The following is a 57,671-nucleotide window of genomic DNA, read 5'->3' on the forward strand; positions in this document are numbered from 1 at the left end:
CATTAACCACAGCAAGTTTTCTTTTATCAATGATGAAACGGATACCATAGAATGCGTACCAGTAACTACCTTCTTTCTACTCTGAAAGAGACTCCAAATGACGCAGAAGTTATCAGCCACCAGCTGATGCTACGTGCAGGTATGATCCGTAAGCTAGCTTCAGGTTTATATACTTGGCTACCTACTGGTCTACGTGTACTGCGTAAAGTCGAAAATATCGTTCGCCAAGAGATCGATAATGCAGGTGCCGTTGAAATCTTGATGCCCGTAGTTCAACCGTTTGAGCTTTGGGAAGAGACTGGCCGTTCTGAAAAGATGGGTCCTGAGCTACTTCGTTTCACAGACCGTCATTCTCGTCCATTTGTTCTTAGCCCAACAGCAGAAGAAGTGGTAACGAGCCTAGTACGTAACGAGATCAGCTCTTACAAACAGCTACCTCTAAACCTGTACCAAATCCAGACTAAATTCCGTGATGAACGCCGCCCTCGTTTTGGCGTAATGCGTGCTCGTGAATTCTCTATGATGGATGCGTACAGCTTTGATATCGATAAAGAAGGCTTAGAAAAGTCTTACCAAGCGATGCACGATGCTTACTGTAAAGCATTCGACCGCATGGGCCTTGAATACCGTCCAGTATTAGCAGACTCTGGCGCAATCGGCGGCAGCGGCTCTCAAGAGTTCCACGTTCTTGCCGAAAGCGGCGAAGACCTAATCGCATTCTCTTCTGAATCTGATTACGCAGCGAACATCGAGAAAGCAGAAGCACTAGCTCCTACTGAAGAAGTTGCAGCGCCTACTCAAGAGATGGAACTGGTTGATACGCCAAACGCAAAAACAATCGCAGAACTTGTAGAGCAACACGGTTTAGCAATCGAGAAGACAGTTAAGACTCTATTCGTTAAAGCTTCTGATGAAGTAGACGCTGATATCATCGCGCTAATCATCCGTGGCGACCACGAGCTTAACGAAGTGAAAGCAGAGAACCTTCCACAGGTTGCTTCTCCACTAGAGATGGCTTCTGAAGAAGAAATCCGTGCACTTGTTGGTGCCGGTCCTGGTTCACTTGGCCCTGTTGGTCTAGAGCTACCATTCATCGTTGACCGCTCTGTTGCTGTAATGAGTGACTTCGGCGCTGGCGCAAACGTAGACGGTAAGCACTACTTCGGCATCAACTGGGGTCGTGACGTTGAGCTTGCTCAAGTTGAAGACCTACGTAACGTTGTTGAAGGCGACCTTAGCCCATGTGGTCAAGGTACTATTCAGCTTAAGCGTGGTATCGAAGTTGGTCACATCTTCCAACTGGGTAACACTTACTCTAAAGCAATGAACTGTAACGTGCTTGGTCCTGATGGTAAGAGCGTAATCCTAGAAATGGGTTGTTACGGTATCGGTGTTTCACGTGTTGTTGCATCGGCTATCGAGCAAAACCACGATAAATTCGGTATCACTTGGCCAGACGCACTAGCGCCGTTCCAAGTTGCTATCGTACCAATGAACATGCACAAATCTGAGCGCGTTAAAGAAGCAGCTGAGAAGCTATACGCTGAATTAACAGCTATGGGTATCGAAGTACTATTCGATGACCGTAAAGAGCGTCCAGGTGTTATGTTTAAAGATATCGAGCTTGTGGGTATCCCTCACACTATCGTTATCGGCGATCGCAGCATGGACGAAGGTAACTTCGAATACAAAAACCGTCGTACTGGTGATAAAGAAGCAATCGCTATGGACACGGTTATCGAGCATCTTAAGGCTCAACTAGCTTAGTAATTAAGTAACTGAATAAGTCTGTATTGACTAAATAATTGGTTACTCGCTAGATAAACATTGAAAGGCTACCATTAGGTGGCCTTTTTTGTGCCTGTCGTTTCTCTTCCAACTCCCTTCTATTTATCACCAGAGTAAATAACGTAAGTTAATCCCCTGTTCATCTTTAAATCCGTATATTGGGTTCATCAACTCTTTAGACACGATTACATTGGAGGTATCGATGGATATCAAAAGCTTACTTAACCAAGCACTTAAGTCAGATCTCGTTAAACAAGGTACTCAGAAGCTTTCCCAAGGCTCTTCAAGTTTAAGTGGCCTAACTCAAGGCGGCAGTGGTAAGAATATCAACAAAAGCACGCTCGGAGCCTTCGGCGCAGGCGCAGTGGGCGGCGGACTCTTAGGTGCGTTAATGGGCTCTAAGAAAACCAAGAAAATGGGTAAGAAAGCCGCTGGTATTGGTGGCGCAGCGGCACTTGGCGCACTCGCTTACAAGGTCTATAACGACTATCAGTCTAAACAAGGCCAAGCACCGAATTCCGAACAAGCTCAATTTGATGAGAACGACTCAAACCATAGTGTGCTGATTCTAAGATCAATGATTGCTGCGTCCAAAGCTGACGGGCATGTTGATGAAGAAGAGATGGCTAAGATTGAACAAGCCGTCGAGAACATGGGCGCAGATTATCAGCTGACTAAATTGGTGTCTGAAGAATTGTACAAGCCACTCGATCCAAGCGAAATTGCTCAATTAGCAACGTCACCTCAACAAGCGAGTGAGATCTACTTAGCCTCTTTGATTGTAGCGGATGAGCAGAACTTTATGGAGAAGGCTTACCTCAAAGAGTTAGCAAAGCAGCTCAACTTAGCTGATGAGGTCACTTATCAGCTTGAACAGCAGATCTCTAGTTAAGCGGTAATTATCAGGCGAATCAGTAAATATCACGCTAAGTAACAAGTTAGCAAAGTGATACATTGAGCATCAACAGAATGAGATATTGAGCAAGAACAAACTAACTCGGAACTTAGTCAGATCCACTTTGTTTTTGCTTATCTCTATGTGTATATTGAGATCAGTTATCATTTGGTTAGGTATAAAAATGAAAGTATACGATTGTTGTGATTTGGTGCGTGAACTGTATTCTCAAATTGGCAGTGGCGACCAAGGCTATATCCCTAAAGCGATCACCTGCGCGGTAAAAACATTGAACGACCTTGCTGCAGATGAATCTCTTCCTAAAGAAGCAAGAGATCGTGCTGCATTTGCCGCAGCGAATCTACTGATCTCAGATTTCGAGGACTAATATGAACCTCGCTAACTTTGAAAAGATGGATCCTGTGATGTTGATGAGCATCGTCAACATGAAACTGCGTGACGATTTCGGCGGTGACTTGGATCGAGTAGTCAACTTCTATGAAATCGACAAAGCGGCATTGACCGCAAAACTTGCGTCTGCTGGTTTTGAGTTTCTTCCGGAAGCCAAACAGTTTCGGTAGTAATTAAGAACAAACTTAATTTTAAAGACCAACCTCCGTGTTGGTTTTTTTATTTTTGGTCGGGTACATAATAGGCTAAAGACGAATAAACTTATTAGAAATTATCTGGTTGCGCCTATACTTTTATATCCTAGAGTCAGCGAACGCGCCTTGAATCAAAGCGTGTTGTTGTATAGGCTACTCCAAACAGCATATAAAACTCATCACCAAATTCGATGATATCGAAGGACTAACAATGAAAAGACTCGGACTTTTAGCCGTTATCGCAGCCGTATTTACCGCAGGTTGTGCTTCAAATACTCAACAAGACAACTTCCGTGAAGCCTCTTTTGAGCTGTGTAATACTGAAGTCGATATCTACTCTGTAAGCCATGATGAAAGAGTACGTATCGTCTGCTCTGACGGCTCTAAATTTGCCTTAAACAGTGAAGATACGCTAGAAATTATGCGCGATATCAACATCGACTATTGTGATGGCGAAGGCTTAGGTAAATTCAACGAAAGCCGTCACTACTACTCTTTCAAGTGTAAGTCAGGTACCCTACTTAGCATTAAAAAGTAGAAGCGACACAAGAAAGCGATAAAGGGTTGATGTGAAAGCATTAGCCCTTTTTAGTACCTGCCTTTCTGTATTCTCAGATAACCTAACTCTCATACCTACAGATACAAAAAAGGCCCCAAAAGGGACCTTTAAATCAATTTCAAAGTAGTCGTTTGAAACTCTAGGAGAGCACGCGGAGCTTACGGATGTAAGTGAGCATGCTCGACAACGACTTTATTACTTACGAATACAAAAAAGGCTCCCAACAGGAGCCTTTCAAATCGTATTTTTCAATCAAATAGCTTTAGTTCAAGGAAAAGGCGCGGAGTTTTCAGCACCTTTCCCTAAAACAAAAAGGGACTCAATGAGCCCCTTTAAAAGTACTTTTCAAAGTAGTCGTTTGAAATTCAAGGAGAGCACGCGGAGCTTACGGATGTAAGTGAGCATGCTCCACAACGAAGTTCAAATTACTACGCAGAAAAATTATGCGTAAACAGGTAGACGCTTACAGATATTTAGTACTTTCGCTTTAGTTGCTTCGATAACAGACTCATCACCCATGTTATCTAGGATGTCACACATCCAACCTGCTAGCTCTTTCGCGTCTGCTTCTGAGAAACCGCGACGAGTGATAGAAGGAGAACCGATACGGATACCAGAAGTAACGAATGGGCTACGTGGATCGTTTGGAACTGAGTTCTTGTTAACTGTGATGTTAGCTGAACCTAGTGCTGCATCAGCCTCTTTACCTGTGATGTCTTTGTCGATTAGGTCAACTAGGAACAGGTGGTTCTCTGTAGAACCTGAAACGATGTTGTAACCGCGTGCTAGGAATTCAGCAACCATTGCTTTTGCGTTAGCAACAACGCGAGCTTGGTATTCTTTGAACTCTGGTTCTAGAGCTTCTTTGAACGCTACTGCTTTACCAGCGATAACGTGCATTAGAGGACCGCCTTGGCCGCCTGGGAATACTGCTGAGTTTAGCTTCTTGTAAAGATCTTCACCTTCGTTAGAAAGGATAAGACCACCACGAGGACCAGCAAGCGTTTTGTGCGTTGTTGTTGTAACAACGTGAGCGTGTGGAACTGGGTTCGGGTAAACGCCTGCAGCGATTAGACCCGCAACGTGAGCCATATCTACGAAGAAGTAAGCACCTACTTTGTCAGCGATTTCACGCATGCGCGCCCAATCACAAATTTGAGAGTAAGCAGAGAAACCACCGATGATCATCTTAGGTTTGTGCTCGATAGCTAGCGCTTCCATCTCTTCGTAATCGATTTGACCTGCTTCATCGATACCGTAAGGGATGATGTTGTAAAGCTTACCAGAGAAGTTTACTGGAGAACCGTGAGTTAGGTGACCACCGTGCGCTAGGCTCATACCTAGAACAGTATCGCCAGCATTCAGTAGTGCCATGTATACAGCGTTGTTTGCTTGAGAACCTGAGTGAGGTTGTACGTTCGCGTATTGAGCGCCAAACAGTTCACATGCACGTTCGATTGCTAGAGTTTCAACTTTATCTACGAACTCACAACCACCGTAGTAACGCTTACCAGGGTAGCCTTCAGCGTATTTGTTTGTAAGTTGAGAACCTTGAGCTTCCATTACACGTGGGCTTGTGTAGTTTTCTGAAGCGATAAGTTCGATGTGCTCTTCCTGACGAAGAGTTTCTTCTTGGATAGCTGCGAATAGGTCCGCATCGTAATCAGCAATGTTCATGTCACGCTTAAGCATCTGTATCTCCTGACTCAGATTGTACTGAAAGTTTCAAAAAAACCACACAACGACCGAAAGCAAACGTTTCCGTCACCGTTTTGATGTGACGCATTCTACATAATTTGATCTAGGTCATAAAGAGCTAATTGCAATTTTATCATGCAGTTTTTTCATAATCACAAATAAGATTCATCATGGTTATTGAGCTTATCCAACCAAAGATGACGCTTACTGTCAATTTTACGCTTTACACCCTGTAAAACGCAGATTACATAGGTTTACCTTAATTTTGCACCTCAAGCTACCGAAAGCTAAGGTTTTTCTCTACTATGCACGCCTTTATTGGTTAGGTAATTATAAAAACGATGGAAAAACACTCACGTAAAGAAGATTGGGTAGCCATTCTTACTGGCACGTTTTTAGTGGCGTTAGGCGTCTTCTTTTTACAGTCAGCAAATCTGCTTACCGGTGGTACTACTGGCTTGGCTCTGCTTTTGAGTCAATTCTTACCTGTAACCTTTGGTATTTTGTACTTTGTGGCCAACTGTCCATTCTATTTATTAGCTTGGAAACGATTTGGTCGTCACTTCGCAATAAGCAGTGCCATCTCTGGATTTTTAGTGTCTGTATTTGCCGACCATTTATACTTGGTGATTTCGTTAGACGTTCATAATGAAATTTACTGTGCAGTCGCTGGCGGCTTATTAATGGGCTTAGGCATGTTGATCTTGTTCCGTCATCGCTCGAGCTTGGGTGGCTTCAACGTATTGTGTCTGTTCATTCAAGATCGCTACGGTATCTCAGTAGGCAAAACCCAAATGGCCATTGATGCCTGTATTCTGTTTGCATCCTTCTTCTTTGTATCACCTTGGGTGATTGCCGTATCTGTATTAGGCACCGCAGTATTGAACATCGTATTGGCAATGAACCACAAACCAACTCGCTACTCGGTGAATTACGCGTCTTAATACCAATTCCCCTATGAATTACTAGCTGTTTTTAATAACAAAAACAGCTAGAATTTAGGTTTTATAAACCGTCGCCTTTTCTATGCAAGATTACCTCTCTAGCGCCAAAGACCAACAAGCCTCTATTTATATTGAAGGTTTGGAATTCAACCCCAACACACGAGTCTTTAGCTGCGACGAGCAGGTCATTGATTTAGAACCTCGTTCTATCGAGCTCTTAGAGTTATTTCTTACCAGCGTTGGTCAGCCGCTCTCTGCCGAGTACATTATTGAATCTATATGGCAAAGTAGCTTCATTTCCAAAAATGTTCTGACAAACCGAATCAGTACCTTACGTTCAATACTTCAAAAACATTTGCCTAATAGCGATGCGACCAAAATACTGGTGACTTACCCGCGCAAGGGCTACTTCCTTAACCCTAGCTCGGTTAGCTTTTCCACGGTTCCCCCTGAAACCGCAGCGGATGATGCCACAATAGAACCTCCAACCAGACAAAAAGGATTTGCCTCCAATCCAGTTAACCCCTGGCTTGTTGTAGTGTCTTTGGCTTTGCTGATCAGCACTGCGGTAATGGGTTATATGCTTTGGCAATCTTCGACTCGAGCCTCCGAAGTTGAACGCGACCAACGATTGATTCCTAAGGTCGAACTCCTCCTGAATCGATTGGATGCCATTGGTGATAATTCCAGAAAATACCGAAAAGTCGTAAAAGCATTATTACTTCAACAGCAGATTGAATACGCCTACACCGATCTTGCTAACCAAGATGCGCCAAGCTACTTCCTTGACCCTATTGATAGCTCTCCCTTCTTTCCGGGCGCAAAGAACATGCGTACCAGTGATTACCTGCTTAACATTCAGCTCAAAGATCAAGAAGTGGACAAACGCCTTATCGCAAAGATAAGCCTGATTTACCCAAACTCAGGGAAGCTCGCATTTGGTGGTGTTTACTCTATTGATGTCAATAATATCAGCAGCAGCCTTATGGAGATCAACCGAGAGCTAGCTAACTACTTTGCACTGCCAGCACCATTACCACCAGAATGGTCAGTCGACAATGCCGAAGTCAGCGAATTGCTAAGTGGAAAAGCCATAGCGCTGGATGGCATCAAGCTCAATACCATGACGTCGACTCTGATTGCGCGTCAACTTGCGCTATTTGAAACAGATCAGAAGAAGCTCGTCGCGTTCACTAACCTTGTTCAAACTCGTTTTAACCGACTACCAGACGAACTGAAGCTGTGGCTTGGTATCATTCATTTCAAACTAAGAGACCTGCAAACCGCAAAAGAGCTTCTGACCAATACCTCAGGCAACTCTACGATCGAAAATGCGTTGGTTTATATGATGGTTTCTCACATTGCTTATAAGCAAGACAACATGGAGAAGTTCCGCCTGAACTACATGGAGTCTCTGGTTGCGTTATTAAGAGTGGTTCCATCCGAAGATCTATTCGCTCGACTATCCAAACCTGAATCAAAATCGACCTGCCTACAACCTTGGAAGAGCTTAAAGCTAAGCGTTAAAGAGCCTCTGATCATAAAGCAGTGGGAAAACTTAATGCTTAACTACTGCACCGCAGTCGGGCAACAATTCTCAAAGGAAAACAAAAAAACCTTTCAGATAAATAACTTAAATATATATTAAGATCTTATGTGACTTCGTTTTTTGCCCTATTCACTCCTCAAACAATAGCATTCCTAAAAACATCGGGCCCACCAAGGGCTTCCAACTTTAGGAATGTTCAACATGAAAAAAACAATGACGCTGCTAGCAACCTCTCTCTTTGCTCTCTATGGTTGTGGCGGCGGAGGCGGCTCTTCTTCTGGTTCAACAGATGGTAACAAAGGTCCAAACAATCAGGTTGATTACCCTATTGAGAGCTCTGCATTTGCCCCTAAATCAGAAACAACATTAGGCTACTCATTTACCAAAGATGGTCAGACTGAAGGCGTGATGATAATGAGCTTCACACCTGTAAGCGGTGAACTCATCATTGCTGGTTTAAAAGAAGAGACAGGTAATGAAGCGGTAGTTCAAGTTATCAACGACCTAATCAATTACGGCATCACCGAATTTTATGTTTCTGAAGACATCATGACGAATGCTGAAGGTACACAAGAAGACGGCAGCATTTATTTTGCAGGCCCCGACCGTGGGTTACACGAAATCACCAACGCTTACTTCATTGGTAGCCAATACATCACAAGAATGATGTACAGCAGCCCAATGTTCCGTTTGAAAGGAACAGACGTAAAAGAGAGCAACCCGATCATTGATATCAGTGAGGAAACCGTTTCGTTACAAGTCACGTTAGATGGCGAAGCAGTCGCTAACATGCTGAATGACTTTGAAGATCACTCGTGGGTAGCAAGCCTTCCAACTGACGCCTCGTGCCGAGTCACATGGCAACAACAGATTGAAGAAACAGGTGTACGTAAGAGTTTCAAGATCTCTGATAAATTAATCGAAGCTGCGAACCTAACAGAGAAAAACACCTACAACATCAACTGTGAAGGCATGGATTCCGCAGAATTTGGCACATCATCAGAGCGCTGGTTCAACCCAAGTATCGGCTTAATTGAACATATTGAATTGATGTCTGTAGAGCAATCTACTATTGAAGAATCAGCAGCGATACTGACCTCAATTAGCTAGCCTTGACTTAGATTCACTAAACCTAAACTTGACCGCGAAACCGCAAACAATAAAAAAGGCTTTGGGGAGCACTCCAAAGCCTTTTAACAGCCGAATCCTTTAAGGGGAATAAGAATCAAGCCGATTGAAATAAAAACAAGGCTAACCTTCGATCAAGAGAATGCGAGTCTCGTAAGGTCGCAAAACTTGATGATGAGACGCCACTAAACTCTCGCTCACTTGATAATTAGACAACAAGCTCTTAGCCTTCGCCATCTCAAAACGTTCAGGTAAAACGCATTCAGCCTCTTTACCATAGTAGTTGTTAATGCACAGCAGAGTTTGTTCTTCACTCTCACGAACATACGCAAAAATGGATGGATGTTCAGGCAGTAGGTCTTGATAGCTACCATGAGTAATCACCGGCACTTCTTTACGCAATTCAATCAAACTCTTATAGAAATAGAAGACCGAGTCTTTATCTTCAAGCGCTTGCTCAGCATTGATCTCAGTGTAGTTATTCGAAACATCTAACCATGGCTGTGATAGCGAAAAGCCAGCGTAAGGCTCACTGTTCCATTGCATTGGTGTACGAGAGTTATCACGAGATTTCTGCGCTAAAATCGCCATCATATCTTCATGAGTAACACTGTCACGGTTAACCATGATGTCGTACATATTGGTACTCTCTACATCACGATACTGGCTGATCTCGGTGTAACCCGGGTTGGTCATGCCAATCTCTTCACCTTGATAGATATAAGGTGTGCCTTGCATCATGTGAACCGAGGCGGCAAGCATCTTGGCTGATTCAACGCGATATTGTTGATCGTTACCTAAGCGGCTCACCACTCGTGGTTGGTCATGGTTACACCAGAATAGTGCGCCCCACCCTTTTCCGTTTAAGCCAGTTTGCCAATGATTGAAGATCGATTTGAGCTGTAAGAAATCAAACGGCGCATTGGTCCACTTTTCACCATTAGTGTAATCAACCTTAAGGTGGTGGAAGTTAAACACCATTGATAGCTCGCTGTTATCAACGTTTGAGTATTGCTGACAATGTTCCAACGTGGTTGAAGACATCTCGCCGACGGTTACGCTACCGTATTTTTGGAATACCGCTTCGCTGATCTCTTTCAGGTATTCGTGCACTCGTGGGCCATCGGTATAGAAACGGCGACCATCACCGATATCATCATTTGGGAAATCTTGCTGCTTTGAAATCAGGTTGATTACGTCCAAGCGAAAACCATCGACGCCCTTCTCAGCCCAGAAGCTGATGACATCTTTTACTTCTTCACGTACAACCGGATTCTCCCAGTTAAGGTCGGCCTGTTCTTTCGCAAATAAATGCAGGAAGTATTGCCCAGTGGCCTTATCCATTTCCCATGCATTACCACCGAATTTAGACTGCCAGTTGGTTGGTGCTTGGCCGTTCACAGGGTCTTTCCAGATGTAGTAATCGCGGTATGGGCTGTTTTTGTCACCCAATGCAGACTGAAACCATGCATGCTCTGTTGAAGTATGGTTGACCACAATATCCATCACGATGCGAATGCCACGTTGGTGCGCTTCAGACAATAATAAGTCGAAGTCTTCCATAGTGCCGAATTGAGGGTTAATCGCGTAGTAGTCTGAGATATCGTAACCATTGTCGATCATGGGTGACGCGTAAACTGGGGTTAGCCAAATCGCATCTACACTCAAATGTTTGAGGTAATCCAGTTTCGAAATGATCCCTTTGATATCGCCAGTACCCTTACTGCTACTGTCGCAGAAGCTCTTTGGGTAGATTTGATAGATGGTCGCGGTTTTCCACCAGCTTTCATCATGTTCAGTCATCGCCATCTCTAACACTCACTTACCAGAAAATATAAAATAAAAATCACCATGCAAATCATGGTCGAATAGCCGTTATAACTGAGAGAAAAAGCTATAACTAAGAGAAAAGCGATGACTCAATTGAATCATCGCTTGTTAAATGCATTACGCGTTGGCGGTTTCTAGCTCGCCTTTCATCTGTGCTCGTTTATAGAAGAACAATGTCAGCGTTATCGGCAGTACAACCGCCACCAGCATCGCGACTAAGTAAATCGACCAATATTGAGGTTGAATCGATAAGATGCCCGGCAAGCCACCAACACCGATACCATTCGCCATCACACCTGCACTACCACAGATTGCAGCCGCTGCGGCACTGCCGATCATTGCGCTCAGCATTGGGAATTTGTATTTAAGGTTGATGCCGTACATCGCTGGTTCCGTCACACCTAAGTACGCAGAGATTGCCGCAGGTACCGAGATGTCTCGTTCGCCTTCGCGCTTACTCAAAATGATGATGCCGACAACCGCTGAAGCTTGTGCAATGTTTGATAGCGCAATCAAAGGCCAGATTGGTGTGCCACCTAAGTCTTGCATCAGTTGTAAGTCCACAGCGTTGGTTGTGTGGTGAATACCCGTAATAACCAAAGGTGCGTATAGGAAGCCAAAGACCACTGAACCAAGAACCGCGAAGTCACCTGTCATTGCCACTTTGGCAGCGAATGCCACACCATCACCCAACATACGACCGAATGGGCCAATAAAGGCGTGAGCCAGAATCACAGACAAGATGATCGAGACAAATGGCACGACAACTAGGTACAGATAAGAGGGTACAATGCGCTTAAGGTTGGTCTCAATGAAAGCCAGAGCCACGCCCGCTAACATCGCAGGGATCACCTGAGCTTGATAACCGACTTTCTCAATCACGAACAAACCAAAGTCCCACACCTCAGGTACCGATTTACCTATCATGTAAGCGTTCATCAATTGTGGGGAAACCAAGGTCACACCGAGCGTGATACCCAAAATAGGGGTTCCGCCGAGTTTCTTAACCGTTGCCCAACACACACCAACCGGTAGGAAGAAGAAGATCGCTTCGCCAATCAACCACAAGAAAGAATGAACGGTAGCCCAGAATTGGCTTATCTCAACCAAGGTTTTGCCGTCGAACATGCGAATGTCGCCAATCACATTACGGAAACCAAGAATCAAACCACCCGTAATAATGGCTGGTAGCAGTGGTACGAAAATTTCGGCTAAATGGGAGATACCACGCTCAAGGAAGTTCATGTTCTGGCGAGCCGCTAGTTTCGCCTCATCTTTTGATGATGCATCTTTACCGGTTTGCTCAATAAGAAGGGCGTACACCTCATCAACCTCGGTGCCAATAACCACTTGAAATTGACCTGCGTTAGTAAAGCAGCCTTTTACCAGCTTAAGCTTCTCCAATTCTGCTTTGTTCGCTTGTTCCGTATCATTCAATACAAAACGCAGTCGAGTCAGACAATGGCTGACACTCGCAATATTCTCTTTGCCACCGACTAACTCGATAAGACGCGCAACGTCTTGCTTCGCTATCTTACTCATACTACCCCACCCTGGTTTCATTCAATTACTCATCTAAACCATGCAGCGATAACCACTCGGATTTAGACTCATGGGAACATTCCCAATCACGGTTATTATAATGCCCACATGAATGATAAATTAAAATGGGAACAGTCCCATTAATTGAAAGAGATCACACTCTAATTTTAATCTAAGCGGTTCAATTTCGCTTGATTGAGTGGATTATAGAATAGGTGATTGAGTGTGATGAGAGATCTCTGCATTACCTAAAAGCTGAGAGATCAATAAATTAGCGGCCAACTTACCCGCAGATTGATACCCAGGGTCAATACTAAATACTCGCGGAAACAAGAAAGAGAGAAGATCATTGCCACCAACACCGGTCACCACCACATCTTCACGTTGTAGTTCTTGCAGACGTTTGATTACACCAAGAGCCAATGTGTCGCTAGCACAAACAAGTGCTTGAGTGGTAGGAGTCAGTACCTCATCCACTAGCTGATACGCACTTTCATGATGAAGTTGGCCAGTACGATAATTGGCAATCACTCCAGCGCTTTCACACCACTCGAGATAGGCCTTAAGACGCAGTTCACCGGTTGATTTATCGCTAGGATCAACGCCAATGAAGCCAACGTCAGAGATCCCCAGCTCCGATAGATGCGTTAACGCACTATTGATCACCTGTTGGTTATCATAGTTAATCGACGTCACGTTCTCGGTATCCAGAGCAATCACTACGGCTTTGTGTTCCCAAGCTTCGATTGCAGGAATATCGCAGTCAGTAAAGCCAAACACAATGATGCCATCTACATTGCGACGCTTGAGAACCTGCAGATGCTCATTGGCTTTTTCTCTATCAAGCTGACTTTCCATGATCACGACATCGTAATCCGCTCGATACAATTCGGCCAGCATCGTACTTACCGCTTTGTTTTCAGAGGGGGAATCCAGACGAGAGATGATGACACCGATGACTTTTTGACTGCCACCACGCATCGACTGCGCAGACTTCGAAGGCGTGTACCCTGATTCTTGAATGACTCTTTCCACCCTTTCACGGGTTTCAGGTTTTACTTTGGGATCATTGGTCAGAACGCGAGATACGGTAGACTTACCAACACCGGACAGCTTAGCAATATCGAGAATAGTGAGTTTTTTGCTCATAAAAAGTCTGACGTTAAAGGGAAGATAAAGAAAAAGTGAGGGCGAACTCCCTCACTTAACTGTTTGTAAATCCTAGTAGATAACTATGACCTACTTTCGGCAGTTTTTATAGATAACACGACCAAGTTCTAGACGTGCATTGTCACCTTTAGTTCGTAAAGTTACGCTATTGATCAGTTCAGAGGTTCCATCATCTAAGATGTACTTCGTTCCTGAGCCTGCCGCTATTTGAGTGAGGCGATATTCATTCTCGGGTAAACGTAATACCGCTTTTTCATCACCAAGGTAAGCGACCTTAAATGAAGCGTCAGACTCACATTGATAAGTCACGAATTGATCGTCCGATACTGCGCTCTCAGTCTCAGGAGCTGCTGATTTAGAGCATCCGAATAACGCTACCGTACATAGAGATGCTATCAACAATGCTTTCATACTGCGTTCCTCATCTTTATATAGTGAATAACCCTTATATCTAAGTGAAAGAGACTTAGTGTCTTAACCTTTTAAGAATGCTGGTACATCTTTAATACTGTCAAGCACGACACTTGCAAGCGCTTCACCTTTTTCAGTGATTGGCTTACCGGTTCTTACCAGTACTTTAGTGCCAACACCCGCTGCTTCTGCAGCCATCATGTCTTCAGCTTTATCGCCGATCATGACCGAGTTAGCCATATCAATCTTCAGAAAGTCACGCGCAGAAATGAACATGCCTGGCTTTGGCTTACGACATTCACAATCTTGTTTGTAGTCACCAACACCGTGCTCAGCGTGGTGCGGGCAGTAATAAATACCATCTAGCTCAACGCCGTTATCAACAAAGTTCCAATCCATCCACTGCGTTAGAGAAAGAAAACGGTCTTCACTAAACATGCCGCGAGCAATACCAGATTGGTTGGTCACTAACACCAATAAATAACCCATATCTTTAAACGCTTTCGCCGCTTCAAACACACCATCGATGTATTCAAAGTCATGTTCATCATGTACGTAGCCGTGATCAACGTTAATCACACCATCACGATCTAAAAAAACAGCAGGTTTAGACAAAATTCAGTTCTCTATCAACTCTCTATTAATCATTAATTATTACACGCTTTATTTGCTTCATCACTATCTATTTAGTTTTGCGTTCGTTAACGATTTGTTTCTAGTTTAACTTCGCAACTCGCGTTTAGCCGTCTAGACGTAAAAATATCTATTGACTTAGATCATAGAACACCATAGCATCATCTGTAAATCGAGTGAGTCATCAATATATTATTCTGTTCTACCTGCACGGGTTTCTCTATGATTAAAGTGAATCAAGTCAATAAGGTTTTTTATCAAGGCACTAAAGAAATCAATGCCTTAATTGATATCAACCTCCACATACCTCAAGGTCAAATCTTTGGAGTCATCGGCTCTTCAGGTGCAGGCAAAAGTACCCTTATCCGTTGTGTAAACATGTTGGAAGCTCCAACATCAGGTGAAGTGATTGTTGACGGTATCGACCTGACAAAACTCAGCAAATCAGAACTTAGCGAAGCACGCCGTAACATCGGCATGATATTCCAACACTTCAATCTGCTGTCTTCTCGTACTGTATTTAACAATGTAGCACTGCCTTTAGAGCTTGCTGGTAAAGATAAAGCTGCGATTGAAGCGAAAGTGAGTGAACTACTTGAGCTTGTCGGCCTATCGGATAAGCGTGATACCTACCCTGCGAACTTAAGTGGTGGTCAAAAGCAGCGTGTCGCGATTGCTCGTGCGCTAGCTTCAGACCCGAAAGTACTACTGTGTGATGAAGCGACCAGTGCTCTGGATCCAGCAACGACTCAATCTATTCTTGAGCTGCTACGTGAAATCAACCGCAAGCTACACATCACGATCCTACTTATTACGCACGAGATGGACGTAGTTAAGAGCATTTGTCACGAAGTCGCGATCATTGGCGGTGGCGAGCTAGTAGAGAAAGGTACAGTTGGCGACATATTCGCACACCCTAAGACAGAGCTAGCACATCAGTTTATTCGCTCAACGCTAGACCTATCTATCCCTGAAGATTATCAAGCGCGTTTGCAAGAAACTCGTGTTAACAGTAGCTACCCATTAGTACGTCTTGAGTTTACTGGTGCAACGGTTGATGCTCCGCTGATGACGCAAATTGCTCGTAAATTCAATATCGATGTCAGCATCTTAAGCTCTGACCTCGATTACGCCGGCGGCGTGAAGTTCGGCATGATGGTCGCTGAGCTGTTCGGTAACGAAGCCGATGATAATGCTGCTATCCAATTCCTACGCGACAACAATGTAAAAGTAGAGGTGCTTGGTTATGTCCTTTAGTTTCAACGAGATTGCTGACTGGATCAGCCTTAACGGCAACCTTCTATTGGAAGCAACAGGCGAGACACTTTACATGGTTGCTGTTGCTGGCATCGTTGGTTTCGCTGTCGGTATTCCATTAGGCGTTATTCTACACACGACTAAAAAAGGTGGCCTGTTAGAGAACACCAAGCTAAACAAAATTCTTGGTGCGGTTGTGAACGTGGGCCGTTCTGTGCCTTTCTTAGTACTGATGGTAGCGATCATCCCTCTCACTAAGATGCTGATTGGTACCTTCATCGGTACAACCGCAGCGATTGTTCCGCTGACGATTGGTGCTATCCCATTCGTAGCTCGACTTATCGAGAGTGCACTACTTGAAGTACCAACAGGTCTAGTGGAAGCAGCTCAGTCAATGGGCGCAACACCCACACAAATCATCAATAAGGTTCTGCTTCCTGAAGCACTGCCGACTATCATCAACTCAGTGACGATTACGCTAGTGACTCTTGTGAGTTACTCGGCAATGGCTGGAACTGTGGGTGGTGGTGGCCTAGGTGATGTCGCGATTCGTTACGGATTTCACCGCTACGATGTGACCATTATGGCAGTAACAGTCGTCATGTTGATTGTGCTAGTACAAATTATTCAATCAATCGGTGATTCATTAGTTCGCCGCGTTGACCACAGATAACGACTTACAGACCAAAATCAAAGTCGTCTGAACCAAATTAAATAGATTTATTAAAAGGAGATTATTATGAAATTTAACCTTAAAGGTTTACTTACTATTGCAGCAGTAGCTTCAGCGCTAGTACTAGCAGGTTGTGGTGATAAAGAAGTCGATACTTCTAAGATCAAAGTTGGCGTAATGGCAGGTGCAGAAGCACAAGTTGCTGAAGTAGCAGCTAAAGTCGCGAAAGAGCAATACGGCCTGGATGTTGAACTGGTCACTTTTACGGATTATGTAACACCTAACGCAGCGCTAGATGATGGTTCTATCGACATCAATGCATTCCAACACACGCCGTACCTAGATCAGCAAGTTGCTGACCGTGGTTACAAGCTAACGGTCGCAGGTAACACTTTTGTTTACCCTATTGCAGGTTACTCTAAAGAAGTTAAATCGGTAGACGAAATCCAAGATGGTGCTCGTATCGCTGTACCAAACGACCCAACAAACCTAGGTCGTTCTCTACTGCTTCTTGAGCAGCAAGGTTTACTTGAACTTCGTGAAGGTGCAGGTCTTCTAGCTACCGTTCGTGACATCGTTGGTAACCCTAAGAACCTAACGATTGTTGAACTAGACGCAGCTCAACTGCCACGTTCTCTTGATGATGTAACTTTATCTATCATCAACACTACTTACGCGAGCTCTATCAACCTGACTCCACAAAAAGACGGCGTATTCGTTGAAGACAAAGATTCTCCATACGTGAACCTAATCGTTTCTCGTGAAGACAACCTAAATGCAGAGAACGTACAAAACTTCGTTAAAGCATATCAAACTGAAGAAGTGTACAACGCAGCTTCTGACATCTTCCAAGGTGGCGTAGTTAAAGGTTGGTAATCAGCTTAAATAGACACTTATAGATACCGAAAGGGGCTGACTCAATGTCAGCCCCTTTTTAAATGATGAAAGTTTGCTAGAAAGTAAAGCTTCTCAGGGTGAATCAAACGAAGTCGATTACTTGAGGTGATCCCAAGAAATGTTGGATACCAGACGGCAATCATCACACTTGAAATAGAAAATATCGTGGATCGGCGCATCTAACAGCCATTCACCACCACATTGTGGGCATTTGCGCTCTTTTTCATCTTTCAGGCTGATCCCACCGACACGATATAAGTAGTAGTAAGTTGGAATCTTAGTCAGAAATTCAATGCGCCCTCTTAGACCCCAACCGCGTTTAAACAGCACACTCTTAGTATCACTGATCTCGGTTAGCGTTGCATGTTCAGCACGGCAACCACCACCCATTTGCACTTCATCACAGGCTTGCCATTCGGTCTGCCATTTCAGTACGGCTTTATGATCGCCATTAAATGTCGGCGGGTTGCGATATAGTGGGATAGGTAACAAGCTATCGCCGCTGCGCAGCGGTGAACAAGTGTGTACGAATGTCGTGTATAACACCTGCCAACTTGGTGTTTCATCTTCGGCTACTTCTTCGGAATTAAGGTCTCGGCCAAGCAGACGCATCTTAGGCGCTAATAAACTCGCCGCAGATAAGCGCTCGAAACAGACTTTGACGAAGTCTGAATGATTACGTGGGTGTAAGCTATCTTGCTCCGGACACACAACGCGAACATAGAATTCACCGTCACCCATCACGATTGGAAACTCACGACCTAACACTTGTCCGTTATAACGAAGAGCATCCATTAAGCCATTAACCGCCTTATCGACAGCGCTTACCGTTGTGTTATCAAAACACTCAAATTGAAGTTCTAGTACGTACATCTATTTATACCGCTGGTTGTAGCTTTTCTAAAAATTCTGCCAATGTCTCGGCTAGTACATCACGATTTTTGGTGCCTAAGCGCTCTAGGATTACGTTACCCGTTAGGTTACAGATAGAGATAACATCCAGTTCAGCATCAGTCGCGGCAATGAAAACCGTTGGTTTTAGCTTCAAACGACGCTGAGTCACTAGGTGACCTAAGATGTTTTCTTGTAGGCATTCGAAATCTTCATCACTCCAAATCTGTAACAGAGTCAGTTCGTTACCATCAAAAGTCGCGTTCATATCCGCACTAAATTGTGCGCCGTAGAAAGTCTTGACGTCTTCATGCAGAGTCAACTCAATACCCGTTTCAACATTGGTGAAATCTGCGAATTGCTCACGTGGATAGTGTTTCCACAACACGGCATCACCACTCTTTTCTTCTACGCATGGCGATACGATGTCCACTAACTCCTCATTACGAGGTAAGCTTTGGTGTTGCTGCTGCCACGCGTCAACGTATCGCTGACTGAAAGAAAGTAGTGCGTCTTGAGCGCGTTGAGTCATGAAAATCTCCTAAACACAAAATAATAAATAGAATCCGAGCCCTTTCCGTGCCGATTAAGCGATGACTTAATGACAGGATAATGGGGATTCAGTAAAATCGACCCCATTCTAATCGAATTTGAAACGAAAGTATGAGCAAATATTCTGACGCAAAAGAGCTAGCGGGTTTAACCCTAGGCCAAAAAACTGAGTACTCTAACCAATACGATGCAAGTTTATTGCAACCAGTACCTCGTAGCCTTAATCGTAATGATCTTGCGCTAAACGGAGAGTTACCTTTTGTTGGTCATGATATTTGGACGATGTACGAGCTTTCGTGGCTAAACACCAATGGCTTACCACAAGTGGCTGTTGGTGAAGTGTTCATTCCGGCAACCAGCCAAAATTTGATTGAGTCAAAATCTTTCAAGCTGTACCTAAACAGCTACAACCAAACTCAGTTTGAAAACTGGGATCAAGTCACTGAGCGTCTAACTCAAGATTTGTCGGCATGTGCAGGCGAGTCTGTGATTGTGAATGTAAACTCAGTAACCGATTACACCAACCAACCTATCGTGACGATGGAAGGTGACTGTATCGACAATCAAGACATCCAAATCACCAGCTATGATTTTGAAGCGTCACTGCTTGAAGGGGCTGCTGGCGAGCAAGAAGTAGAAGAAACTCTACATAGTCACTTATTGAAGTCAAACTGCTTAATTACCAATCAACCGGATTGGGGCAGCGTAGAGATCGCATATTCCGGAAAGCAAATTGACCGTGAAGCTCTGCTACGCTATTTAGTTTCTTTCCGCGAGCATAACGAATTCCACGAACAATGTGTTGAGCGTATCTTCACTGACATCATGAAATACTGTGCACCATCGAAGCTAACCGTATTTGCACGTTACACGCGTCGTGGCGGTCTGGATATCAATCCATACCGTTCAACTGAGCAAGATAGACCAAGCCACAATAAGCGTATGGCTCGCCAATAATCGGCGTGAACCGCCCAAACTTATTTGAACCTACAAAATCTTTAAAGGGACATTGAAATGCGTTGGTTATACGTTGTTAGTCTATTCATTTTAAGCTTAAGCACATCGGTTAATGCGTCGGTCTATTCGTCGGCGCTCCTCAATGAAGCCAATAACTTGGTTGAGATAGAACCGAGCCAAGCAAAACGAATGGCCAACAGCTACCTAACGCTACGTATCCTTTCAGATCAACGCGAAAAGAGCCCGTCAGCTATTTCTCGTGAAGAGGCCGACTCTTCGATTAGAACCCCGAACAGCAGTATCGATGCGTATAAGATCTTAGCGAAAGCAGAGTTTAATCTAGGCAACATTCGTATTGCGATTCAGCACATCGACAAAGCCTCTGAGCTAGCAAAAACCTATAAGCTTGAGTATCTAAAGTTAGATCTGGAAATACTTAAAGTTAGGTTACTTTGGCTTACGGACAGAAAATCTGCCCAAGCAGAATCAGAGCTAAAAAAAATAGAAACAAGCTTAGAGTCGGTTAATAAGACCTTACGCCTGACGGAAGGGATTACCTATCGCTTAATCATGTTGAAAGCCGACATTTCCTCTTATAACAACAACGTAGGGGAAGCAGAAAAACTCTATCAAGAAGCAAAAACTTACCTAGAACAGCGTCACTCGGAAAAAGTCGTCATTGATTATCACATCACCGTCGGCGAGTTTTATCTTACCCATAAAGAGTACAACCATGCACTATCTGAGTTATTGTACGGCTACTGGAAATCAGTAGAAGGTAACCTGAGTTCGCGCTTGGCTAAAGTAAACCGCCTACTTGCACAGCTTTTCTTTGAACGTCAAGTATTAGATAAAGCTCTAGAGCACCTGTCTCAAGCTGCTGACTTTTATGATAATTTTGAAAGCTCTCCCATATTAGCGCAAGTACTAAAAAAGATGGGTGATGTGTACTTCAATCAAGGCAAATATAACCTTGCCCTCGTGCACTTTTTCAATGTCCTTGATCATGAGAGTACAGACCGAGACATCTACCAAGTCATTGACATTCGTCTAAGTTTATCTGCGACTTACTTACGACTTTATAACTACCCTCTAGCCGAGCAATACCTAGCACGAGCTCTTGAACTGCTGGAGTATTCCGACATTCCTAAATTGGAAGGCCGCGCTGCACTCTTATCCGCAGGTTTGGCATACCACCTACAAGAAAGCGAAGATGTAATTAAGCATGCGACACGTGCGCTCAAGATTTCGCGTCAGGTAGAAAACATGCGCCTGTCGCAACACTCCTACCACTTGCTCTCTTTAGGTTATGAGCAAGCAGGGCGTCCACAACAAGCGCTAGCAAATCTCAAACAATACAATATCCTTGTCTCTTTGGAACAACAAAAACTCAACCGTGTTGGTGAAGACGCATTCCGCCAACAAAAAGAGTTTGCCGAGCAAACGCTCCACTATGCAGGTCAAGAACAAGAATTAGAGAAATACAAACTTGAGCACCATAAGTTCCAGAAAATATCGTTCGCCTTATTTTTGTTCAGCATTGTCTTGTTCTTCTTTGTGCTACGCCGAGGCTACATCATTCAAACCTTAGTCACGGAAATGGATTCACTGCGTACCGACCTATTTACACACTCACGCTCAAAGCTTCCAAATCTAAGAATGCTGAACGCGAAGCTATCAAATTCTCTAGAACAAACCAGCCAAAACTTCGAACAATGGCAACTTGGTGAGTTGATTCATGAACCACTCAACGACCGTTTACGCTTTGTGATGATAGATTTACCGTTCCTACGCAATATGTACACTCAGAACGGTTATAAAGCAGGTTTAGAGCTCGAAGATGCTTTCGGCGAGTTCCTTAAATCTAAGCTTGAAGGTCCTGCGCGCGTCTACCACTTCTCGGATGCGAACTTGCTTTACATCGAACCAAATGCTGACCGTGATACATCGCCTGAGGCTATGTTCAGAAAGATTCAATCTTGGATTAATCACTTCGAACCAGAGCGAAACATTAATCGAACCGTCCGCATGGGCATCGCTGACTACCCGTTCTTGCCACGCGCTTATACCGCGATTAACGACCAAGAACTCCTCGATGTACTATTAATGTCGACCAACCTGGCACGTGAAATCAGCCTCAAAGAACGCAGTAGCCAATGGGTTTACCTTAAAGCCATCGACAATGCCCCCGCAGCGAGCCTTGCAACGGGTAACATAAGAGAGGCTTGTAAACATGCGATTAATCAAGGGTTAATAAAGATACAATCCTCACACCAGAATGAGGACAATATCAAAAAAATGCTAAAAGATGACTGATTTGCGAGCGGTTAAACGTCGTAGGTCGTGACCTTATTTTTAGTTTTGTTATTATCAAGGTCACGGAATTTCATCTATACGATCGAGTACGATCTACGCGGCGCTAATTAATACATCTATGGGCATTCTTGAAAAAGACATTCAGGCGCAACTCCACCAGCTGAAATATCAGTTGGATCAAGTCCGCTTGACGCAAAGAGATACCTCGTTCAAATTTATTCGAGAACAAAAAGTTCTCAAGCGTATCGTTACGTCTTTAAGTGATGCATGTGTTGGCAGCAACACTCATTTAGATGAAAATCTCATTGCCCTTAGGGAAGAGCTCGAAAAGCAAAAAGACATTAGCTCAATGATCCCCAAGTTGGCAGTATTAGAAAGGATGCTCAAGCAAAAAACGTTGGCTATGGATAAACAGAACGGATATCTGGATGATAGTATTAAGCACAGTGGGGAAACGCTGCAGCGTATAACTGGCCTTCCGGCACAGCTAAAGCGCGATCTAAGAAACTTACTTAGCTTCTCCGAGTGTCATGGCAGTCAAAAAGTCGACTATGCGATGAAGCTTCTCAGTATTTATGAGCGTGCCATTAAGATTATGGCAAACAACTCACGCACTCATTTTGCCGACGTAGATCAATCAACTGAACAAGAACTCCTTTCCGAACTATCAAACGAATTACAACACCTGATCACTGAACTCGACTTCGAGGGTGAATCAGGGGATCTACTGACCGATATTAGAGCGAAGCTACTACTTGGTGTTTCAACACAAAACCTACTTGAGCTAGCACTTCAGATCCTCAAACTGGTGATTGATGGCACGAGCCTAGAGCGTAAGCAGTCTGAACAATTTATCGAACAACTCAATTCCTCGCTCGCTTCTAGTATCAAAACAGCAGATCAAAACGCCGACCAGAGCCAAAGCTATTTTGAACATCGCCAAGGTCTTAATTCTGAGTTGAATGAACTTGTTACTAAGAGCCAAAGCTCTGTTGATAAAGCAACGGATATTGATAACTTAAAACTTTCGATAAACCCGCTGCTCAGTGAAATTGCCTCTCTTTCAGAAAGACTGAATCACGCAGAACAGAAAGAACAAGCTCTAATAGAAAGAATGAGCTACGGAAAAAACCAATTAGATTCGCTCTATGAAGTCACCCAAGATTACCGCAAGCGTCTAGAAGATCAGGCTCAGCGTATGCTGCTTGACCCTCTGACTAAGATCTACAACCGTACCGCCTTCACCGATCGTTTAGAGTTAGAATATCGTCGCTGGATTCGCGCACAACACTCACTAAGAGTCGTGCTGCTAGATATCGATAACTTCAAAGCAATTAACGATAGCTTTGGCTATACCGCTGGTGACAAAGCACTCAAGATCATCGCAAGAGCCATCACCAAAGAAATTGGTACTACCGATACTGTCGCTCGCTTTTCTGGTGAAGAGTTCATCTTGCTACTCCCCGAGCAAAGCGATGAATATTGCCATCAAGTGACTCAAAACATCCAGAATCAAGTCAGCCGCTTACCTTTCAAATTCCGTGACCAACAAATCACAATTACCTTGTGCGCAGCAAGTACTCCGTTTAAAGAGTCAGACACACCTGAAGAAGTATTAGAGCGACTCAATAAAACACTAAACAAAGCCAAACAGCGCGGTAACAACCAACTTGTTTGGGACTAAGACTGCCCTAGATTTAATTTATTTCATTTTTTCAAATACTTATCACATACCATATCCCTCAATGTTTGCTAAGCTAATGATTAACATTCGCTTAACAAGCATTCTTGGCAAGCAATGCTGTATTTAAAAGAGCAACGCTGTCGTAATCGTTTCGTCTGGTTAATTCTCTCGCCTTTAACCAAACACTTTCAACGTTAGCTTCTCATCTCGAACTAAAGGGCCACTTCCAACCTCCCCTAGTTCTTTTCAACAAGGAGGCACTATGATCACTCATATCAGCCCTGCCGGTAGCATGGATTTACTCTCTCAACTTGAAGTTGAGCGTCTTAAGAAAACCGCATCTAGTGATCTGTACCAGCTTTATCGTAACTGTACGTTAGCGGTACTCAACTCGGGTAGCCACACCGACAACTCCAAAGAGCTGCTCGATAAATATCAATCGTTTGATGTTGAGGTCGTCCGTCGTGAGCGCGGGATCAAACTCGAACTGAGCAACCCTCCAGAACATGCCTTTGTCGATGGTGAAATCATCAAGGGTATCCAAGAACACTTATTCTCAGTGTTGCGCGACATTGTCTACGTCAACATGCACCTTGCAGATAACCAAAGACTCAACCTGACCAATGCCACTCATATTACCAACCTTGTATTTGGCATTTTGAGAAATGCAGGCGCACTTACGCCAGGTATCGAACCTAACCTGATCGTGTGCTGGGGTGGTCATTCAATTAATGCAACTGAATACCAATACACTCGCGAAGTGGGGAATGAACTTGGCCTGCGTGAGCTGAATATCTGTACCGGTTGTGGACCGGGGGCAATGGAAGGGCCAATGAAAGGGGCTGCCATTGGTCACGCTAAACAGCGCTATACAGACCACCGTTACTTAGGGCTAACTGAACCATCAATCATTGCGGCTGAGCCACCAAACCCGATAGTGAACGAACTGGTGATCATGCCAGATATCGAGAAGCGTCTTGAGGCATTCGTTCGTATGGCGCATGGCATCATTATTTTCCCCGGTGGCCCAGGTACGGCTGAAGAGCTGCTGTATATCTTAGGGATCATGATGCACCCAAATAACGTCGACCAACCAATGCCAATTGTTTTAACGGGCTCAAAAGAGAGTGAAGCTTACTTCCGCTCAATCGATAAATTCATCGGCGAAACCTTAGGGCCTGATGCGCAAAAACACTATGAGATCGTAATTGATGACCCAGCACGCGCTGCGAAAATCATGAAGCAGGCAATGCCAGATGTACGCTCTCACCGTAAAGAGACTGGCGATGCTTACAGCTACAACTGGTCACTGCATATTGAACCTGAGTTCCAACTGCCATTCGACCCTACGCATGAATCTATGGCGGCGCTTGATCTGCATATGAATCAGAAAACAGAAAGCCTTGCAGCTAATCTGCGTAAAGCCTTCTCAGGAATTGTGGCAGGTAACGTCAAAGCTGAAGGTATTTTGGAGATAGAGAAACATGGCCCCTTCCTCATTGATGGCGACAAAGAGCTGATGACAAAAATGGACCAGCTGCTGAATGACTTTGTTGAACAGCATCGAATGAAACTGCCGGGCGGCACTGACTATGTTCCTTGCTATAAAATTATGCCTAGCAGCGAATAACGGCAAGTAACTGATAACAAGCCACAAGCATAAAATTAAACAAGTCATGACGTTTACGTCACCAAAGTTTCAACTCACCAAGTGATACGTTACTATAAGGGGCTAGCAGCCCCTTATTTATTGCCTATTTAGTGGAAACTTATGTCTATCCATCTTGTTATTATCGATGCCTTGAACCTCATCCGACGCGTGCACTCTGTTCAGCCGGACCCAACCGATATTGCAAGAACCATCACCACGACAGCTCGCACTCTTAATCGCATCCTAAACGAATCAAAGCCCACTCATATCATTGCGGTATTTGATCATCATTTACAAGATCGAGGTTGGCGCGCGGAAGTCCTTCCCGCTTATAAGCAAAACCGTAAGCCGATGCCAGAACCATTGATGAAAGGTCTCGATGCGATTCAACAAGCTTGGTGGGAATTAGGGATTGATTCACTGCTCTCTGACGGCGATGAAGCGGATGATCTAGTTGCAACATTGGCAAAGAAAGTTGCTGACCACGGAGAAACCGTCACTATCATTTCGACAGATAAGGGCTACTGCCAACTGTTGTCTCCAACGCTACAAATCCGTGATTATTTCCAACACCGTTGGCTAGATAAGCCCTTTATCGAAGCGGAATTTGGCGTAAAGCCAGAGCAACTGGCAGATTACTGGGGATTAACGGGCGTCAGCTCAAGCCAAGTCCCCGGAATTCCAGGTATAGGGCCAAAAGCAGCCAAAGAGATATTAACGACATACCCTGATATCGAAACAGCATTCCTAGCTGAAGACTTACCGAAAAAGTATCGTAAGAAATTCGATGATCATATCGAGTCGGCTCGCGTATGTAGGCTCGTTTCTGCACTCAAAACAGACATCGATTTAGGTTTTAATCTGCAAGATATTCGCTACGAAGCGGTGTCTTAATTCGACGTTACAAGCTCAATCGCTAGAAAGCTAACCGTTAGAAACAGATCGCTTATAAATCAAAAAATTAGAAACTCAATCATTAGAAAGCAGAAAAGCCTTAGTCTGAACTAAGGCTTTTTTGTTGTTTCATTTTAAGACGAAACATTGCACTTATACTGATAACTCTCTATTTTTAGAGCAACTTTCAGCTAAGAGCAGATTAGAAGCTATAAGCGATAGAAGCTTTAAAGTTACGACCCGCTTCATAGCTGGTGTACTTTTCTGAACCCCAAGAGATACCAAAACCAGTATGCTCAGCGTACTTCTTATCAAGCAGGTTATCGATACCAAGGTTCATCTCTAGGTCTTTAGCAAACGTCGGTGTGTAAGCCGCCCAAATGTTGTGCGTTGCGAAGCCAGAGCGTTTGATCTCTTTGCCTTTTTCGTTCTCGTAATCGTTCCCCGGAACAAAGCGTGAATCCCAACCAAACACAAACTCACTGTTTAGGCTGTAGTTAAAGCCCGCTTTGAAGTTATGAATGCCGGTTTTATTCATGTGACTTGTCTTGCCGTTTTTCAGGCTCTTTTGCTCACCATCAGAGTAAGAGTGGTTAGCGTAAACACTTAAAGCATCTAACTGATAGCTCAATACAGTCTCTACACCCCAAACTTCAACATCATACTTATTAGATAATGTTGCGTTGTTCTTAGTTGGGTGCATTTGGTTATCAAGGTCATAGGTATAAGCCGTGAAACCTAGAATCGCGTAATCAGCCGCAAGCAAACGTGTTAGCTCGTAATCAAAGCCCGCTTCGTAGTTATTACCCGTCATCGCCTTAGTATCAGACTGCTTAACTTTGCTTGGTGCTTTCATCGTCAGCGTTTCTGGTAGTGACGCGCCTTTAAACAGACGACCGTAACCCACACGAAGTTTTAGGTTTTCCGTTGTTTGGTATTCACCTTTGAACTTTGGAGATAGCTGATCAAACTCGCCCTTATACACGCCACCCAGTTTATGAACGTCGTAACGAAGACCTGTTGTCAGACGGAAATCGCTGAATTCGTACATATCTTGTAGATACAGACCGTAAGCCGTCACCGTACCACCATCCATGCTGTAGTTCTCGGTTTGACCTTGCTTAGTACCGCTTAGATATACGCCTTGACCAGCATCAATCCATTGCTTGGCTTTGTAGCCCTCAAGACCATAAGTAAGCTCATGCTCACCAACCCAAGAAACGTTACGAATGTCGCCACCAATGGTTGTTACATTGTATTCACGCTTAGGGTAAGACATTTTGCCATCTTTGAACCAATCACCTGCTGGTGTTTTGCCCCAAGCGGTACCTTCAAGAGCATCACGATCCATGTATTGACGGTTGTAGTAAACATTACTTTTCAGATGAACTAGATCACTACCTGCATCGTATTCGTGCTGTAGCGTCACTGTATCGCGATTAAGCGAATGATAGTCGTGTTTATCGTCAGCATACAGAGCACCCGCCTTTTCGCCAGAAAGCTGACGCGTACCACCATCACTGTATCGGTTGAAAGTCAGTTTAAATTCATTGGCATCATTAGGAATGAAAACAACTTTAGCCAAACCCGACTTAAGCTCACCCTGCTTAGAGGTTACCGCTTCTTGATCAGGAATGTGCAGATCGCCATCTTCTGAATAGTTCGCAATACCCATGAACTGTAGCTTGTCGTTCACTTTTGCATACACAGCTACGTTGGTTGCAAAACGCTCATAAGCTGTTTGATAGCTTGTTTTTACTCGAGCACCAACGCTTTCACCCGGCTTAAGAAGATCGCTTGGGTCTTTCGTTTCGTAGCTAAATGAACCATTGATAGCACCAGAACCTGACAGTGCAGAGTTACCACCTAATTCAATTTCAGCTCTTTTTAGCATTGCAGGATCAATCGCTTGGTCACCAGAGTGGTGGAAAAGCTGACCTTCTTGTCGCGCACCATCAATAGTCACTACGGCAAATTTGTCTTCCATACCACGTACAAATACTTTGCGAGAGTAACGTGCGTTCCCGTCAACCGTAACGCTAGGCATAGTATTCAAAACATCTTTGATGTCTGATGCTTGCTTCTTTTCCAGTGTGTCAGAGTTGATTTCAGTCTGAATCAATTGGTCAAGGGCAGAACCGATAACGACTACGGTTTCTGGTTCGTCGGCAGCAAATGCTGTAAATGAGGTTAAGGCAACCGTAACGGCTACTGATAGTGCTTTAAGTTTCATAATGCGACTTATATTTTATAGATTTAAGTGAAAGTGCACGAATGGTACACGACACTAACTACAATGTTAATAGTAATGGTTATCATTTACATTCTTTACTTACATTTACTTACTTATAATAAAATACAATTTGATTAGGATGTTCTTGCTGTAATTTACTGCTGAATTTTAAATAAACCCTTCTTCGTTTCATCGCTGAACTAGGTAGCCGTAAGTATCGATAGCTTACGGCTTTTTTGTCTCATATCGACACTAATAGTCGACAATTCGACGACTATCAACCAAGTTGAATTAGTCATATTTACACTTAAATATGACTAAAAAACGCACATAGACCAACCTTTCTAAACTATCAGTACGAAGCGATAATCAAGCTCATAAACAAACTTAAGATATAAAAAATGCCCCTAAAGGAGCATTTTATTTATCACTGACACACTAACGTAAATATTAGTACGGTGAGATATTCGAAAGCGACTGAATATGAACCGTGATCTCTTCGCGATCGTGGTAAAGGTGCTTCGCCTGCATCTTGAACTTCACTTTGTTATCAATCAGGAACTGTTTTAGGTTTTCGATATCCTGCAGAACTTCATCGTAACGGCCTTTCATTGGCAGTTTAAGGTTGAACAGTGCTTCTTTCGCCCAGCCTTTGATGATCCACTCCCCCATTAAATGAGCAACACGAGCCGGCTTCTCAACCATGTCACAGATAATCCAAGTGACGTTCTTACGGTCAGGTTCGAATTTAAAACCATCCACCATGTGGTGCTTAATTTGACCCGTTTCCATTAGGCTATCTGCCATCATGCCGTTATCAACACAGTGAACAAACATAGAGCGCTTAACCAATTGGTAAGTCCAACCACCTGGACACGCGCCTAAATCTACGCCCCACATACCCGGAGCCAGACGTTCGTCCCACTCATCACGAGGGATGAATACGTGGAATGCTTCTTCTAGCTTCAATGTAGAACGGCTTGGCGCATCTGATGGGAATTTCAAACGAGGAATACCCATGAAGAACTGTGAGTTGTTAGTTGGGTAAGAGTAACCAACAAAACAGTGACCCGGAGCGATAAAGCATAAATGAAGCACTGGCTTCTTAGCGTTGTCTTTCGCTGTCATCAGCCCTTTACCGCGCATTGCCTGACGCATTGGCACAGTAAACTTACGGCAGAACTTCAAAAGCTCTTTCGCTTCATTAGTGTCTGGTGTTTCAATACGGATATCGCCACAACGTGGGAAACCTTCTTTCTCAGAAAGCGCCTCAAGAATTGGAGAAATACGATCATCAGTCGGCAGATCTTTGATTTCAACCGCTACCGCGATCATTTGACGAGCAAAGATCAACGATTGGAAGTCGATCTCTTTTACCAGTTTATCGGCTTCGCCTGCTTGATAACATTCAAACAATACAAAGCCTGTATTGTTCTTTAAGCGAGGAAAACCAAACACTTCCAGTTGTGTTGCCTTGTCTTGAATTTCGCCAGCACATTCTTTTTCAAAACCAGAGCGACAATAAAGTAGTACGTGTTTCACTGAGTTACCTCTTTTATATTCAAAGCAGCGAAGGAGAAGACTCCCCAACCAATGATAAATAGTAGACCACCAAACGGTGTTATAGGGCCAAACCATTTTATTCCTGTCAGTGCTAAGCCATAAAGGCTGCCACTAAAACAAAGGATGCCGATGATAAAGCAAATTGCCGCAATGAAAAAATATTTTTGTGATTTAGCACCAAGTTTCATCTGTAGCAGAGCACCACACGCCAATATTGCTAGTGTATGGATAAACTGGTACAGAACACCTGTCTCAAACACGTCTAGCAGATACTCTGGCAAGACAGCTTTTAACCCGTGAGCGGCGAAGGCACCTAGCATTACGGCTATTGCGCCAGAGATACCTGCAAAAGTGAGTAAATACTTACTTCTCATTAAGCACCTCTTTGATAAACGCCGATAGTTTCTCAACGGTTAACGCTATGTTCTGCTGTTCGGTGTAGCCAGAGCTCTTACGAGGCTTAAAGCTGTGATCGCCATCAGGAATAAACTCAACACGAATCGAATCCGACAGGTCGAAATCAGCAAACTCTTCTCGCTTACCAAAGGTATCACGTTCACCCTGCAGAATAAGACACGGCTTTGCTAACTCAGCCAAGTGCTCACCTTTGTATTTCTCTGGTTTGCCTGGCGGATGGAAAGGAAAGCCTAAACAGGCCATTGCAGCCACCTTATCAACTTCAGACAAATGGCTCGCCATACGTCCTCCCATCGACTTACCGCCAATCACAAGCTTATCGGCATCTACCTGTCCGATAATATCTTGGTAAGCTTCGAGCAGTTTAGGGGCTCGATCAGGTGGACGACGCTTACCATCTTCAGCACGTTTGATCATGTAAGGGAAATTAAAACGAATCACTCGTATCCCTTTAAACGCCAACCCTTTTGCTACCGACTGCATGAACTCATGATCCATACCTGCGCCAGCACCATGTGCAAAGATAAAGGTTATTGGGTTGTCTTCACCATCAATGATGAGGTTATTCATCAAGTAAGTCCTCTTGTTCACTTTGCGCTTTCGCCAACATCCAATCACGGAAAGTCGCAATACGCCCCATGTCAGCTTGTTTCTCATGACACACTACATAGAAGGCGTTCTTACTTACCAACACTTCATCAAAAGGTGCAATCAAACGACCTGCTTCGATTTCAGGTTGCGCCAACACATTATTACCCAAAGCAATACCTTGCCCGTGAGCGGCCGCCTGCAATACCATGGTTGAGTGACTGAAGATAGGGCCATGATTAACGTTTACCCCATCAATACCATTTTGCTTAGCAAACTGTTTCCAATCCTTTCGAGATGTATCATGCAGTAGCGTATGACATGCCAAATCACTGAGAGATTCTAAAGGTTTAGCTCCTAGCAGCACGGAAGGTGAGCAAAGAGGAATTAAGTATTCTTGGTAAAGTTTATCGGCTCTGAGCCCCGACCAATTCCCTCGGCCATAGTAAATAGCCACGTCTACATCATCGGTCAACGAGCCTTCATCCATATCAACGGCTTTGATTCTTACATCAATATCAGGTTCTTGCTGATTAAAGTCAGCGAGCCTTGGTACCAACCATTGAATAGCAAAACTCGGCGGCAAACTGATGGTCAATGCGCCCTTCTCACTTCGCTCAAGCACTTTGTCTGTCGCTTCTGCCAGTGATGTGAAAATATCTTTGATATCCAAGAAGTAGCTTTGACCTTCTTCAGTCAGCAGCAAAGAGCGGTTTCTTCGACGAAACAGCTTCAAAGACAAGAATTCTTCAAGCGCTTTAATCTGATGACTCACTGCAGCTTGAGTAACAAACAACTCTTCTGCGGCACGCGTAAAACTCAAGTGTCGAGCCGCGGCTTCAAACACTCTTAGCGAGTTTAATGGGGGTAATCGACGAGACATAGTTACTCTCTAAATAAGCATTAGTTTTTTTTATCTGAAACATTATAATTTGTCCATTGCCTAGCGGCCAGAGAAATTCTATATTTCATCCCGCAGCAGCTAGCCTGAACGGCTTGATTCTCTCTAGAATCAATTGGCTTAGCTCCTGCGATGTTGTGTTTGCAAACTCGTTCTTTTCGAGTTGGGTAGAGTTCTACCAAATGTTTTGTTGCAGTTCTATACTGAAACGAGGCATGTACTTCCTGTATTTATTTTGACCTGTCTGTCAAATTTGTTTACACCGCCTTATGGGCGGTGTTTTTTTATGTGCAAAGAAAAGTAACAATAAGTTTATCAATAGCTGTGCTAATTAATCTTTATTATTTTTCATCGCTAATCACAGAATCAGACACCCACTCAAATAAACAACTGAACACATACAAATAGCACCATTGAGTTGCACTAAAAAGTAACAGAATACTTCAAGATACTCACACTTCTTCAGTACTTATAGACCCGTTTAGATCTCACCAGTTCTATCAATCAAAAATTTCAAAGCTGAGCATGACGATAGCACGTCCAAACGCATGCCTCTTTCTACTGTCAATCCTTCATCATAGACAATAAAAAAGCCGCTTACTTTTCAGTAAACGGCTTTGCAAAATTATTAACGGTAAGTCAACACACCACTATGGACGGTAAACCTTAACGTTGTGGAAGCCTTGCTCTTGCAAGTAAAGCGCTTGCAGACGGCTCATGACACCACGGTCACAGTACAACAAGTACTCTTTCGATTGGTCTAGGTCACCAAACTGAGTTGAAAGCTTGAAGAACGGGATGTGTTTGATTTCAACACCATCGATCTCTAGCGGGCTTTCGTCTTCTTCGTCTGGGCTACGGATATCAAGAACGACAGCGTGCTCAGCAACGGCTTGAACTTGCTCCACTTCTGGTGCCTGTTCTTGGCTCTCTTTCTCGATATCACGGATATCCATAATACGAGCATTCTCGATCACTTGCTCTAGCACTTCGAAGTTAAACTTAGCTTCTTCCGCTTCTAGTTTGCCTTTCTTCGCTTTCACGGTCGGCTTCTTAGAGATAACACCACAATACTCAGGCATTACTTTAGCGAAGTCTTCAGTACCAATCTTACGAGACAGGTCGATGATGTCTTCTTTGTCCCAGTTGATAAGTGGACGAAGGATCAAAGTGTCCGTCACGTTGTCGATATGACGCAGGTTAGTTAGCGTTTGGCTAGAGACCTGACCAAGAGCTTCACCCGTTACTAGTGCTTCGATACCGAAACGCTCTGCAACCATACCACCAGCACGCATGAACATACGCTTAAGAACAACGCCCATTTGGCCGTCTTCAACGTTCTCAAGGATCTCTGCAACTACAGGTTCAAAATCGATAGAGATAAACTTCACCTTTGCAGATGAACCGTATTTATCCCATAGGTAGTGAGAAACTTGCTTAACACCAATCTCGTGAGCAGGGCCACCAAGATTGAAGAAGCAGTAATGCACTTTAGAACCACGTTTGATGTGTAAGTAGCTTGAAACACCAGAATCAAAGCCACCAGAGATCAAGCTAAGCAGATCTTCTTGAGTACCAAGAGGGAAACCACCTAGACCTTTATGACGTTCAATAACTTGGTTTAGCTTATCGTTCTCGACTTCAACTTTAACGGTAATATCTGGATTTTTCAGTTTTACTTTTGCTGATTCAACCGCTTGGTTTAGACCGCCGCCTACGTAGCGTTCTAGCTCGATAGAAGTAAAGTCATGCTTACCACGACGCTTAGCACGTACAGAGAAAGTCTTACCTTCAATAAGAGCACCGCTACGCTCAAGAACTTGCTCGTAAATATTGTGCAGGTCTTTAAATTCTGATTGCTGAACTTCAAGGGAGTGATGAATACCCGGAGTTTGCGTCAATACTTCAAGTGTTTCTTTAAAGTATTTGTCGCTCTCAGACGTCACTTCGATATGGTCACGGCGGTTGAAGACAGCCACAGACTCAGTACGACGCTGAAGAATAGTACGAATATTACGTTCTAGAATCTTTGTGAAGCGCTTACGCACCGATTCACTTTTTACAAAAATTTCCGGGTGGGGCTTAACAATAAATTTCATAGTACTTTCACGCCAATAAGGTTCACAATTTTAATAGGTTCATCACCACGTAAAAGGTCATTTCACATAGTTATTGAAACAATAATAGATCAATATTAAATCTAAGGGCGCGAATTATACATGAGAAAATCAAACAAGGAAAAGAGTGCGTGCTTTGGTGCCATTAATAAACTCACCTTAGTGACAAACTATCGTCTCGATTTCATCCAAGCTCATTTATCCATATCTTCTCTTCTCTTCTCTTCTCTTACTAGCTTGGTACAAACCCTTTTGTGTATCAGACAAAGAAAAAGCCCAATCTACGACAGATTGAGCTTTGGGATGCATATTCTTGGTAAATACTATTCAGTGATTACTGGGACTTCTTCACTGTAAAGCGGTTCGCCCTGCATAATACTGATTTCAACACGACGGTTTAAGCTACGTTGCCATTCAGTATCGTTCGGCTCTACTGGCTCAGTATCAGCCATACCACGCACTCTTAAGCGTTGATGAGAGAAACCACGGACCTTTTCCATCTCTTGAGCCACAGACACCGCACGCTGCGATGACAAATCCCAATTAGAGCGATAAAGCTCAGAATCAAGACGTTGATTATCAGTATGCCCAGAGATTCGGACAATGCCCGGAACATCTTTCACTAACTCAGCAACCTGTCTAACCAATGGTCGGAACTTAGGCTGTAGGAAAGCGGATCCTGATGGGAATGCACCCTTCTCGCGAATTCGAATCACAATTTGCTGGCCAAGGTTTTCCACCTCAATCGCGCCTTGGTCGATCTCTCGCTCCAACGCCTTCTTGATGCTCTCCATCAAGGTTTCCATCTCTTGAGACTGTTCTTGAGCTTGCTGTTGCTGCTGATCTGATTCTGAGTTTTGGTTGTTGTGCGCAGAAACTTCTGCTGATTTACCACCCGTCATCTTGCCCTGATCACGCATTGTACCGCCAGCACGCTCAGATTCCCCTTCATGAAACTCGAGAGTTTGCTGCGTAATATCAATGGTTTGCTGCATGATTACATCAATAGGCGTCGGTTCTGGGCGACCAGGACGAAACTCCTGCGCAATAATGCTGGTACCTTTAGGAATGTCTTTTACTTCCAAGCGGTTTTGTACACCAAACGCGAATTTCATTGAGCCTGCGATCTGTTTAAATTTCAGTACGTCCATCTCAGAGAATGAGAGGAGCAGTACAAAGAAACACATCAACAATGACATCAAGTCAGCAAATGTTCCCATCCATTGTGGCAACCCCGGAGGGGGACATTTACATGGATTTTCTTCATCCATTTTTATTCCCCTTAAGCCATTTCACCATCAATCGTACGTTTACCTTCGTTAAGGTAACTCTTCAGGTAACCGTCAATAACTCGTGGGTTTTGACCATCTTGAATCGCGAGTACGCCATCCATCACCAAACGACGATTCAGTGTCTCTTGGTCACGACGTAGAGCAAGTTTGTCCGCGATAGGGAAGAACACCATGTTCGAAAGAATTGCACCATATAGAGTGGTTAAAAGTGCAACCGCCATCGCCGGCCCGATCGCTTTTGGATCATCCATGTTCGAAAGCATGGCAACCAAACCAACCAAGGTACCAATCATACCCATTGCGGGTGCAACATCACCAAAAGCTGTAAATACTTTAGCGCCCTGTTCGTGACGTTCTGTGGTTAACGCGATGTCTTTTTGCAGTGCTGCACGCACTACATCACCATCATGGCCATCAACTAATAGGTCGATGCCCTTTTGCATGAAACTGTTGCTGATTTCCATCTCTTCAAGTGCTAAGAAACCGCCTTTACGCGCGGCATCCGCCATCTCTACGACTTTAGCAATAAGATCTTCTGGCTCATCGGCTTTAAACATAAATGCTTTACCGGCGATTTTTGCCGCACCAAAGAACTGTCCCATGGTGAATTTCATTAGAACAACAAACGTTGAACCACCAATCACGATCAAAACGGATGTCGTGTCATAGAACATCCCGAGGCTTCCACCTAGGATCATTGCCATAATTACGAAGGCAAATCCACCAATCAAACCTATTAGGGTTGCTAAATCCACTGAGCACTCCTCATGCTTTTTTACAGTTCTACGTCGACGATAATATTCTTATCGGCAAGACTATAAGATCTTTTAGTTAATTCTTCGTCTAAGTATCACACTTTTCGTTTTTGAATCACAACTATTGGCTTACTTTGGCCTTATCCAAAGCGTATAAACTCGATAAAGCCACGGTTATTCAATCAAAGTAAATTCAAGTGCCTTAAAAACGAACTTTCTAGCAAAAATTCTTGGTTACATTTGACCATCTCAGCGGCCTAGGGTAACGTTCGTTCATCTTTCCAAACGCAGATTTATTATGGCTACTAAGAAACCTGAAAATATGAGCTTTGAAGCGGCTATCGAAGAGCTTGATGGCTTGGTTGATCAACTAGAAAATGGTGATCTAGCTTTAGATGATGCGCTGAAAAAGTTCGAACGAGGCATCTCCCTCGCTCGTGCTGGTCAAAGTAAACTAAACGACGCTGAACAGCGTGTTAGCATCCTGCTGCAAAATGATGAAAATGCAGAACTGAGTGACTTTAACCCACAACCTGAATAACAAATTGTATGAGATCCCCTATGATCGAGACGTTATTGTCTTATCAAGCACGTAATAACGAGCAACTTAACCTTTGGCTTGATCGCCTGCCACACCAAAATCAGAATCTCATTAACGCGATGCGTTATGGGTTACTTTTAGGCGGCAAACGCGCACGTCCGTTTCTTGTCTACATTACAGGGGAAATGCTCGGTTGCACTGCGGAAGAACTCGACACTCCAGCTTCAGCAATCGAATGTATTCATGCCTATTCTCTGATTCACGACGACCTTCCAGCAATGGACGACGACGAATTGCGTCGTGGCCATCAGACTTGTCACATTAAATACGATGAAGCAACTGCAATTTTAACTGGCGATGCACTACAAACTCTCGCGTTTACTATACTTGCGGAAGGCACATTAAGTGCTGACGGGGAAAGCAATCGCGTTCGAATGATTCAACGCCTAGCAGAAGCGTCTGGTGCACAAGGTATGTGTATTGGACAAGCTCTTGATATTGAAGCTGAAAACCGCTCTGTCACGCTAGAGGAGTTAGAAGAGGTTCACCGTAACAAGACTGGCGCTCTAATGAAGAGTGCGATTCGTTTAGGTGCTCTGGCTGCTGGCGAAAAAGCGTTCGAAGTGATGCCTCAATTAGATAAGTACGCCGATGCAATCGGGTTAGCCTTCCAAGTTCAGGATGATATTTTAGATATCATTAGCGATACCGAAACTTTGGGTAAACCACAGGGCTCTGATCAAGAATTGAACAAAAGCACCTACCCTTCTTTGTTAGGTTTAGAGGGCGCTCAAGAAAAAGCGCAAACTCTGCTACAGGAAGCGCTTCAAGCTTTGGCTGCAATCCCATACAATACCCAGTTACTCGAAGAGTTCGCCCGATACGTCATCGAGCGCAAGAACTAAGACAATAAGCGCGCATTACCTATGACTCTTGATATATCCAAGTACCCAACTCTTGCTTTGGCTGATAAGCCAGAGGATTTGCGTCTACTTCCAAAAGAGACGCTTACACAGCTTTGTGATGAATTACGCACCTATCTTCTAAACTCAGTGAGCCAGTCAAGTGGCCACTTAGCATCGGGCTTAGGTACGGTAGAGCTAACCGTTGCTCTGCACTACGTGTACAACACGCCTTTTGACCAGTTGGTTTGGGATGTTGGTCACCAAGCCTACCCGCACAAGATCCTTACAGGTCGTCGTGACCGCTTATCGACTATCCGTCAAAAAGATGGACTGCACCCATTCCCATGGCGTCAAGAGAGCGAATACGACACGCTTTCTGTTGGTCACTCTTCAACATCGATCAGCGCCGGACTTGGTATGGCGATCAGTGCGAAGAAAGAGGGCAAGAACCGTAAAGTCGTGAGTGTGATTGGTGATGGCGCGATTACCGCAGGTATGGCCTTCGAAGCGATGAACCACGCGGGTGATATTCACAATGACATGCTGGTTATCCTGAACGATAACGAGATGTCGATCTCTGAAAACGTAGGTGCGCTAAACAATCACCTAGCTCAAGTTCTTTCTGGCAGTCTTTACACGTCAATTCGTGAGGGCGGCAAGAAAGTGCTATCGGGCGTTCCGCCGATTAAAGAGCTCGTTCGTCGTACAGAAGAACATCTGAAAGGCATGGTTGTCCCTGGCACCATGTTTGAAGAGTTAGGCTTTAACTACATTGGTCCGGTTGACGGTCACGATGTGAATGAGCTGATTAAAACGCTTAAGAACATGAGAGACCTAAAAGGCCCTCAGTTCCTGCATATCATGACCAAGAAAGGCAAAGGCTACGAGCCTGCAGAGAAAGATCCAATCGGTTACCACGGCGTACCGAAATTCGATCCCGCACACTCAAGTCTGCCTAAGAGCACCAGCTCTAAACCAACTTTCTCTAAGATTTTTGGCGACTTCCTGTGTGATATGGCTGCGCAAGATCCTAAGCTGATGGCAATTACGCCAGCAATGCGTGAAGGTTCTGGCATGGTGCGTTTCTCGAAAGAATACCCAGAACAGTACTTCGATGTAGCGATTGCTGAGCAGCACGCAGTGACACTAGCAACGGGTATGGCGATTGCGGGTGATAAGCCGATTGTGGCTATCTACTCGACGTTCTTACAACGTGGCTACGATCAACTGATCCACGATGTCGCTATCATGGATCTACCGGTTATGTTCGCTATTGACCGTGCAGGTCTTGTTGGAGCCGATGGTCAAACACACCAAGGTGCGTTCGACTTAAGCTTTATGCGTTGTATTCCAAACATGGTGATCATGGCACCAAGCGACGAAAACGAATGTCGCCAAATGCTATACACTGGCCACCAGCACACAGGTCCAAGTGCCGTTCGTTACCCTCGTGGTAATGGTATGGGCACCGAGATTCAAAGTGAGTTTACCGCACTTGAGATTGGTAAAGGCCGTATCGTTCGCGAAAGTGAAAAAGCAAAAGATGGCTCGAAAGTCGCTATCCTGAGCTTTGGTACTTTCCTTGAAAGTGCACTTCAAACCGCAGACGCTATCGATGCTACAGTGGCTGATATGCGTTTTGTGAAACCGCTAGATGAAGCTCTGATCAAACAACTTGCTGCTGACCACGATGTACTAGTGACTATCGAAGAAAACGCGATTGCAGGTGGTGCGGGTGCGGGTGTGATTGAATTCTTGATGCAAGAAAAACTACTGATGCCAGTATTGAATCTTGGCCTACCAGACAAGTTTATTGCTCAAGGTACTCAAGGCGAACTGCATGAAGAGCTTGGCTTAGATGCGAAAGGAATTGAGAAGTCTATCTCTGACTATCTTGCTAAATAGCCTTAACACGTAAGCTCGTAAGCTCGTAAGCTCGTAAGCTCGTAAGCAATAAAAGCAAAAAAGGTTGGCCCTAGGGTCAACCTTTTTAGTATCCGAGACTTAGCTTAATGTGCTTGCAACTAAGTCTTAATCCTTTAGCTAACTTAAACTAACCAGCCCGCGAAATGTGCCACTGCGTACAAGGCAACAGCCGCCATAATACCCGCCACGATATCATCAATCATGATACCTAAGCCGCCGTGTACTCGTTTATCTAGCCAGCCAATAGGCCAAGGCTTCACCATATCGAAAAAGCGAAATAGGACAAAACCAGTGAATAACCATTTCCAGTCATCCGTAGGGATATTCAATAAAGGCACTAGGCCCATGGTGATCCAAAAGCCCGCAAACTCATCCCATACGATAGAGCCATGGTCGTGTACACCCATATCATCAGATGTCACCTGGCAGATCTTGATACCGATAATACAACTAACAACCACTACTGCGACATAAGCAGGAAACGGTAACTGAACCAGCAATAGATAAAATGGAATCGACGCAAGCGTGCCCATTGTGCCTGGAATAATCGGCGATAAGCCACTGCCAAAACCCGTAGCCAATAAGTGCCAAGGATTTTTAAGAGAAATAAGAGAAAGTGGATTTGTCATCAATTAACCTTAAAGTGATCGTAACCAGTTAAGTTCCAGCTTAGTGGTTCACCATTATTGTGTAATTCAAAATATTCTACAGGTCTTATCTGGCCAATGCAGGTGACTTTTGTACCTGTGTGCGACAAAGCACTTTCCAATGAACCTTTATTCTCTTCCGGCACGGTAAAGCAGAGTTCGTACTCTTCACCACTGGTCAATGCATACTGCTGTGCAGAACCGGTATCAGAAGAGAATTGAAGTAATTCAGCGGAGATTGGTAACGCACTCACATCAATGCTTGCGCCGACCTGAGAACGCTTAAGGATGTGTTTTAAATCGGCAATAACGCCATCAGAGATATCAATAGCCGATGAAGCTAGGTTCACGAGAGCTTGACCCGCCAATACTCTTGGAGAGCTCAAGTAGTGCCTCTCTTCTAGCTCAAGTGCATAAGGCTTAGCTTTGTTCTGTTCTGGGTCTAATATCACCTCTAGCCCAGCTTTGCTGTCACCTAAGTTACCCGTTACGTAAATCCAGTCCCCCACTTTCGCACCATCTCTGCGTAGTGCTCGGCCTTCTGGCACAAAGCCCTGTACAGTCAGCGTTAAACTCAGCGGCCCTTTGGTCGTGTCACCACCAATAAGTTGAATACCAAAATAGTCTGCAAGTTTGAAAAAAGAATCACAAAATGGGGCAAGCCACGCTTCATCGACTTCAGGCATGGTTAACGCAAACGAAACCCAAGCAGGCGTCGCGCCCATAGCCGCGAGATCGCTGATATTCGAAGCCAAGGCTTTGTGTGCTACCCATGCCGGATTCGCCTCTGTTAAGAAGTGAGTGCCCGCCACTAAGGTATCCGTACTGATCGCGATCTGAACATTACTTGGCGCTTTGACCAAAGCACAGTCATCGCCCGCTGCCAGATGTACGTCTTTACGTTGTGGTTGTCGATTTACAAAATATTTTTCAATCAGGTTAAATTCGCCAGACATCACATGCCCTATCTTTAGTCTTCATACAAATCACCGTAATTATTGGTATTACGATAATTTAGTTACAAAAAAGGCCAGCATGAAAGCTGACCTTTAGATTCAATATACGAACGTCTTATTTCTTACGAACGTGCGGTGCAGCTTTATCAAGCACACCGTTAACAAACTTATGGCTGTCTTCTGCTGCGAATACTTTCGCAAGCTCGATAGCTTCATTGATAACCACTTTGTATGGTACATCTTCGCGACGAGTCATCTCGTACATAGCTAAACGTAGAAGCGCTAGTTCCATCAAATCCAAATCTTGCATAGGGCGAGATACGAATGGACGAAGCTTGCTATCAAGTTCCATGTGGCTAAGAGCAACACCAGTTAGTAAGTCGCGGAAGTATGCAACGTCTGTTTCTGGCATAGCTAGAGCAGGTTCTGCGGCATGATGCTCTTCTTCATCATACTTACCACCAGATAAGAACTGTTCTTCAACGGTAGCAATATTTTCTTTAGTAATTTGCCAAGAATAAATTGCTTGTAGAGCAAATTGACGTGCGTTACGACGTGCGGCTGGTTTCACACTGGCCCCCATTAGGAATCGATTTCAGAAAGAACGTTGATCATCTCAAGTGCGCTAAGTGCGGCTTCTGCACCCTTATTACCAGCCTTGGTTCCTGCGCGTTCAATAGCTTGATCGATCGTATCAACAGTAAGAACACCAAACGCTACTGGAAGAGAAAATTCCAGAGACACTTGTGCCAAACCTTTATTACATTCACTACAAACATAGTCAAAGTGAGGTGTACCGCCACGGATTACTGTACCAAGAGATACAATCGCATCGAACTTACCCGTTTTTGCAACGCGTTGCGCTACAAGTGGAAGTTCTACTGCACCTGGGCAACGAACAACAGTGATGTTGTCTTCGCTTACTTGTCCATGACGCTTTAAAGTATCGATTGCACCAGAAAGTAAACTTTCGTTAATAAAACTGTTGAAACGAGCAATAACGATAGCAATTTTTGCATTTGGCGCTGGGAAGCCACCCTCGATCACTTTCATAAGCCTTCCTTTAACTATTTTCATCAAGTGAGAATCGCCGGATTCTAGCACAAAACTGTGAGCAATATCTAATGCTAATTTAGAAGAACAGACACCGGAGATGTAAAGATGATAACGCAGCGCTGCTGCCAACCATATTGGAGCAGCAAGTAGCCAAACTTGTGTATTCAACACGTTTTGAATCGGGCTTGGCTACTTTGCTCTTTTATCGAAATTAACCTCTAAAAGAGCCGCTGAAATCATCGGTAAATTATGTCGCTATAAACGGACAGACGTCATCTTACTCGCAAACGTATTCAACAACATTAAGGCCAAAACCACCCAATGCATGATAACGCTTAGTGCTTGAAGAAAGCAGACGCATATCATGAACACCTAGGTCTTGAAGGATCTGAGAACCTACACCAACACGACGAGAAGTACCTTGTTTCTTAGCCATGGTTGGTTGCTCATTCTTATCTTGAGCTTCGAACGTCTTCACTTTATGAATCAAAGAATCAGACGACTCTTCGTTGCCAAGAATAACCAGCACACCGCCTTCGTCGCCAATGCGCTTCATCGCTTTATCTAGCGACCAGCTGCGCTCGGTACCACGGTCTGAATGAAGCAGATCGGTAAACGTGTCATGCAGGTGAACACGCACCAAAGGAGCACCTTCGGTTAAGCTGCCTTTTTGCATTGCATAGTGGATCTGGTTATCAATCGTGTCACGGTAAGTCACAAGCTCAAAGTCACCAAACTCTGTTGGCAAATGGCATTGTGCTACACGTTCAATCGTCGTTTCTGTGTTGTTGCGGTATTCAATCAAGTCAGCAATGGTGCCTAATTTGATATCGTGTTTTTCAGCGAAGACTTCAAGATCAGGGCGACGTGCCATGGTGCCGTCGTCATTTAGGATCTCAACGATAACAGATGCTGGCTCACAGCCTGCTAGACGAGCTAAATCACAGCCTGCTTCAGTGTGGCCTGCACGTGTTAGAACACCACCTTCTTGAGCTGTCAGTGGGAAGATATGACCAGGTTGAACTAAGTCAGCCGCTTTCGCATCTTTTGCCACAGCCGCTTGAACGGTAACAGCGCGGTCTGATGCAGAAATACCCGTTGTTACGCCCTCTGCCGCTTCAATTGAAACCGTAAAGTTCGTCGTGTATTGAGCGTTGTTGTCTTGGACCATAGGCGCTAAACCCATGCGGTTTGAACGATCTTTGGTCAGTGTTAAACAGATTAAGCCACGGCCATACATCGCCATGAAGTTAATCGCTTCTGGCGTAACATGTTCAGCTGCCATGATCAGATCGCCTTCATTTTCGCGATCTTCATCATCCATCAGGATAACCATTTTCCCTAGGCGAATGTCTTCAATAATTTCTTGAGGAGTACTAATTGGCATTGTTCTATATCCTTTGAAATGGTTCTGCTTCCTAGAACCGACACTATTTAAACCTGATGATATTGCTGCGCTTTTACAAAGTACTCTTTAGCAAGCTTTGTACAAACGGTTAAGCAAAACCATTCTGCTGTAAGAATTCCATTGTTAATCGAGATTCAGGCTCAGACTCTTGCTGCTGGCCTTGCAGTAGACGCTCCATATAGCGCGCTAATACATCGACTTCTAGATTCACTTTGCGACCAACATTGAATTGATCTATGGTCGTTTCTGAAGAGGTATGAGGAACGATAGTCAGCTTGAAGGCATTCTTGCGTAAATCATTCACCGTCAGGCTAATACCATCAACGGTGACTGAACCTTTTTGAGCTACGTACTTTGAGATCTCTGCTGGCATTTCAACCCAGAACTCAATCGCACGACCGACTTGGTTACGCTCAACAATCTCACCCACGCCATCAACGTGACCAGACACTATGTGTCCACCGAAACGCGTGGTTGGTAACATTGCTTTCTCAAGGTTAACTTTATCGCCCGCTTGGTAATCGACAAAACCCGTTTTTTTCAGGGTCTCAAGCGAAAGGTCTGCACTGTAGCTGTGGTCGTTATACTCGACAACTGTCAAACACACACCATTGGTAGCGATACTGTCGCCTAACTTAACGTCAGCCATATCAAGCTTACCAACATTAACCGTTACGGTGATGTCTTCTCCGCGGGGAGTGATTGCACTCAATGTACCTACGGCTTCTACAATTCCTGTAAACATTTTAAAACTCTTTTTGTTGTCAACGACATGTATTTGGTTAGCAGAACTATTTCCACTATGGTTTCGTTATTATTTGTTTCGCGATAATAGGTTTCGCGACGATGCGAATATCCACACCAACCTGTCGAACATCTTTAATTTCTAGGTCAATCACATCAGACATTGAAGTGAGTCCTAATGCGCCCATCAAACCTCGTCCGTCACTGCCCATTAGTTTAGGTGCTAAATAAAGGATTAGCTCATCCACTAGCTGCGCTTCAATCAAGCTTTTTGCCAAGGTAGCGCCCGCTTCGACCCAAATATGATCAATATGGTTCGCTGGCAATTGACGCATTAGATCGTGTAAATCGAGCTGACCTGCATCTGTGGTTTCGACTTCAATATCAGCAGAGGTTTCAGCGACTCTCAATACCGATGTTGGAGTTTGGAATAACTTGAGCTCAGGATACAGTTGATTTTGGCGATCAAGAATTACGCGAATTGGCTGACGCAACTCGTCTTCAACGTAATTTGTTTTGGTACTGCTTGGCAACTCTGCCCAACGAACATTCAGCGACGCGTTGTCTTCAATCACCGTTTGGCTGGTTGATAGCACCGCGCCTGATTTTGCTCGAAAGTTCTGAACATCACGACGCGCTTCTGGCGATGTGATCCATTGGCTTTGACCATTTTCCAATGCCGTTTGTCCATCAAGGCTAGCGGCCATCTTTAACTGAACAAATGGCATGCCCGTTTGCATACGCTTAATAAATGCAGGATTTAAATCGAGAGCATCTTGCTCTAACAAGCCGATTTCAACCTCAATACCTGCGTCGCGTAGCATCTTGATACCACGGCCTGCGACTTTAGGGTTTGGGTCCTGCATGGCACAAATCACTTTTGAAACTTGAGCCTTAATCAAACCTTCAGCACAAGGCGGCGTTCTACCGTAATGAGAACAAGGTTCAAGTGTGACATAAGCGATCGCACCTTTTGCCTTATCACCCGCCATTCTCATAGCGTGTACTTCGGCATGAGCTTCGCCAGCTTTGGCATGGAAACCTTCGCCAACGATCTGGCCATCGGTTTGCACGATGACACAACCCACATTCGGGTTTGGTGCAGTAGTGTAAATGCCGCGTTTGGCTAACTGAATAGCACGCGACATCATTTGAAAATCTAGGGGAGTAAAGTTTGACATGATTGAGGAGTTAATCCTCTAATTTAGCGATTTCTTCGCCAAACTCTCGGATGTCTTCAAAGCTGCGGTAAACAGAGGCAAAACGAATGTACGCCACTTTGTCCAATTCTTTCAATTGGCCCATCACAAGGTTACCAATCATCTCGCTTGGTACTTCACGCTCACCAGTCGCACGGAGTTGTGACTTAATCGTGCTGATCGCAAGTTCAATCGCATCAGCACTCACTGGGCGTTTTTCTAGGGCGCGCTGCACACCACCGACCATTTTATCTTCATTAAATGGTTCGCGGTTTCCATTCGACTTTATGACTTTAGGCATCACAAGTTCTGCCGATTCGAAAGTCGTAAAACGTTCACTACATGCAAGGCATTGACGGCGACGACGAACCTGATGGCCATCGGCTACCAGTCTTGAATCGATTACTTTAGTGTCGTTCTCTGAACAAAAAGGACAATGCATATCACCTCCAAATAATTGAATATCAGTGTAACGGAATTGCCAAACGTTAGGAAAGAAAAAGGGCCAATTAAGGCCCTTTTGTGTGGTAATTCATTGATTATTGCTACTCGAGCGCCATTTCAAAAATGAGCTGAAGAGTAAAATTAACGACCAGCGTTAACCGCGAACTAAATAGTTCGCTTTACCTACCCACTTGTAGCTTGTCAGCTCTTCTAAGCCCATTGGGCCGCGAGCATGCAGCTTTTGAGTAGACACAGCAACTTCAGCGCCTAAACCAAACTGTGCGCCATCTGTAAAACGTGTTGATGCATTCACATAGACTGCAGCTGAACCGACTGAATTAATAAAGCGCTCTGAGCTCTCTAGACTGTTAGTCATAATCGCATCTGAGTGACTCGCGTTGTGTACGCGCATGTGGTCAATCGCTTCTGCCACATCCGCAACTACTTTTACGCCTAGCGTGTAGCTTAGCCATTCAGTGTCAAAGTCACCTTCAACTGCATCACGTTGGTCTTCAAAACCCGCTAGCAGCGATTTTGCACTGGTATCAGCAACCAAGGTTACCTTGCCTGCTAAACGCTGTTTCAGCTTAGTTAGGAAAGTTTCAGCAACCGCTTCATGCACTAGCAGTGTATCTAACGAGTTACACGCTGACGGGCGTTGAACTTTTGAGTTTTCAACCACATCGACAGATTTCTCAAGATCAGCGCTTTCATCAACGAAGATATGGCTGATACCAAAGCCGCCGATGATTACTGGAATGGTGCTGTTCTCTTTACACATCTTGTGCAAGCCAGCGCCGCCACGAGGAATGATCATATCCACGTAGTCGTCCAGTTTAAGCAGTTGAGAAACGAGTTCACGATCAGGCTTCTCGATGTACTGAACAGAAGCCGCTGGAAGCTCCGCTTTCTCTAATGCAGACTGGATAACTTTAACCAGTTCCATATTCGAGAAGAACGTCTCTTTACCACCACGTAGAATGCTTGCGTTACCTGTCTTCAGACACAGAGCTGCAATATCAATAGTTACGTTCGGACGCGCTTCGTAGATAACACCCACCACACCAAGTGGCACACGGCGGCGAGACAGTGACATACCGTTTTCCAATACCTTACTGTCGATTTCGCTGCCAACTGGGTCATTCAAGCTAATCACGTTACGTACATCATTAGCGATGCCGGTTAAGCGCTCTTCATTAAGAAGTAGACGATCAAGCAGTGCGTCGGTTAAACCCGCTTCGCGACCTAATTCGATATCTTTCGCGTTCGCTTCTAAAATCGTTGCTGCGTTTGCTTCTAGCTCATCAGCGATGATCGCCAATGCTTTATTCTTTTGCGCCGTAGATGCGGTCGCTAGGTGGAAAGCAGCGTCTTTTGCTGCGATACCCATGTTAGTTAAATCCACGTTTAACTCTCCCTAAATTCTGTCTGTCTTTGGATGCAAAAAGGCGATTCGCCTTATCATCACGAGCTATTCTTGGATTACAACAAGGTCGTCACGGTGAATGACTTCTGACCCATAATCGTATCCAAGAATGTCGCCAATATCTTTACTGTGCTTGCCTGCAATTTTTGCTAGGTCTTGGCTTGAATAACTGGCGATACCACGCGCAATTACTTTGCCTTTACTGTCGGTGACTTGGGTAACTTCACCACGAGAGAATTCGCCTTTAACTCGAACAACCCCTTTCGCCAACAAGCTGCTGCCTTTGGTGTTGACTGCGTTTACTGCGCCGTCGTCAACCACGATGTCACCTGCTGAAGCAGGGCCCGCTAAAATCCAGCGTTTACGGTTTTCAAGCGCTTCCGCTAAAGGCAAGAAACGTGTGCCTTGTGGGTTATCACTCAGTGAATCAAACACCACGTTTTCGGCACTGCCCGCTGCAATAATCACTTCGATGCCTGCGCGACGAGCAATATCAGCCGCCTGCAGTTTTGTTGCCATACCGCCGGTACCTAATGTCGTACCGCTGCCGCCTGCGATCTTACGCAGCGTGTCATCAATGGTTTTCACTTCTTTGATGAGCTCAGCATTTGGGTCTTTACGAGGGTCAGCTGTAAACAGGCCTTTTTGGTCTGTTAGTAGCAAAAGCTTATCAGCACCGCACAAAATACCCACTAAGGCCGACAAGTTATCATTGTCGCCCACTTTAATTTCGTTGGTTGCTACTGCGTCGTTTTCGTTTACTACCGGAATAATATCGTGCTCAACCAGTGCGTTGATCGTGTCACGTGCATTAAGAAAACGCTCGCGATCATCGAGATCAGCACGAGTCAGTAGCATCTGGCCAATCTTAAGGCCATAGATAGCAAACAAAGACTCCCAAACTTGAATCAACTGACTTTGCCCAACTGCCGCAAGCAATTGTTTGCTTGCCATCGAGTTGGGAAGTGCGGGGTAACCAAGGTGCTCACGTCCGGCTGCAATTGCGCCAGACGAAACCATAACCACAGAGTGGCCTTGTTTTTTTAATTCAGCACATTGACGAACCAGCTCAACCATATGAGCGCGGTCTAATGCCAATGTTCCACCAGTTAAGACACTGGTACCCAGTTTAACAACGACAGTTTTACGCTGTGTTGTTGTCCCGCTTTGATGATTTGTTGTCATGAAGTCTTTTATGGATAAAACAAATAAGAGGTGATGTTTTAGCAATCAAAAGGGGAATTCACAAGCAGAAAAGGTGCGAAATCGCACCTTTTTGCTTTATATAGAAGAGTAACCTTTAAAATCAGACGAATTCGACAGACTCTTCGTCTAACTGAACGCCGATTTCAAATTTCTTTTGAAGTTCATCAACCAGCTTTTGGTGAAAGGCTTCTTGAGTTCGAGAGACCTCAGCGATCGCCTTTTTAGGTAATGGCAAAGGATCCCAGTTACCATCGATGTTGTATTTACCCGTGTTGTACTTCGCCGAAAATCCTTCTTCCGACTTATCCAACTCCAACCACCAGCCCCAAAACTCACGTTCTTCTGGCGATTTTTTATCGTTCACACACACAGACAAGCAATCAAAAATATAGTGGCCTTCTTCTGATTGAGGCTCCCTTAAGTAAGGGCCAATAGCCTTTAAAACATTTAACAAGCGATAATGCGTAGGTTGTTGTGTCACTTCTGACATATTGAATCTCCATTTCAATGTTAAGAATGACGTTACTCAGACTGTTATACGTAGAAACTACGCAATTGGATTTTATAAATTACCTCTGAGTATCAGGTACTTACTTTGTACACTTTTCATGCTTAACTAATTTAGGAGAAATGTCATCTAAATAATTCATCCTCAAGCCACTTTATCGCCAATTCGAGGGATTGCTCATAACCTTGTGTAATTGATTTAGCTTTGATTTTCTTCGCTTTACCGTAATCACTGTAAATAGCAACCAGTTGATTATCCATTGGAGGTGATACTGGGTCGCCCTCTAACGCTAATGCCAAGATAGGCACACTGGTTTTACTGTTTGACAGCAAACCTTGCACCTTGAGTGACCACGCCATCAATTGCCCAGAAAGACTATTGATATCAACGGCCCCTTTACCAAGACGCGAAGCCAACACATCTAAATGCATTTTAGGCATCTGTTTCAATTTGTCGGCATGAACAAAGATATCGTGAATTGGTGCGCCTAAAGAGATACACGCTTTAATCTTATGTTGCTCAAGGAAAGATAATCTCACCATCGCATTGCCACCGAAGCGGAAACCAAACAAGCCGACTTTGTGGTGATCGACCCATGGGATGTTAGGCAACTCATTCAGCACTGCTTGGTGAAGACAAGATGAGTCTTCTGTTAACGGCCAATGTGCACTGTGTCCTATTGATGGCATGTCTACCGTTAACATAGCAATGTTCTTAGGTGCTAAGTAATCCCTAAACAGGCGCCACATATCGGTTTGCAAGCTATCTAGACCAGCGCTGACAATCACAACCGGTTGTGGTTTGTCTGTTTTGGTTAGATGCAAGTTCGCTTTGATCTTCTTGTTTTGGTATGGAATATCAATCTGTTTGACGATCAACTTCGTATGCTTAATTGCTTCAGAATAAGCTGCGTTGGCCAACACTTGAGCCTGAGCCGCCAAATTGTCGTTCTTGAGATGTGGGTAGCCAGCAATGCTGAAGCACAACGATGCTGAAAACAGCTCTTCAGCCATTTCTTCACCCTTCTTCTCGTTCGAGCGATTTTGATGCTGCATACCCAGTTTGGTCCATTCGTATGCCCAGTTACCACTTCGATAACCCATGACCGTATCAAGCCACTCATCGGTTGTACGAGAGTTATCTGATGACGCGATGCGAGCCAATACCGCTTCTTGCTCAATGGGGTTAACGCCTTGCCATACCCACTGAAGACGTCTTAGGTTTCGGTACCATGATGAGTTTTGCTGTTCACGCTTCTCATCCAATAGCGCTTCAGAGCTTGGCATGTATTGTGTCAGCATTGAGGTCTCTTTAGCCTGCTTGTGCTTTACAAACAAGGTTTCCGAAAGGTTTGAGCTCGTTTCTTCTGATTCAGACATTGGGATACTTAATAAGAAATGGTTGTTACTAATCATATAAAAAAAAATGACCCTATAAAGGGTCATTTCTCAAAAAACTAAGTTTACGCTTATTTTGACTTGCGATTTACCGGCTCAACGTAGCTTAGGCTAGTATCCCAAGGTTGCTCAATCCATGTGTCTTGAGCGATATCAACGATGTACTCGTCTAGCAAATCAGCACCAGATGGCTTTGCACACACAGCGATCAGTTTCGCTTTCGGATACATTTCACGAAGCTTGCGTGCAGTGTCACCACTATCAACAAGATCTTCAACGATTAGGAAGCCTTCGCCGTCACCTTCAGGTGCTTTAACGACTGTCATATCACGTTGGTGATCGTGGTCGTAGCTAGAAATACAAATCGTATCTACGTGACGAATACCTAGCTCACGAGCCAAGATTGCACCAGGAACCAAACCACCACGGCTCACTGCCCAGATGCCTTTCCACTGCTCTGCTGGCATTTGCTTTTCAGCAAGTTGACGGCAGTAAGTCTGCATGTTGTCCCAAGTGATAACGAATTTGTTGCTCATAGTATAAAACCTAATAATTTTGTCATGTTATTAGAGGCTATTTCAAACATAGCCTCTTCAGCGATTAAGCAGAAATCTAGACGATTAAGCGAAAGTATATTTAAGAATAAAGATAGCCGACATTACCCACACAGCAGGTGAAACGTCGCGACCTTTACCACTTAGCAGCTTAATTGCAGCGTAAGCGATGAAGCCTAGTGAGATACCCTCAGCGATAGAGTATGTCAACGGCATAAGCAGACATGTTACCACGACTGGGGCTGCTTCCGTAAGATCACGCCAATCAATACCAACTAGGCCAGACATCATCAAAATTGCTACATAGAACAACGCACCTGATGTTGCGTAGGCTGGAATCATACCGGCAAGCGGTGAGAAGAAAAGAGCCAGTAGGAACAAGATACCAACAACAACCGCTGTTAGACCGGTACGGCCGCCTTCAGCGACACCCGCAACACTCTCAACGTAAGAGGTTGTATTTGATGTACCTAGCAGTGCACCAATTGATGTTGCTGTTGAGTCAGCAAGCAGTGCCTTGTTCAGACGAGGCAGTTTACCGTCTTCTTTGATTAGGTTTGCTTTCGTTGCAACACCAACCAGAGTGCCCGCTGTATCGAATAAATCGACGAACAAGAAAGCGAATACTACTGAAATCATACCGATTTCAAATACAGCAGAGAAATCAAGCTGCATGAATGTTGGTGCAAGACTTGGTGGTGTAGACATGATGCCGCCGTATTGAACGTCACCAATAACAATACCAACAGCTGTGATAGCTAGAATCGCAATCATTACTGCGCCTTTCACGCCACGGTGAACAAGAGCAATCGTAAGGAAGAAACCAAGCGCACCTAGGATAGGAGCAATCGCGGTAATGTCACCCAGTGAAACTTTCGTTGCAGGGTTAGAAACAACGATGCCAGCATTGCTAAGAGCAATAAACGCTAGGAAAAGACCGATACCTGCAGAGATACCAACACGCAGAGACATTGGGATCGAGTTGATAATCCATTCACGGATCTTAAAGATGCTTAAGAAGATGAAGATCACGCCCGATACGAAAACCGCTGCCAGAGCAACTTGCCACGTATAACCCATCCCCATTACAACAGCGTAGGTAAAGAATGCATTCAAACCCATGCCTGGAGCTTGAGCAATTGGGTAGTTAGCAACAAAGCCCATGATGAAACAGCCAATAGCAGCTGCTAAACAGGTTGCTACAAATACAGCGCCATGGTCCATACCAGCATCAGCTAGAATCATTGGGTTTACAAAAATGATGTAAGCCATTGTTAGGAAGGTTGTTAGACCTGCGATGATTTCAGTGCGCACATTGGTGCCATTTTCACTGAGTTTGAATAGCTTTTCGAACATTATCGAATCCTATAAGGGTAAAAAGTAAACGGTTGCGTAATCGATTGGCTGTGGATTATAAAGTTATCAAATAACAAATTCCAGATAGAATTAAGGCTCTAATCGATCTTTATCAGAATGCCTTATGAAACAGAGCGATTAAAAATAAAAGCATAAATGGAAAATAATTATTAAAAACAAGCAATTAAAATCAAAATTATCAATATGATTAGTTGGTTGCTTTTTCTACCATCGGCTATTTTCATTGAGAATCTAGCTAATAAATTCCGAATTCAAACCCACAATAGTTATGTATTTTTCAACAGGATCAGTAATAAGGCGCAAATTGATATTTCGGCGTTTAAAAAACAACCACGCAGAACAGCAGGAAAAGTGATAAGCGAAAGCGGTTTGGAAAAGTAGCAGGCAAAAAAAACGCCACTCAAAACTGAGTGGCGGTAGAATCTGTCAACCAAAAGGGCTGTAAAATAATTCCAATATATAGGGGTGAACAAAACTGTTCGAGTTACATGCTTGTGGTATTAGTAACCAAAGCTTGTAGGGTATGCAAAGTTGCTAGTGTAAACAGAGCTGTTAATCCAGAACATTGCAGATGGTAAACCTTTCATAACTATCACCTTAATAAATCAATAAAAAACGAATTTGATTTCTCGGTTCCTTGGAGGCGATAAAACGGACTCATCCTTTGAGCATTTACTCTTCACTTCAGAAGTTGGTTATTAATATACCCTAAAGAAAAAAGATTACAAGTATTTTTTGCTATGCGTCACACTTTTGGCTATTTACGGTTATTTTACAAACTCTATTTTGTAATTAAATTACAAAATAGAGTTAAACAAACGTTTGCTTGTACCATTTATAAGCATCAACGCGCTTATTTATGATCAGATAGACAAGATCGCTTTCAAAATTTGAGCTATTTGAGGTTTAGAACCGCTACTCGTCAAAACGCTCAAGTGGTATGCTGTTGCCATCAAAACAGACCCATATTTTAGATTTTTGTTCTAGTTTTTTGCCATTACAAAACCTAAATATATGGTTATCAAATAAAAAAGGAGTCATCCGTGTCTGAATTCCATTCTGAGATCAGTAAATTGTCCCCTGCCCCTATTTGGCAGTTTTTCGATAAAATTTGTTCAATCCCGCACCCTTCGAAACATGAAGAAGAACTTGCTCAATACATTATTGCTTGGGCAACAGAGCAAGGCCTAGATGTACGTCGTGACCCAACGGGTAACGTATTCATCAAAAAGCCTGCAACGGCGGGTATGGAAAACAAAAAAGGTGTCGTGCTGCAAGCTCACATCGATATGGTTCCACAAAAGAACGAAGACACAGTTCATGACTTCGCTAAAGATCCAATCCAACCATACATTGATGGTGAGTGGGTTACAGCGAAAGGCACAACGCTTGGCGCTGATAACGGCATGGGCATGGCTTCTTGCCTAGCGGTTCTGGCTTCGAACGAAATCCAACACGGCCCTATCGAAGTTCTACTTACCGTAGATGAAGAAGCAGGCATGACTGGTGCTTTCGGTCTTGAAGCGGGTTGGTTAGAAGGCGATATCCTTCTTAACACCGATTCAGAGCAAGAAGGCGAAGTGTACATGGGTTGTGCTGGCGGTATCGACGGCGCAATGACATTTGAAATTGCACGTAACGCGATTCCAGCTGACTTCGTAACACGTAAGCTAACGCTAAAAGGCCTAAAAGGCGGTCACTCTGGTTGCGACATCCACACAGGTCGTGCAAACGCAAACAAACTGCTTGCTCGTTTCCTAGCGGGTCACGCAAAAGAGCTAGACCTTCGCATCGTCGAATTCAAAGGTGGTAGCCTTCGTAACGCTATTCCTCGTGAAGGTTTCGTAACGGTTGCTGTTCCTGCTGAAAACCAAGAGAAACTGGCTTCGCTATACAACTACTACACAGAGCTGCTTTCAACAGAGCTAGGTAAAGTAGAAGACAGCATCGTGACTTTCAACGAAGAAGCTTCTGTAGAAATGGGCGCACTTGCGTCAGCAGACCAAGCTCGCTTTATCGCGGCACTTAACGCATGTCCAAACGGCGTGATTCGTATGAGTGACGAGATTGAAGGTGTTGTTGAAACGTCTCTAAACGTAGGTGTTATCACAACAGAAGAGAACTCAATCACAGTGCTTTGCCTGATCCGTTCTCTTATCGATTCAGGTCGTAGCCAAGTAGAAAGCATGCTTCACTCTGTTGCTGAACTAGCAGGCGCTAACATCGCATTCTCTGGTGCTTACCCAGGTTGGAAGCCAGATGCAGATTCAGAAATCATGCACATCTTCCGCGACATGTACGAAGGTATCTACGGTCACAAACCAAACATCATGGTTATCCACGCTGGTCTTGAGTGTGGTCTATTCAAAGAACCTTACCCGAACATGGATATGGTTTCTTTCGGCCCAACCATCAAGTTCCCTCACTCTCCTGATGAGAAAGTGAAGATCGATACGGTTGAGCTATTCTGGAATCAAATGGTTGCACTGCTTGCAGCTATCCCAGAAAAAGCATAATTCGATAAACTATGTATGTTCAATAAATGGTGTTTCCAATAAATAGGGCTCTTCACTAAATAGCACTTTTCAGTAAACACCGTTTATAGACACAAAATAAAACAGGTACTCAATGAGTACCTGTTTTTGTATCCAATCTTTGTAGCTATGTACTTGTGACTAAATAAACAATTAAGCGCGTGAAGCCGCGTAGCTTTCTAACTCATCAATTGAAGTTTGTGCTACTACTTCGCCGTCGATGAAATATGTCACCATCTCACCATCACGAACTCCAATCAATGTCGCACGCTCACCAGACTGGTAAGTGATGTCCATTTGGATCGTGTTTTCGTCGATCTGCTGCATTTGACCTTTCTCAATCATATCAGCACTCGTAATCGGACCCACTGGTGCTTCAGTCAGTGACTTATCAAGCTGATTGTTGATATCAAGGTAAGTATCAATCTTAGTATCAAATATATGCGGTGCACCTGTTAGTGGGTTGCTGCCCGTCCAGAACTCTAGTGAGTTGAATACCAAGTAATCAGCTGCAACTGTTAGACCGTAAGCCGGTGCAAGCAATATGTTCAAACCACCACGAGCGTAACGGTTATCAACGGCTTTAAGGTTGAACTTCATTAGGTAACCCGTTACTGCATTGCTACCAACACAGCCAGATAAAGCAACAGATACCACCGCTAGTGCTACAACTTTTGAAATTGTTTTTTTCATTTTCATCTCGATATTTGAATTTGGCCGCCAAAAAATGGCGGTGGATAATAGCAACCAACCAAATGACAAATATCAGTGTACTGTCAGAAAAACCACAATTTGAAACACCCTATAATGAGTCAAATTAAAACTGGAAACTTATTTATAGATAACTCCATAGAAAAATTTTGTCGTCACCGTAAACCGATTGATTCGTACTAAAAATCAACGATTGGTACATTCCGTGTTAACGAATTATCACCATGTTGAGAACAACCTAAATGGCAAGACTAAAACCTAATCAACCATTCGAATTACTTGGTTATACTGTTCAGCCAGGACAGCGAATGGAGATTGAACTGCAAGCGGCTCAGCTTTACACGCACTCTCCACTTTCGATCCCGATTGAAATTATTCACGGTCGCCAAGCAGGCCCAACACTGATGGTAAATGCGGCTATCCACGGCGATGAGCTAAACGGTGTTGAGATTGCACGACAACTGACCAATGCGATTGATCCAAAGAAACTGAAAGGTACCTTGATTGTTGTGCCTATCGTTAACGTGTTTGGCTTTATCCATAAATCTCGTTACCTACCAGACCGTCGTGACCTAAACCGTTGCTTCCCTGGCAGTGAGAAAGGATCGCTAACATCACGCATCGCTTACACTTTCTTTGAGAATGTGGCGAAGCACTGTGATTTTATTTTGGATCTACACACAGGTGCGATTCACCGTACTAACTTGCCCCAGATCCGTGCAAACCTGTCGAACCCAGAAACATTGCGCATCGCAAAAGCGTTCGCAACACCAGTGATCATTGACTCACCACTGCGTGACGGATCACTTCGTAGCGAAGCGGAAAAATTGGGGATCCCTGTATTAACTTACGAAGGTGGTGAAGCGTTGCGTTTTGATCACCTAGCGATTCGTGCGGGTTACCTTGGCGTACATCAAGTGATGAAAGAAATCGGCATGCTGCGCCCAAACCGTAAAAAGTTGCCAGAGCCAGTGTTGAGCAAATCCACCAGCTGGATCCGCGCTGAGTCAGACGGTATTTTGCGTAACATGGTGAGACTTGGCGAACAAGTTGAAGCAGGACAAACCCTTGCTTACATAAGCTCTCCATTAGGTCACCAAGAAGGCCAAGTGATCACAACCAAAGGCGGTATCGTAATTGGCCAACAAACTCTACCGTTAGTAAACGAAGGTGACGCAGTATTCCACATTGCTTACTTCAAACAAGATGACGATGAAGTGGGACAATCAGTTGAGAGCTATATTGAAGAAGTAGCGGAAGATGATTGGCTAACGGCGCTTAACAACTAATCAATGACATGTAGTCACTAACAAGAAGTGGCTACATTTTCGAAAATAAACTCCACAAACTAAAAAGCCCCAATACACTTTTGACTAGAAAGAAAAAAGTTATATTGGGGCTTTTTTTACTTGTCCCTTATCTTAAAATTAAGGAACCTGTAAATTAATTAAGCGCTAAATTACTCAGCGTCTTCTTGCTCTTCTTCACGAGCTTTTGCGCGTGCTTCACGTGCTTGCTCAGCTTTAAGCTCTTTAGTATGACGTAGTTCGTCACGCTCTTTACGCTGCTCTGATTTACGCTCGTTACGTTCAGCTTGGTTTGCGATGAAAGATGCTAGCTCTTTCTCTGCCCACTCTTGTGCTAGAGCTTCAGTTTCAAAACCAGACTCACGCTTAGATACTGTTGTGCTGCGAGACGTTACTTGACGAGTAATCTCTGCACACCAACCGTTGCGTTTTTCT

At 44.2% G+C, this 57,671-nt stretch carries 53 protein-coding genes (1 of these 53 only partly in view); 21 read left to right on the forward strand and 32 right to left on the reverse strand.

The genetic code is table 11. From position 1 onward, the window contains the following. The first annotated feature begins 51 nt into the window (after window positions 1-51). The 5 genes from AB4232_RS04540 to AB4232_RS04560 all read left to right on the forward strand — a co-directional run bounded on the left by AB4232_RS04540 (window position 52) and on the right by AB4232_RS04560 (window position 3,826). Window positions 52-1,767, forward strand: coding sequence for a proline--tRNA ligase (locus AB4232_RS04540; protein ID WP_065675226.1), 1,716 nt, complete (start codon window positions 52-54; stop codon window positions 1,765-1,767). Window positions 1,768-1,990: 223 nt separating this feature from the next. Then, a complete protein-coding gene (locus AB4232_RS04545) occupies window positions 1,991-2,680 on the forward strand; it encodes a tellurite resistance TerB family protein (protein ID WP_372086379.1) in 690 nt (229 codons plus the stop codon). 187 nt (window positions 2,681-2,867) lie between these two features. After that, a complete protein-coding gene (locus tag AB4232_RS04550) occupies window positions 2,868-3,071 on the forward strand; it encodes a YaeP family protein (RefSeq protein WP_009847436.1) in 204 nt (67 codons plus the stop codon). Window position 3,072: 1 nt separating this feature from the next. Continuing rightward, complete coding sequence (locus tag AB4232_RS04555; protein ID WP_009847437.1) at window positions 3,073-3,264, forward strand: DUF4250 domain-containing protein; 192 nt, start codon at window positions 3,073-3,075, stop codon at window positions 3,262-3,264. Window positions 3,265-3,499: 235 nt separating this feature from the next. Then, window positions 3,500-3,826, forward strand: a complete 327-nt coding sequence (locus tag AB4232_RS04560) for a hypothetical protein (protein WP_009847438.1) — start codon at window positions 3,500-3,502, stop codon at window positions 3,824-3,826. Window positions 3,827-4,288: 462 nt separating this feature from the next. Here AB4232_RS04560 and glyA read toward each other — a convergent pair whose 3' ends face one another. After that, complete coding sequence (glyA, locus tag AB4232_RS04565) at window positions 4,289-5,539, reverse strand: serine hydroxymethyltransferase (RefSeq protein ID WP_012604617.1); 1,251 nt, start codon at window positions 5,537-5,539, stop codon at window positions 4,289-4,291. Between the two features lie 347 nt (window positions 5,540-5,886). On the opposite strand from glyA, the gene AB4232_RS04570 reads away from it, so the two are divergent. The 3 genes from AB4232_RS04570 to AB4232_RS04580 all read left to right on the forward strand — a co-directional run bounded on the left by AB4232_RS04570 (window position 5,887) and on the right by AB4232_RS04580 (window position 9,148). Next, on the forward strand, window positions 5,887-6,489 hold the full coding sequence (locus tag AB4232_RS04570) for a YitT family protein (RefSeq protein WP_009847440.1): 603 nt from the start codon (window positions 5,887-5,889) through the stop codon (window positions 6,487-6,489). Window positions 6,490-6,571: 82 nt separating this feature from the next. Next, window positions 6,572-8,137: a transcriptional regulator gene (locus AB4232_RS04575; protein WP_372086382.1), complete on the forward strand. Its 1,566-nt coding sequence runs from the start codon at window positions 6,572-6,574 to the stop codon at window positions 8,135-8,137. Between the two features lie 102 nt (window positions 8,138-8,239). Further along, the gene (locus tag AB4232_RS04580) at window positions 8,240-9,148 is read left to right on the forward strand and encodes a hypothetical protein (RefSeq protein WP_009847442.1); all 909 of its coding nucleotides are present in this window, start codon (window positions 8,240-8,242) and stop codon (window positions 9,146-9,148) included. Between the two features lie 141 nt (window positions 9,149-9,289). Here AB4232_RS04580 and treC read toward each other — a convergent pair whose 3' ends face one another. The 5 genes from treC to gmhB form a co-directional block, all read right to left on the reverse strand. Continuing rightward, window positions 9,290-10,975: an alpha,alpha-phosphotrehalase gene (gene treC / locus AB4232_RS04585; RefSeq protein WP_372086384.1), complete on the reverse strand. Its 1,686-nt coding sequence runs from the start codon at window positions 10,973-10,975 to the stop codon at window positions 9,290-9,292. Between the two features lie 138 nt (window positions 10,976-11,113). Continuing rightward, window positions 11,114-12,538 carry a PTS trehalose transporter subunit IIBC gene (treB, locus tag AB4232_RS04590; protein ID WP_135383018.1) on the reverse strand — a complete coding sequence of 475 codons (1,425 nt, stop codon included), beginning with the start codon at window positions 12,536-12,538 and terminating at the stop codon, window positions 11,114-11,116. A 204-nt stretch (window positions 12,539-12,742) separates the two neighbouring features. Then, on the reverse strand, window positions 12,743-13,687 hold the full coding sequence (treR, locus tag AB4232_RS04595; RefSeq protein WP_135383017.1) for a trehalose operon repressor TreR: 945 nt from the start codon (window positions 13,685-13,687) through the stop codon (window positions 12,743-12,745). A gap of 90 nt (window positions 13,688-13,777) precedes the next feature. Further along, window positions 13,778-14,119, reverse strand: a complete 342-nt coding sequence (locus tag AB4232_RS04600; RefSeq protein ID WP_017096799.1) for an MliC family protein — start codon at window positions 14,117-14,119, stop codon at window positions 13,778-13,780. Window positions 14,120-14,182: 63 nt separating this feature from the next. Further along, complete coding sequence (gmhB, locus tag AB4232_RS04605; RefSeq protein ID WP_012604624.1) at window positions 14,183-14,734, reverse strand: D-glycero-beta-D-manno-heptose 1,7-bisphosphate 7-phosphatase; 552 nt, start codon at window positions 14,732-14,734, stop codon at window positions 14,183-14,185. 240 nt (window positions 14,735-14,974) lie between these two features. On the opposite strand from gmhB, the gene metN reads away from it, so the two are divergent. The 3 genes from metN (at window position 14,975) to AB4232_RS04620 (ending at window position 17,558) form a co-directional block, all read left to right on the forward strand. Further along, window positions 14,975-16,009, forward strand: coding sequence for a methionine ABC transporter ATP-binding protein MetN (gene metN / locus AB4232_RS04610; protein ID WP_012604625.1), 1,035 nt, complete (start codon window positions 14,975-14,977; stop codon window positions 16,007-16,009). Further along, the gene (locus AB4232_RS04615; RefSeq protein WP_009847449.1) at window positions 15,999-16,682 is read left to right on the forward strand and encodes a methionine ABC transporter permease; all 684 of its coding nucleotides are present in this window, start codon (window positions 15,999-16,001) and stop codon (window positions 16,680-16,682) included. The genes metN and AB4232_RS04615 overlap by 11 nt, the downstream gene beginning before the upstream one ends. A 66-nt stretch (window positions 16,683-16,748) precedes the next feature. Further along, complete coding sequence (locus tag AB4232_RS04620; RefSeq protein ID WP_069591676.1) at window positions 16,749-17,558, forward strand: MetQ/NlpA family lipoprotein; 810 nt, start codon at window positions 16,749-16,751, stop codon at window positions 17,556-17,558. A 117-nt stretch (window positions 17,559-17,675) separates the two neighbouring features. On the opposite strand, the gene AB4232_RS04625 is transcribed toward AB4232_RS04620, so the two are convergent. Together AB4232_RS04625 and syd are read right to left on the reverse strand one after the other, a co-directional pair. Continuing rightward, window positions 17,676-18,452, reverse strand: a complete 777-nt coding sequence (locus AB4232_RS04625) for a Zn-ribbon-containing protein (protein ID WP_012604630.1) — start codon at window positions 18,450-18,452, stop codon at window positions 17,676-17,678. Between the two features lie 4 nt (window positions 18,453-18,456). Further along, window positions 18,457-19,002, reverse strand: coding sequence for a SecY-interacting protein (syd, locus tag AB4232_RS04630; protein WP_009847453.1), 546 nt, complete (start codon window positions 19,000-19,002; stop codon window positions 18,457-18,459). A 131-nt stretch (window positions 19,003-19,133) separates the two neighbouring features. Between syd and queF the strand changes: the two genes are divergently transcribed. The 5 genes from queF to xni all read left to right on the forward strand — a co-directional run bounded on the left by queF (window position 19,134) and on the right by xni (window position 26,524). After that, window positions 19,134-19,979, forward strand: a complete 846-nt coding sequence (queF, locus tag AB4232_RS04635) for an NADPH-dependent 7-cyano-7-deazaguanine reductase QueF (protein ID WP_009847454.1) — start codon at window positions 19,134-19,136, stop codon at window positions 19,977-19,979. Between the two features lie 57 nt (window positions 19,980-20,036). Further along, window positions 20,037-22,295 carry a tetratricopeptide repeat protein gene (locus AB4232_RS04640; protein ID WP_372030745.1) on the forward strand — a complete coding sequence of 753 codons (2,259 nt, stop codon included), beginning with the start codon at window positions 20,037-20,039 and terminating at the stop codon, window positions 22,293-22,295. 118 nt (window positions 22,296-22,413) lie between these two features. Continuing rightward, a complete protein-coding gene (locus AB4232_RS04645; protein WP_372086387.1) occupies window positions 22,414-23,979 on the forward strand; it encodes a diguanylate cyclase domain-containing protein in 1,566 nt (521 codons plus the stop codon). A gap of 262 nt (window positions 23,980-24,241) precedes the next feature. After that, window positions 24,242-25,609 (forward strand): nucleotide 5'-monophosphate nucleosidase PpnN, encoded by a 1,368-nt coding sequence (ppnN, locus tag AB4232_RS04650; protein ID WP_102249101.1) that lies wholly within the window; start codon window positions 24,242-24,244, stop codon window positions 25,607-25,609. A 141-nt stretch (window positions 25,610-25,750) separates the two neighbouring features. Next, window positions 25,751-26,524 (forward strand): flap endonuclease Xni, encoded by a 774-nt coding sequence (gene xni / locus AB4232_RS04655; protein WP_371695415.1) that lies wholly within the window; start codon window positions 25,751-25,753, stop codon window positions 26,522-26,524. A gap of 202 nt (window positions 26,525-26,726) precedes the next feature. Here xni and AB4232_RS04660 read toward each other — a convergent pair whose 3' ends face one another. The 8 genes from AB4232_RS04660 to pomA form a co-directional block, all read right to left on the reverse strand. Continuing rightward, window positions 26,727-28,757, reverse strand: a complete 2,031-nt coding sequence (locus AB4232_RS04660) for a TonB-dependent receptor (protein WP_372086390.1) — start codon at window positions 28,755-28,757, stop codon at window positions 26,727-26,729. Window positions 28,758-29,207: 450 nt separating this feature from the next. Beyond that, window positions 29,208-30,299: a 23S rRNA (cytidine(2498)-2'-O)-methyltransferase RlmM gene (rlmM, locus tag AB4232_RS04665; protein WP_029223796.1), complete on the reverse strand. Its 1,092-nt coding sequence runs from the start codon at window positions 30,297-30,299 to the stop codon at window positions 29,208-29,210. Next, window positions 30,296-30,694 carry a DUF423 domain-containing protein gene (locus AB4232_RS04670; RefSeq protein WP_372086392.1) on the reverse strand — a complete coding sequence of 133 codons (399 nt, stop codon included), beginning with the start codon at window positions 30,692-30,694 and terminating at the stop codon, window positions 30,296-30,298. Before AB4232_RS04670 ends, rlmM begins: the two co-directional genes overlap by 4 nt. After that, on the reverse strand, window positions 30,684-31,307 hold the full coding sequence (locus tag AB4232_RS04675) for an alpha/beta fold hydrolase (protein ID WP_017069501.1): 624 nt from the start codon (window positions 31,305-31,307) through the stop codon (window positions 30,684-30,686). Before AB4232_RS04675 ends, AB4232_RS04670 begins: the two co-directional genes overlap by 11 nt. Next, entirely contained in the window at window positions 31,300-32,208 is a 909-nt protein-coding gene (locus tag AB4232_RS04680) for a transcriptional regulator GcvA (protein WP_017063339.1), read from the reverse strand. The genes AB4232_RS04675 and AB4232_RS04680 overlap by 8 nt, the downstream gene beginning before the upstream one ends. 668 nt (window positions 32,209-32,876) lie before the next feature. After that, window positions 32,877-34,325 carry a tRNA uracil 4-sulfurtransferase ThiI gene (gene thiI / locus AB4232_RS04685; RefSeq protein WP_009847462.1) on the reverse strand — a complete coding sequence of 483 codons (1,449 nt, stop codon included), beginning with the start codon at window positions 34,323-34,325 and terminating at the stop codon, window positions 32,877-32,879. 341 nt (window positions 34,326-34,666) lie between these two features. Continuing rightward, a complete protein-coding gene (locus AB4232_RS04690; protein WP_009847463.1) occupies window positions 34,667-35,614 on the reverse strand; it encodes a flagellar motor protein MotB in 948 nt (315 codons plus the stop codon). 11 nt (window positions 35,615-35,625) lie between these two features. After that, on the reverse strand, window positions 35,626-36,390 hold the full coding sequence (pomA, locus tag AB4232_RS04695; protein WP_009847464.1) for a flagellar motor protein PomA: 765 nt from the start codon (window positions 36,388-36,390) through the stop codon (window positions 35,626-35,628). A 298-nt stretch (window positions 36,391-36,688) separates the two neighbouring features. Here pomA and xseB point away from each other — a divergent pair, with 298 nt between their 5' ends. The 3 genes from xseB to dxs are packed head-to-tail and all read left to right on the forward strand — an operon-like array spanning window position 36,689 to window position 39,741. Further along, the gene (gene xseB, locus AB4232_RS04700; RefSeq protein WP_004734405.1) at window positions 36,689-36,931 is read left to right on the forward strand and encodes an exodeoxyribonuclease VII small subunit; all 243 of its coding nucleotides are present in this window, start codon (window positions 36,689-36,691) and stop codon (window positions 36,929-36,931) included. A gap of 20 nt (window positions 36,932-36,951) precedes the next feature. Then, window positions 36,952-37,836 (forward strand): (2E,6E)-farnesyl diphosphate synthase, encoded by an 885-nt coding sequence (gene ispA, locus AB4232_RS04705; protein ID WP_009847465.1) that lies wholly within the window; start codon window positions 36,952-36,954, stop codon window positions 37,834-37,836. Window positions 37,837-37,857: 21 nt separating this feature from the next. Next, on the forward strand, window positions 37,858-39,741 hold the full coding sequence (gene dxs / locus AB4232_RS04710; RefSeq protein ID WP_004734403.1) for a 1-deoxy-D-xylulose-5-phosphate synthase: 1,884 nt from the start codon (window positions 37,858-37,860) through the stop codon (window positions 39,739-39,741). 143 nt (window positions 39,742-39,884) lie between these two features. Here dxs and pgpA read toward each other — a convergent pair whose 3' ends face one another. The 14 genes from pgpA to AB4232_RS04780 all read right to left on the reverse strand — a co-directional run bounded on the left by pgpA (window position 39,885) and on the right by AB4232_RS04780 (window position 52,663). Then, the gene (gene pgpA, locus AB4232_RS04715; RefSeq protein ID WP_009847467.1) at window positions 39,885-40,391 is read right to left on the reverse strand and encodes a phosphatidylglycerophosphatase A; all 507 of its coding nucleotides are present in this window, start codon (window positions 40,389-40,391) and stop codon (window positions 39,885-39,887) included. Continuing rightward, the gene (gene thiL, locus AB4232_RS04720) at window positions 40,391-41,365 is read right to left on the reverse strand and encodes a thiamine-phosphate kinase (RefSeq protein ID WP_372086394.1); all 975 of its coding nucleotides are present in this window, start codon (window positions 41,363-41,365) and stop codon (window positions 40,391-40,393) included. Before thiL ends, pgpA begins: the two co-directional genes overlap by 1 nt. 115 nt (window positions 41,366-41,480) lie before the next feature. Next, a complete protein-coding gene (nusB, locus tag AB4232_RS04725; protein WP_004734399.1) occupies window positions 41,481-41,948 on the reverse strand; it encodes a transcription antitermination factor NusB in 468 nt (155 codons plus the stop codon). After that, window positions 41,948-42,418 carry a 6,7-dimethyl-8-ribityllumazine synthase gene (ribE, locus tag AB4232_RS04730; protein WP_004734398.1) on the reverse strand — a complete coding sequence of 157 codons (471 nt, stop codon included), beginning with the start codon at window positions 42,416-42,418 and terminating at the stop codon, window positions 41,948-41,950. Before ribE ends, nusB begins: the two co-directional genes overlap by 1 nt. Window positions 42,419-42,698: 280 nt before the next feature. After that, entirely contained in the window at window positions 42,699-43,808 is a 1,110-nt protein-coding gene (ribBA, locus tag AB4232_RS04735) for a bifunctional 3,4-dihydroxy-2-butanone-4-phosphate synthase/GTP cyclohydrolase II (RefSeq protein ID WP_372086396.1), read from the reverse strand. Between the two features lie 109 nt (window positions 43,809-43,917). Next, window positions 43,918-44,574, reverse strand: a complete 657-nt coding sequence (locus AB4232_RS04740; RefSeq protein WP_010436361.1) for a riboflavin synthase — start codon at window positions 44,572-44,574, stop codon at window positions 43,918-43,920. A 55-nt stretch (window positions 44,575-44,629) separates the two neighbouring features. Then, entirely contained in the window at window positions 44,630-45,754 is a 1,125-nt protein-coding gene (gene ribD, locus AB4232_RS04745; protein ID WP_372063913.1) for a bifunctional diaminohydroxyphosphoribosylaminopyrimidine deaminase/5-amino-6-(5-phosphoribosylamino)uracil reductase RibD, read from the reverse strand. Window positions 45,755-45,764: 10 nt separating this feature from the next. Beyond that, window positions 45,765-46,214 carry a transcriptional regulator NrdR gene (gene nrdR, locus AB4232_RS04750; RefSeq protein ID WP_004734394.1) on the reverse strand — a complete coding sequence of 150 codons (450 nt, stop codon included), beginning with the start codon at window positions 46,212-46,214 and terminating at the stop codon, window positions 45,765-45,767. Between the two features lie 156 nt (window positions 46,215-46,370). Further along, a complete protein-coding gene (locus AB4232_RS04755; RefSeq protein WP_372086398.1) occupies window positions 46,371-47,621 on the reverse strand; it encodes a glutamate-5-semialdehyde dehydrogenase in 1,251 nt (416 codons plus the stop codon). 66 nt (window positions 47,622-47,687) lie between these two features. Then, a complete protein-coding gene (gene proB, locus AB4232_RS04760) occupies window positions 47,688-48,872 on the reverse strand; it encodes a glutamate 5-kinase (RefSeq protein WP_012604650.1) in 1,185 nt (394 codons plus the stop codon). Between the two features lie 76 nt (window positions 48,873-48,948). Next, a complete protein-coding gene (crl, locus tag AB4232_RS04765) occupies window positions 48,949-49,338 on the reverse strand; it encodes a sigma factor-binding protein Crl (RefSeq protein WP_009847473.1) in 390 nt (129 codons plus the stop codon). 143 nt (window positions 49,339-49,481) lie between these two features. Then, window positions 49,482-50,735 (reverse strand): esterase FrsA, encoded by a 1,254-nt coding sequence (gene frsA, locus AB4232_RS04770; RefSeq protein ID WP_122046010.1) that lies wholly within the window; start codon window positions 50,733-50,735, stop codon window positions 49,482-49,484. Window positions 50,736-50,824: 89 nt separating this feature from the next. Further along, a complete protein-coding gene (tet(34), locus tag AB4232_RS04775) occupies window positions 50,825-51,289 on the reverse strand; it encodes an oxytetracycline resistance phosphoribosyltransferase domain-containing protein Tet(34) (protein WP_009847475.1) in 465 nt (154 codons plus the stop codon). A gap of 84 nt (window positions 51,290-51,373) precedes the next feature. After that, window positions 51,374-52,663, reverse strand: coding sequence for an NCS2 family permease (locus AB4232_RS04780; protein ID WP_009847476.1), 1,290 nt, complete (start codon window positions 52,661-52,663; stop codon window positions 51,374-51,376). A gap of 1,064 nt (window positions 52,664-53,727) precedes the next feature. On the opposite strand from AB4232_RS04780, the gene AB4232_RS04785 reads away from it, so the two are divergent. Then, window positions 53,728-55,200, forward strand: coding sequence for an aminoacyl-histidine dipeptidase (locus tag AB4232_RS04785; RefSeq protein WP_012604655.1), 1,473 nt, complete (start codon window positions 53,728-53,730; stop codon window positions 55,198-55,200). A gap of 171 nt (window positions 55,201-55,371) precedes the next feature. Here the strand turns inward: AB4232_RS04785 and AB4232_RS04790 are convergent, their stop codons facing one another. Further along, window positions 55,372-55,911 carry a DUF3332 domain-containing protein gene (locus AB4232_RS04790; protein WP_029223097.1) on the reverse strand — a complete coding sequence of 180 codons (540 nt, stop codon included), beginning with the start codon at window positions 55,909-55,911 and terminating at the stop codon, window positions 55,372-55,374. 260 nt (window positions 55,912-56,171) lie between these two features. Here AB4232_RS04790 and AB4232_RS04795 point away from each other — a divergent pair, with 260 nt between their 5' ends. After that, on the forward strand, window positions 56,172-57,218 hold the full coding sequence (locus tag AB4232_RS04795) for a succinylglutamate desuccinylase/aspartoacylase family protein (protein WP_012604657.1): 1,047 nt from the start codon (window positions 56,172-56,174) through the stop codon (window positions 57,216-57,218). Between the two features lie 170 nt (window positions 57,219-57,388). Here AB4232_RS04795 and AB4232_RS04800 read toward each other — a convergent pair whose 3' ends face one another. Next, on the reverse strand, window positions 57,389-57,671 hold the 3' portion of the coding sequence (locus AB4232_RS04800; protein WP_009847480.1) for a DUF3622 domain-containing protein. The gene runs 35 nt beyond the window's last position; only the last 283 of its 318 coding nucleotides appear in the window; its start codon lies off the right edge, out of view; its stop codon occupies window positions 57,389-57,391.

The organism is Vibrio sp. 10N.286.46.A8, assembly GCF_041470165.1.
Lineage (GTDB): Bacteria > Pseudomonadota > Gammaproteobacteria > Enterobacterales > Vibrionaceae > Vibrio > Vibrio tasmaniensis_A.

Coding starts and splice junctions, on each gene's coding strand:
- crl (WP_009847473.1), bottom strand. CDS start 49,338: ATGTCAGAAGTGACACAACAACCTACGCATTATCGCTTGTTAAATGTT.
- nrdR (WP_004734394.1), bottom strand. CDS start 46,214: ATGCATTGTCCTTTTTGTTCAGAGAACGACACTAAAGTAATCGATTCA.
- treC (WP_372086384.1), bottom strand. CDS start 10,975: ATGGCGATGACTGAACATGATGAAAGCTGGTGGAAAACCGCGACCATC.
- AB4232_RS04675 (WP_017069501.1), bottom strand. CDS start 31,307: ATGAATAACCTCATCATTGATGGTGAAGACAACCCAATAACCTTTATC.
- queF (WP_009847454.1), top strand. CDS start 19,134: ATGAGCAAATATTCTGACGCAAAAGAGCTAGCGGGTTTAACCCTAGGC.
- AB4232_RS04620 (WP_069591676.1), top strand. CDS start 16,749: ATGAAATTTAACCTTAAAGGTTTACTTACTATTGCAGCAGTAGCTTCA.
- thiL (WP_372086394.1), bottom strand. CDS start 41,365: ATGTCTGGCGAATTTAACCTGATTGAAAAATATTTTGTAAATCGACAA.
- nusB (WP_004734399.1), bottom strand. CDS start 41,948: ATGGGGGCCAGTGTGAAACCAGCCGCACGTCGTAACGCACGTCAATTT.
- ribBA (WP_372086396.1), bottom strand. CDS start 43,808: ATGCCAATTAGTACTCCTCAAGAAATTATTGAAGACATTCGCCTAGGG.
- AB4232_RS04575 (WP_372086382.1), top strand. CDS start 6,572: ATGCAAGATTACCTCTCTAGCGCCAAAGACCAACAAGCCTCTATTTAT.
- AB4232_RS04795 (WP_012604657.1), top strand. CDS start 56,172: ATGGCAAGACTAAAACCTAATCAACCATTCGAATTACTTGGTTATACT.
- AB4232_RS04550 (WP_009847436.1), top strand. CDS start 2,868: ATGAAAGTATACGATTGTTGTGATTTGGTGCGTGAACTGTATTCTCAA.
- AB4232_RS04570 (WP_009847440.1), top strand. CDS start 5,887: ATGGAAAAACACTCACGTAAAGAAGATTGGGTAGCCATTCTTACTGGC.
- AB4232_RS04645 (WP_372086387.1), top strand. CDS start 22,414: ATGGGCATTCTTGAAAAAGACATTCAGGCGCAACTCCACCAGCTGAAA.
- AB4232_RS04580 (WP_009847442.1), top strand. CDS start 8,240: ATGAAAAAAACAATGACGCTGCTAGCAACCTCTCTCTTTGCTCTCTAT.
- AB4232_RS04690 (WP_009847463.1), bottom strand. CDS start 35,614: ATGGATGAAGAAAATCCATGTAAATGTCCCCCTCCGGGGTTGCCACAA.
- AB4232_RS04740 (WP_010436361.1), bottom strand. CDS start 44,574: ATGTTTACAGGAATTGTAGAAGCCGTAGGTACATTGAGTGCAATCACT.
- metN (WP_012604625.1), top strand. CDS start 14,975: ATGATTAAAGTGAATCAAGTCAATAAGGTTTTTTATCAAGGCACTAAA.
- syd (WP_009847453.1), bottom strand. CDS start 19,002: ATGACTCAACGCGCTCAAGACGCACTACTTTCTTTCAGTCAGCGATAC.
- ribD (WP_372063913.1), bottom strand. CDS start 45,754: ATGTCAAACTTTACTCCCCTAGATTTTCAAATGATGTCGCGTGCTATT.
- xni (WP_371695415.1), top strand. CDS start 25,751: ATGTCTATCCATCTTGTTATTATCGATGCCTTGAACCTCATCCGACGC.
- AB4232_RS04600 (WP_017096799.1), bottom strand. CDS start 14,119: ATGAAAGCATTGTTGATAGCATCTCTATGTACGGTAGCGTTATTCGGA.
- xseB (WP_004734405.1), top strand. CDS start 36,689: ATGGCTACTAAGAAACCTGAAAATATGAGCTTTGAAGCGGCTATCGAA.
- AB4232_RS04625 (WP_012604630.1), bottom strand. CDS start 18,452: ATGTACGTACTAGAACTTCAATTTGAGTGTTTTGATAACACAACGGTA.
- AB4232_RS04555 (WP_009847437.1), top strand. CDS start 3,073: ATGAACCTCGCTAACTTTGAAAAGATGGATCCTGTGATGTTGATGAGC.
- treR (WP_135383017.1), bottom strand. CDS start 13,687: ATGAGCAAAAAACTCACTATTCTCGATATTGCTAAGCTGTCCGGTGTT.
- glyA (WP_012604617.1), bottom strand. CDS start 5,539: ATGCTTAAGCGTGACATGAACATTGCTGATTACGATGCGGACCTATTC.
- AB4232_RS04680 (WP_017063339.1), bottom strand. CDS start 32,208: ATGTCTCGTCGATTACCCCCATTAAACTCGCTAAGAGTGTTTGAAGCC.
- AB4232_RS04670 (WP_372086392.1), bottom strand. CDS start 30,694: ATGAGAAGTAAGTATTTACTCACTTTTGCAGGTATCTCTGGCGCAATA.
- frsA (WP_122046010.1), bottom strand. CDS start 50,735: ATGTCTGAATCAGAAGAAACGAGCTCAAACCTTTCGGAAACCTTGTTT.
- AB4232_RS04660 (WP_372086390.1), bottom strand. CDS start 28,757: ATGAAACTTAAAGCACTATCAGTAGCCGTTACGGTTGCCTTAACCTCA.
- thiI (WP_009847462.1), bottom strand. CDS start 34,325: ATGAAATTTATTGTTAAGCCCCACCCGGAAATTTTTGTAAAAAGTGAA.
- ppnN (WP_102249101.1), top strand. CDS start 24,242: ATGATCACTCATATCAGCCCTGCCGGTAGCATGGATTTACTCTCTCAA.
- ispA (WP_009847465.1), top strand. CDS start 36,952: ATGATCGAGACGTTATTGTCTTATCAAGCACGTAATAACGAGCAACTT.
- AB4232_RS04780 (WP_009847476.1), bottom strand. CDS start 52,663: ATGTTCGAAAAGCTATTCAAACTCAGTGAAAATGGCACCAATGTGCGC.
- AB4232_RS04560 (WP_009847438.1), top strand. CDS start 3,500: ATGAAAAGACTCGGACTTTTAGCCGTTATCGCAGCCGTATTTACCGCA.
- treB (WP_135383018.1), bottom strand. CDS start 12,538: ATGAGTAAGATAGCGAAGCAAGACGTTGCGCGTCTTATCGAGTTAGTC.
- AB4232_RS04640 (WP_372030745.1), top strand. CDS start 20,037: ATGCGTTGGTTATACGTTGTTAGTCTATTCATTTTAAGCTTAAGCACA.
- AB4232_RS04615 (WP_009847449.1), top strand. CDS start 15,999: ATGTCCTTTAGTTTCAACGAGATTGCTGACTGGATCAGCCTTAACGGC.
- pgpA (WP_009847467.1), bottom strand. CDS start 40,391: ATGACAAATCCACTTTCTCTTATTTCTCTTAAAAATCCTTGGCACTTA.
- AB4232_RS04540 (WP_065675226.1), top strand. CDS start 52: ATGCGTACCAGTAACTACCTTCTTTCTACTCTGAAAGAGACTCCAAAT.
- AB4232_RS04545 (WP_372086379.1), top strand. CDS start 1,991: ATGGATATCAAAAGCTTACTTAACCAAGCACTTAAGTCAGATCTCGTT.
- AB4232_RS04790 (WP_029223097.1), bottom strand. CDS start 55,911: ATGAAAAAAACAATTTCAAAAGTTGTAGCACTAGCGGTGGTATCTGTT.
- ribE (WP_004734398.1), bottom strand. CDS start 42,418: ATGAAAGTGATCGAGGGTGGCTTCCCAGCGCCAAATGCAAAAATTGCT.
- dxs (WP_004734403.1), top strand. CDS start 37,858: ATGACTCTTGATATATCCAAGTACCCAACTCTTGCTTTGGCTGATAAG.